This is a genomic window from Pseudoalteromonas sp. SR44-8 (assembly GCF_014163635.1).
GTDB lineage: Bacteria > Pseudomonadota > Gammaproteobacteria > Enterobacterales > Alteromonadaceae > Pseudoalteromonas > Pseudoalteromonas rhizosphaerae.
In genome coordinates this window covers 115,344-170,268 of record NZ_JACJDS010000005.1, presented here as the reverse complement: position 1 = coordinate 170,268, position 54,925 = coordinate 115,344, and the positions used below count along the sequence as shown (strand labels likewise).

The following is a 54,925-nucleotide window of genomic DNA, read 5'->3' as shown; positions in this document are numbered from 1 at the left end:
GTAAACGCCATGAAAGCACATCCATGTGCAAGCATGGCTTTCATTTCATCCATGAAATGAATTACTCATCAATTGCTTATTTTCAGGGCGTGATGACGGGGGAGGGTGTTAAACGTGAGATTGGTACTTGGTCTTGGCATATTAAAGCTAGTGACAAAGCATATTTAAACTTACACAGATTTCATAGTTAATTTTTCTTGACTATGAGATGTAAATTATTGACTCTTATATAAAATAAAAATAAGGAAGTTTCGGTTTAATGGACAATAAAATCTTTTTAGATAGGCCTATATTTGTTTGGATTATAACGATATTAATATTGTACTCTGTTTTTTGTTTTTCTTTGGAAACACTACCTAATCTAAGCGCCGATACAAGACTGTTTTTAAAATATTCAGAAATAGTCGTTGTAGTAATTTTTACCTGCGAATACTTCATACGCATTTTATTATCCCCGAAGCGCCTAAGGTTTATTTTCAGTTTTTATGGTCTTGTCGATTTAATCGCTATCCTGCCTTTCTATTTAGCTTTTGCTATTGATTTACGCAGCTTTAGGCTAATCCGCTTATTGCGTTTGATTAGAGTATTAAAAGTTGCACGATATAACTCAGCATTACAACGCTTTAGCAAAGCTCTATTTTTAGCTAAAGAGGAGTTGGCTATTTTTACAGGTTTGAGTTTGATCTTGCTCTACCTTTCTGCGGTGGGCATCTATCATTTTGAGCATGTAGCTCAACCAGAAGTATTTAAATCTATTTTTGATAGTCTTTGGTGGTCAGTTGCTACATTAACTACAGTCGGATATGGTGATATCTACCCTATAACAATAGGTGGACGCTTTTTTACTTTCATTATTTTAATGATTGGATTAGGTCTAGTTGCGGTTCCAACAGGTATTGTTGCGTCTGCACTTTCGGCCGTTAGAAGGCAGTCTGAGTAAAAATAGTATAACCTTATTCAAGGTTTTGTCGCTCTGGCGAAGGCTGCCGCTGACCCCTATCCGAACTCTCTGTAGGAGATGGCTTCAGCCACGAATTATTCTACACCAGTGATAGAGTTAACCATCGTAGGCGCTGAGCTTGCTGGCGCGTGTGGTTTGTAAGTTGGGCTTTAGCCCAAAAAGTTGTATTACCTTGGCTGATGGTTTTTACTGCTAACTTGCTAACTTGCTAACTTGATGACTTGCTAACTTTCTATATATAATCTTACTTGTGCAAATACGCACATAACTTGTTTGTTATTAGCTATTTTCTTCTATCCAGGTACGCGCTATTCTGATGTCATTCGATAATGGAATTAATAACACATGCTTAAAAATACAAAATCTTCGTACGGTGTGGTTGCCATTTTATTACATTGGTTAATGGCGGTAATGGTGATTGGCTTATTTGGCCTTGGCTTGTACATGGTTGAACTTACTTATTACGATAGTTGGTATAAAGGTTCTTTGGATTTACATAAAAGCGTAGGGATCACCTTAGTTGCTTTATTAATTTTTAGATTTGCTTGGCGTGCATTGGGCACGCAGCCTGAGCCAGTAGCTGGCAGCAGTAAAGCGTTAAATAATGTAGCGCATACAGTACATATATTTTTATATCTACTGCTTAGCGTCATTGTGATTTCAGGGTATTTGATTTCTACTGCGGATGGTCGTGCAATTGAGGTGTTTACCTTATTTAGTATTCCCGCAATTGATTTTTCAGTAGCTAATCAAGCAGATATTGCAGGTAAAGTTCACTACTATGTGGCGTGTAGCCTCATAGGATTAGTGGTTTTACATGCTCTTGGGGCGTTAAAACATCACTTTATCGATAAAGATAAAACCTTAGTTAGAATGATAAAACCACAAAAGGATGATTAATAAATGAAAAAAATATTACTTTCAGCTGCAGTAGCAGCAACATTGTTTGGTGCTAATACTGCACACGCTGCAGATTATGTTATTGACACTCAAGGTGCCCATGCATTTGTAAACTTTAAAATTAAGCATTTAGGTTATAGCTGGTTACACGGTCGTTTTAATACTTTTGACGGCGGCTTTAGCTACGATGCAGCTAACCCAGATGCATCACAGATCATGGTTAATATTGATACTAAAAGTATCGATTCGAACCATGCTGAACGTGATAAGCATTTACGTGGTAAAGAGTTTTTAAATGTTGATAAGTTTCCAACAGCGACCTTCAAAAGTACGTCAATTAAGTTTGATGAAGAGGGTGATGAAGCTGATGTAACAGGTGAGTTTACCCTTCATGGTGTAACAAAAACGATTACCTTTGAAATCGATAAAATTGGTGAAGGTAAAGATCCATGGGGTGGTTACCGAGTTGGCTTTGAAGGTGAAACCAGTTTAAAGCTTGCTGATTTTGGTATTGATTACAACCTAGGTCCTGCATCTACACATGTTGATATTGGTTTGTATATTGAAGGTGTGCGTAAGTAAAACCTAACCTGAATTCAGGTTAAATAAATATGCTAATATTGATAAACGCCTCACTCAGTTGGGGCGTTTTTGTTTGCTTGTAAACGTTGCTCTAGTAACGGTTTTAAATTATCTGGTAACCAACGTAATAACACTTCATGGTAGGCTGGTTGTTGTTTTATTTCTTTCAGTGCTGCATTAAGCACTTCAACTTGTGCGATACCTTGCTCGGTATTAGTACAGCCAATATAGCCATAACTCAGATCGGGAGCTTCAGTCAGAGGCAATTGCATTAACTGATCTTCAAACCCCATCGATTTTGCTAAATAGTAATGCTCGCTTGGGTAGCCTAATAAAATATCAATGCGCTTTTTCTTTAACATATAAGTCAAACTGGCAAGGGTATCGCGACCAGGTCGAATAATTATGGATGCGTCGGCACTATTATTAATTACTGCATCAATAGCATTACCGTATGATCGGCTCATAGAAATCCCCAGTGCAAGTTGGTATTGATTGAGTAGGGTTTTCAATGATACAGGTGTACTTGTTTCAAGCTTGAGATGTTGCACAAGCTCTTGGTGAATAGCAATAGAAGGCGATAAGCCAACCGTCGAAGTCTGTTCACTAAAGCTGATGTGTTGTTTGCGGTGCGGGCTTTGGTATAGCGAGAGCATGCAGTAAGTATGATTTGGGTTAGACAGCTCCTGTATTGTGCGACTTGATGGAAAAATAGTACGGTTGAATGTATAGCTAGGAAGCTGTTGTTCTAATAAGGCGATAACACCTTCATCGCGGCCTGTTCCTGCGTATTGATCGTTAAAAATATAATAAGGGGCAAAGTCAGTGACTATCCAATCAATTGTTTTAGCATGCAAAGGAGTGCTAATTAACAATGATAAAAAAGCATAACGAAAGGCATAATGCATTAATTCAACCACAGATAAATTATTAATATACTAAGTGTAGCAGCTGTTGAATAGTTAGCTTAAAAAAAGCAAAACGCCAGCATTAGCTGGCGTCATTTAAATTGCGAGGAAGCAAATCAGTATCGATTAATTGGCTTTTAACCATTTAACAAATTGACGTGCGTCACTTGCTTTTGTAAATAAGGTGTTTTTTAAACCTTGTGTATCAGAAAAAATAACACGTTGTTTATTTACTGAAATTGATTGCACTGGATGTGCGATTTGGATCATAGATCCGTTGTAACTATAAGACATAATAAAACTCACTTTTTTCTTGTTATCTTTAATGTGCGCTAATTTCTTTATTAGCTTTCAAAGCACAATTAGATAGACCGTGTTGTGTTTAGCTTCATTACAGTGTTGACGATCTTTATGACATTTATGCGACTATTTAAAAATATGCCGTAGTCTGAATTGGGGTTCTCGCCGTACAATAACTTAGCTCTATAATATACGTTTTGCGGGGATTACTGGATCAGGGTAAAGAGGTTAACCGCGAGGCTTTTTTAGGACCAAGAGGACAATTTACCCCAGTAATTTTATTTACGCAAGCATTATTTTAACTTTATTCTAGCCATTGTATTTTAACTGCTGTATTTTAATTAGCTAATCTGAAAAAGGCGTTTAGCGGTATTTTAACTGTTGTGCGGTAATTTAACTGTAAATAATAAGATTTGGCTATGGAATACATTATCGTTAGTGATATTTTTGGTAAAACCGCTCATTTGAGTCACTTTGCACGGCAATTTAACGCTAAAAGCATAATTGTCGATCCGTACGATGGGCAATTGCAGCCAGTGATTGATGAGCAATTACAGTATGATTTATTTATCACGGAGTGTGGTCACGATAACTATTTCAACAAGCTTAATACTATTCTTAGTAGAGTAACTAAACCAACTACGGTAATCGGTTTTAGTGCTGGTGGAGCCGCTGCGTGGCGAAGCCAAGCAACTGTGAAAAATTCACAGATAAAAAGATTAGTGGCATTTTATCCAAATCAAGTTCGTCATTATTTAGATTTGTCTGCCAGCGTGGCCTGCGAGTTTATTTTTGCGAAGCAAGAAGAGCACTTTGATATTCATCCTGTGCTCGCTTGTTTAGAGCAGCAAATCAAAGTGCAATGCCAGCGTGCAGACTACGGTCATGGGTTTATGAATCCCTTGTCAAAAGGCTTCGATAGCTTTGGTTATCAACAATATAGCCAATACTTGCTCACTGAAAATAATTAACTGAAATTACTACCTTGTAAAAAATCTTGGCTATACTTATTTTTTTATCCAATAAAATAATTATAAATCATGACCGTACAACTACCTCCATATAGTCACTTTTTATCAAACCCTGTTGCAAAGCCACCATGTCGAATGACTAATGCAAATATGTATGGTTTTTTTGCAAAAATAGATCAGGACAAAGTTCAACAGTATATCGATACAACGCTTAATATTGTTGCAACGGATGAGTTATATTTTAAAGGCATAGGCGAATATGCATTATTAACCTTTACCGACATAGAAAAAATTGCCTCATTAACGCCGCCTTTTAGTGAGCACGGCTGGATGCAAGAGACTGATATTATTATTTGGTTACCAGTTGCAAAGGTAGAAAAGCAAGACAATGATGAAGATATCACTCATCTTTATTGGTATCCGGCGTTTATTTGCGTAAATAATGTTTATGCATTAATAAACGGCAGAGAAACATGGGGTTACAATAAATATTTATGTGATTACCAGATGCCCAGTTCGGTAAGTGATATAACCGACTTTTCAGTTTCACTGGATTGTTTTAAGCATTTTTCGCCAACGTCAAAATTACAATCACAGCATTTATTTTCAGTCGCCAAAAACGTCAAGACGCAAAGCGATGGCTTATTATCTGTATTAGAGGACTTTGGCGAGCATGTCGCCAATTTGTTTGATGGGGATCATATTGGTATTGATTTTTCGCTATTAAAGCAGCTGTTACAGGGTTTTGTGAATCCACAGATGGATCAAATACTATTTAAGCAATTTCCTGACGGGCAAGGCGATAAGGCTGTTTTTCAAGCGGTTATGCATTCTCCTTCAGAAATAAAGAAAATCCATCAATTTAAGCTACTCAGTGGTGCTTATCAGCTACATCTACAGCAACTAGATAGTTTTCCTTTAGCGCAAATGTTTGGTTTACAGCTAGGAGCGCAAGCTGTGTATTTGCCGTTTTATATCAAGATGGATTTTGACCAACTTCAAGCTACACAAATACTCCCTAAGTAAGGATCCATTATGGAGCAAGAAAAAATAGTTATTATAGGCGGTGGTGTTGCCGCAATGACGGCTGCTTTATACCTGACTGAACAACCTAATTGGCAGCAAAAAAGACATATTACAGTGTACCAACAAGGTTGGCGTTTAGGAGGAAAAGGAGCCAGTGGCCGTAATGCTGTTATGGGGCAGCGCATAGAAGAGCATGGTTTACATGTCTGGTTTGGTGCCTATGTTAATAGTTTTAAAACCATTGAAACTGTATACGACAAGCTACAGCGTCCGCCAACGAGTGCACTGAGTACCTGGCAACAAGCACTTAAACCGCATAGTTTTATTGCCCTTGAGGAGCACATTGATGAACAGTGGCAAACGTGGCCTATAGACTTTCCTGTTTTACCTGGCAATCCTGCGAATGGGAGTTTAGATATTACTGTATGGGACTTTGTGAAAATGACCCTTGCATGGCTGAAAGAATGGATACCACAATTTGAACTGGCCGCCAGAGTCCAAGCTAAGAGCACACAATTAACGACAAAAAAACCACGAGATAGATACCTACTACGCCATTTTCATCAACAAATTCAGACCTTGGTTTCTGATGGCAGTGAGGCATGGCAAACGTTTACCAACGATATACAAAATCTCAATCAAGAAATCACTTCAACACCTAGCTTACTTGTCGATAAATTAAATAGCTTTGTGCAAAGTAACAACACACTGCAGCCACAAATTTCTGAGAAGAAAGATAGTTTAGTGATTTGGTATATTGTCAGAAAACTAAAACGCTGGATTAACCAAGAGTTAACCGAGTTACTGGATGACAATGCAGAGTTGAGGCGTATTTATATTTGTGCCGATTTAGCGATAGCGATGCTGGTTGGATTGATTAAAGATAAAGTTTATCGCGATGGTTTTGGGGTCATTAACAAGTATGATTTTCGTCAATGGTTATTAAAAAATGGTGCGAATAAACAATACAGTGTCGATTCTGCGCCCGTGCGTGGTTTTTATGATTTAGTGTTTGCCTACCCACAAGGTGATTTTAAAAAACCAAATGTAGAAGCTGGAGTTGCTGCACTTGCCATGCTTAGAATCGCATTGTGTTATCGCGGTGGGGTAATGTGGAAAATGCAGGCGGGAATGGGCGATGTTATTTTTGCGCCATTGTATGAACTATTAAAACAAAGAGGCGTCAACTTTGAATTCTTCCATCAACTACAGCAACTTACACCTGGGATTGATGAAAGTGGCCAAAACTGTGTTGCTTCTGTGTTATTACAACAGCAAGTGAGTTTAAATAACTCATCAGAGTATCAGCCATTAATTGATGTGAAAAACTTAGCTTGCTGGCCAAGTGAGCCTCTTTATCAGCAGATAAACCACGAGCAGGCTCTGTTACTAAAGCAGAATAATATTAATTTAGAATCATTTTGGAGTGATTGGCCCAGCTGTTACCAAGCACATTTTGGCGCACAACTACCAACTAAAACACTGCAGTTTAAAGATGATTTTGACCGGTTGATCCTTGGGGTCTCAGTTGCTTCATTAGAGCATGTTTGCCCACAATTATTAGCAATAGACGACAACTTTGCTGCTCAGGCTAAAAATGTTCTTTCGGTAGCAACACAAGCTAGTCAGATTTGGTTAAATAAAACAGATCAACAGTTAGGTTGGCAATATATGCCGCCAAGTGAAGAAGGGCCTATTTTGAGTGGTTTTAGCGAACCGTTTGATACTTGGGCTGCAATGCAAAACTTAATTGATAAAGAGCAGTGGCCTGCAAGCAACAGTCCGCAGAATATTGCCTATTTTTGTAGTGCATTTCCTTGTCAAGAGTACCCACCACAGAGTGATCATGGTTTCCCCGCACGGGCAAAAGCACAAGTAAAAACTAACTTAACACAACTATTAACAACTAATATGCAGCCATTATGGCCGTTAGCTTATAACGATAATGACTTTGATTGGTCTATTTTATATACACAAGATGACGTGCCAGAATCAGCGCGCTTAGATCAACAGTACTGGCGAGTGAATGTTGATCCAAGTGAGCGTTATGTGCTGTCGGTTTCAGGTTCCAGTCAATATCGTTTAGCAACTGATGGCACGCAATTTAGTAATTTATTTATTACCGGCGATTGGATCAAAACAGGAGTTAATGCAGGTTGTGTTGAAGCGGCGGTTATGGCTGGAATGCAAACAGCACGGGCACTGTGTGGGTATCCGCAGCAGATCAGTGGTGAAAATGCCTTTGAAGCGCTGTAAAACTAGCTAATTAATGGATAACTTGGCGACTTTAATCAATAAATTAGTCTATAATCGTAAATAATTACAATATCTTTACATTGTCGGTATTAAGGTTCACCATCTAATGAAAAGCCAACGTTATCCTTTTTCAAATCATATATTGCTGCTGTGCTCGTCGAGCCTCGTTTTTGCTGTGGCTGCACAGGCAAAAAATGACGATTCGAGTGGCTCTAGCCAAAGCCTCGAAGTCATTGAGGTGTTCGCCCAAAAACGCGCGCAGGCAATTGAAGATGTTAGTATTGCCATTAGTCAGGTCAAAGGTGATAGCCTTAAAAATCAACATTATAAAGATTCAACAGAGTTATCGGTATTCGCGCCTAATTTAAAAATCAGCCAAAATGCGGCTGAAGGTACGCCACCGGCGGTAAATATCCGGGGGGTTGGTTTAGTTGACTACAATACGGCGAACACCTCGCCTGTGGCTATTTATGTAGACGACATTGCCGTAGGATCTGCAAGTAATCAGATCGTTAACTTCTTTGATATTGAGCAAGTGGATATTTTGCGTGGTCCGCAGGGGACTTTATTTGGCCGTAATTCAACTGGCGGAGCAATTTTAATTCGCACTAAACGCCCTGAATTTAACGAGTCGGGGTATTTAACAGCGGGTATAGCAAATAATAACGCGTTTAGTATTGATGCTATGTATAACAATCAATTAAGTGATAACAGCGCGTTTCGTGTTGCTTTAAATCATCAAGACTATGACTATTCAACCAGCAATACTTTTGCACAATCACCTACCGCTGGAATGCAACAAACCAATGCACGGTTATCACTATTAAGTGATTTTGATACTGTACAGGTATTGTTACAAGCGCACCTCGAAGATTGGCAGGGTATTGTGCAGCCTGTCGGTAATATCGGTGTAGTGGCGGATCCATTAACAGGTCAGTTATGTAGTCCTAGCGAAGCTGGTTCGACAAATTGCTATGATAACTTTGGCTTCAATGATGCCAGTGACGACTTTTACATGGTTAAAGTGAATAACGATTCTCCGCATAAAACGGATGGTAAAGGGTTTAGTGCACATATTAATTGGCAATTAAATGAGTTTAACGAAATTATTTCGATTAGTAGTTATAACCAATTAGAGCGCGATCATGCATTTAATTGTGATGGCTCACCAGCGCGATTATGCGAAGGAAATCTAGGTTTAGATACTCACTTATTTAGCCAAGAGTTACGCTTGCAAACGCAATGGAACAAACATACTTTAACCAGTGGTTTATATTACGCAGATGAATCAATCAAACAAGATAATATTAACGATATTTTAAGAGATTATCGCGGTATATTAGCCACCGACTTAACCGCAACCTTCTTCTATGATAACCAAATTGACACGCAAAATATTGCCGCTTTCAGCCAGTTAGACTATCAACTTAATTCAGATTGGTTGCTAAGTGTTGGACTACGTTATTCCTATGAGTCACTTGATTATGACTCAGTGGCACAATTAAATATGGTAGTTGATCCGAGTGATTTAGCCGGGGTTTTAGTGCCATTTTATCATGTGCAAGGCGAGCAATCCGATAATGGTTTTTCTGGCCAGTTTGCTGTGAACTACCTTATTAACGATACAACCCATGGCTATTACCGTTTTGCAAATGGGATTAAAAGTGGTGGTTATAATGGCGGGTTTTTATCTTCCCCAGAGCAAGCCGAATTAGCTGACTATGGCAAAGAGCGTCTCAATGCGCATGAAATTGGTACTAAATCATGGTGGCCTGAGCAAGGTGTGCGGTTTAATTGGGCTGCTTTTTATTATGATTATAATGATCAGCAAGTGTTTATGAACCAACCATCAGACTCACCACAAAAGCCACCCGTGCAATTATTAGAAAACGTTGGTGATTCAGTGATCTATGGCCTTGAAGCTGAACTCGATTATCAAGCGACTAAAGCACTTTCAATGCGTTTTGCTATGGGTTACATTCCCCATGCGGAATTTGAAGAATTTGTTGATCCTTTGGGTAACAGTTTGACTCATAATCGGCTGCCATTTACATCAAAGTGGAATGTGAGTGCAGGCGTAGAATATCGTTTAGAGCTTGCTGGTAATCCCTTAACAACACAATTACTAGTGGATTATCAATCAGACTATTATTTTGATCAAAACCAAAATCCGTATGCTATGCAAGATGGTTACAGTTTAGTCAATGGTAATATTCGTTATCAATTAGATAACCTAGGTTTTGTACTGTGGGGGAAAAATTTATTTGCCAGTGAGTACAGTAATTTGAAGTTTGATTTGAGCTCTTTCCTTGGCATGTTGGAAGATTTTAAAGGGGAAGGTCGCCGCTATGGTTTGGATATCAGTTATCAGTTCTAATCTTTTTGTCATTAAACTGAGGCGTATTGTATGCTGTTAAAAGCAATACAAGGTTTTTGCTATGTAGTCTTTTTAGGCTTGCTAACAATATATGTCTGCGAAGTGCGAGCAACACAGTCAGCGGATGTGTTTGTTTATACAGAGCAACAACAAGATATAAATTTGTTTCAAGTTGGTACCTTATTAGCGGCAAGTTATGAAGGGTTTCCTGATAACAGCACTCAGATTGCGACGTGGCTTGACAATAAAAAACCACAAACAAGTACCACATATTATGGCGGAAGTTATTGGTTAGTTGTCGAACTTGAAAATCAGACTCAGCTAGCTGAATTAGTGTTGTTCCCTTACAACACCTTAGTATCGCGTATTGAAACACGTGTATATGATATGGCCGATCCCACATCTGAGGCCGCGCGTTACGTAACCGGGGGGATTGAAAAAAACGAATTTGCTTTTCATTACGGCAATAAAATAGCCCTTACACCAGGCAAGCGTTACTTTTTGATCACCAAGTATGAAAGTGACTACTTTTACACTCCTCCTAAACTGGTATTAAAACCCTATGCAGACTTCTTTACCCAGATCACCATCGAAAATATGGTGATGATGTTGTGCTTTGGGGTAGGCATTGCGCTGGGTTTGTATAACTTATTAATATATTTTGGCGCACGGGATGTAACTCACCTTTATTACGCCTTATTTACAGCATGCTGGGTATTTGCGTGGAGCCAGTTTTTCCATATTCCAGATCAACTATTTGGTTTTTATAATGCCCATTTTCATTGGCTAGGGTTTGTTTTAATACCATTAACTAACATTTTATTTTTCAATAATTTGCTTAAGCTAAAAGACAGTTTTCCACAATTGGCCAAAGCATCAATTATATTAGCTGTGGTGGCAACCGCAGGTTTGCCTTTCGCTGCTATGTGGCCAGGTTTTGGGTTTATTTGGGCAACCATAGTAACGGGGTGCACCTTATGCTTAGGCATGTACATAGGGGTTCGCAGTTGGATGAGTGGTTTTAAACCCGCGCGATACTTTGTCTTTGCTTACCTAGCGATGGCAATTCCTAATATGGTGGGAAATTTAACTAATTTAGGTGTACTGACGCCGATTGCAATCGATCTGTACTTATTAGGTTTGATTGGCACCGCCTTAGATGCGATGTTACTCGCGTTTGCAGTGGCAAATAAATTTAGTATCTTACATGATGAGAATGTTGAGCTTACTAAAAACCTCGAGCAAAAAGTGCAATTGCGTACGCAGGAGTTACAACAATTGGCGTCAGAACTCACTGATGCCAGTGAAGCTAAGAGCCGTTTTTTAGCAAATATGAGTCATGAAATACGTACGCCAATGACCTCTATTATAGGCTACGCAGATGGTATTATTTTAGGCGATATTAAGCCTCACGAACGAAATCATGGTATTCGGGTTATTTTACAAAACAGCCGCCATGTTTTAGGACTCATAAACGACATACTTGATATGTCAAAAATAGAGGCCAATCGCCTTGAAATTGATTTAGTCGAGACTGACTTATTTGCAACCATTGCGCATATAGAATCGCTATTAGGCAAACAAATTCGTGATAAAGGTCTTAAATTTAAAGTTGATTACCAATTCCCACTGCCTGATTGGATTATTTCTGATCCAACCCGATTACGACAAATATTGTTAAACTTAACAGCTAATGCATTAAAATTTACCACGGTAGGGCATATTCAATTAGTGGTGAGTTGCACTAAAGAGCAGCTTGTCATTAAAGTTAAAGACACCGGCATCGGGATGACAGAGGCTGAGCAACAAGACTTGTTCACGCCGTTTTATCAGGCTGACTCATCGATCTCACGTAAATATGGCGGTACAGGACTCGGTTTAAATATTTCAAAAAGTTTAGCCGAAAAGTTAGATGGTAATATCACCGTTCATTCCCATGTTGGCAGTGGCAGTGAGTTTAGCCTCAATATCGCGCTATATATGCCTGAACGAGTACGTTGGATCAATAGTTTTGATGAGATCTCTATAAGCAAAGAAAAAGAGCTGCCAAGTCAAGATCAGCGAAATCTCGTGGGTGAAGTGCTGGTAGCGGAAGATCATCCTGAAAACCGTGAATTGATCAAACGTATTTTAGAGCGAATGGGGTTAACGGTTACTGCGGTAGAAAATGGCAAAGATGCAGTGCAAGCGACCCTAGATCATCAATTTGATTTGATTTTATTAGATATTCAAATGCCAGTAATGGATGGCGAACAAGCGATTCATATTATGCAGGCAACAGGATTAACGACCCCCATTGTTGCCCTTACAGCAAATACTATGAAGCATGAAGTTGATCGCTATCTAAAACAAGGGTTTATTGATCATATAGGCAAACCAATTGACCGCAGTGAATTTAGTCATAAAATTGCTAGTTATTTAGATATCGAAATGCTTGAAGATGTAAAATTGCCAGAGCATGAATTTGAGGTGCTTAAACAGGTGTACATAAAAGGGCTTAAAAAGCAGCGAGAAACAATAACCAAGCAATATACAGATGGCGATATGACAGGGTTTGCACAAAGTGTTCATATGCTAAAAGGAACTGCTGGAATGTTTGAGTGCGAAACATTGTACCAACATGCAATCAAGTTAGACAAAGCCCTTAAAGCCGATAGCGTGATGTTAGATAGCCATTTAGTTTATCAAGTGTTTGATGAAATTGATGATATTTTATGTCACTCACCTCAGTAAAATAAGCTGCTCACGGGTAATGTCCGGAAAATCAGTACGCTGTGTATAACGGGCATATAAGGTTGAAAAAATGGCGCTGCGTGAAAGCTGATCAAATGTTGTGACCAGTTTTTTTGCTGTTGTTTTTGAGCTATAACAACACTCGCGATAGCGTTTTATTAATTGTGTCAAGCTTTGTCCTTGTTGCTGTAAAGCCAGCTCTGCTTCAATAAAAAAAGCGCTACCACTCCAATAAACTCTTTGTTGTGCACCTTGTTGCCACATATCGTCGGCAAGTTCACTTAATGGCTGTTGCTTTGTTCGCGTTTGCTGACGTCCGCGTTCAAGCCCTGCAGATAGTCGTTGTATAAATTGCTCCCTAGTGATCACTTTACTATCACGCATTATTATATTTTGCATATAGGTTGCAAATCCTTCACTTAACCAGAAGCCCGAATAGGGTAGTAACGGTAAGTAAAGGTGTGCCATTTCATGGTAGAGGGTCCAGTCATCGCGTAATTGTGTAAAACTGGCAAAGCGATCAAAATGTAACTCTATGCCATCTGGATCACCACGGCGCACACTTCCCCAAGGCACGGGTTCAAATGCAATATACCGAGGGTGTAAATAAATGGGTAAATTAGAGTATGGCAGTGGGCCTAAAGTTGCCTGAGTTTGCTCAAGACTAAAATTCAGCCATTGCAGTATTATCTGCTGCTTGCTTTTTGACAGCTCGGTTAATCCTTGTGGATCAAGCTGGGCTGCGAAAACAGATGTACTCGCTAAACAAGTAACGAATAAAATTCGATTAAACAGTTTCATATCTGGTACTTAATGGTTTTTAATTGCTCACAGAAGACCGAGTAAAGGATAAAATCCGTTCACTATTTTATTGTTGAATGATAAGTATAGATGCTAAAACCACGACACTCACTGCCAACCATGGTTTAATGTTTATATGATATTTTATAATAAAAATATGGCAGGTTATGGGTTATCAACACATTGAAATCCCACCTCAGGGTGAACAAATTAGCATTGATAATAAAGGCGTGTGGCATATTCCGGCGCAGCCGATCATTGCTTACATTGATGGTGATGGAGTAGGGCAGGATATCTCCCCTTGTATGCGTGACATTGTGAACCATGCTGTGCAGTTATGTTATCAAGGAGTGCGAAAAATTCACTGGATGGAAGTCTTTAACGGTGAAAAAGCTGCGCAGCTATATGATGGGGATTGGTTTCCGCAAGAGACGATTCATGCGGTTCGGCAATTTAAAATAGCGATTAAAGGGCCTTTAACCACGCCGATTGGCGGAGGTTTTCGTTCACTCAATGTTGCTCTTCGTCATGAAATGGATTTGTTTGTAAATATGCGGCCGATTAAAGGCTATTGCGCATTACCGTCACCGTTAAAAAAACCTGAAAATACCAATATTGTTGTGATCCGCGATAGCTCTGAAGATGTGTACTCTGGAATTGAATGGCAAGCTGGCAGTGTCGAAGCCGAAAAAATGCTGGATTTTTTATGCCAAGAAATGGGCGTAACCCGTCTGCGCTTTGATCAACAATGTGGTATTGGCATTAAAAATATTTCTAAAGAAGGGTCAGAGCGGCTAGTGCGCTATGCAATAGCGTATGCGCTTGAACAAAATAGTGACTCGGTAACGGTAGTGCATAAAGGCAATGTACTTAAATTTACTGATGGTGCGTTTAAGCGTTGGGGGTTTGCCGTGGCGCAAACTGAGTTCTCAGCAGTACCACACAGTAATGGCCGTTGGCTAGAAATACCGCGTGAGGGCTTGGCACCGTTAGTTATTAAAGAAGTGATTGCAGATAACATGCTCCAGCAAGCGTTAATGAATCCTGAGCAATTTGATGTAGTGGTAACAACCAACCAAAATGGCGATTATCTAGCAGATATGTTGACTGCACAAGTGGGCGGTATCGGTATTATGCCCGCAGCAAATTTAAATAATGAAGTGGCTTTTTTTGAACCAACTCATGGCACGTTTGAGCGTATTGCTGGACAAAATAGTGCAAATCCTACCAGTAGTATTTTAAGTGCGGTGATGATGCTACGGTTTATGAATTGGCACGAAGCGGCCAACAGTATAGAGCTGGCTTTGCAACAGACATTCATAGCTGGTGAAGTGACCTTTGATTTACAAGCAGAGCAGCAAAACTCGACCATCCTCAGTTGCAGTGATTTTACACAAAGGATAATCGAGCGTTTAAAAGTTTCATGAGCTACGCTGCATTGGCGTTGTAGAGCTTTGCACGATACATGCAAGGGCGATTAGTCAGTGTTGCAGCACGTTGATAAATTGCTTTTGCATTGTGTTCATCGCTTGGTGTACCGCTTAATGTATCCATTAAAGCAACAACAATAATAGCTGGCACCTGACAGCAATATTCATCTAATACCGCAGTTGTTGTTTGTGCATCAACATGACAATGCGGGTGATTATGCTCAACTTGATACGCATGCAATAACGTTTGTACATCTAAACTGTCATTGTCAAAATGTTTGTTTTTACGACATTGACAGCCAAATTCATCAACCAGAGTCGCCAATGCTTGGTAAACATCATTACACTCAAGGGTGGTTTGCTTACAAAGTTGTTGTTCGATGAACGCATGTAAATGGCCGTCGATAAATAATCCGTCTTGTTGGGTGAAGCTTGCTGTAGTTTGCATCATAATGTTGTCTCTCAGTGTTAGTGGTTAACTCATTTGGTATGACTTCACTGTAGCCCTAAGCACACTATTTATGAAATTGTTGTTTTCAATAACTGATATTGATTTAATCAATAATAACGAGAGAGCTCCATTTTAATTAGAGCTTTCTAGCGATCAGCAATCGTATTAGCGAACGCTTGCAGTTCGCGGCGTAACCATTGGTGTGGGCTGGCATGATGCAGTAAAGGGCTCCAAAGCATTTTTACTTCAATTGGGACAATTTGAAACGGCACAGGACTAATCACTAACTCGGTATGTTTAGTTAGCAGCATTGCTTGTCGTCTTGGTAGTGTGGCGATCAGTTGTGGCGATTGGCATAGCAAACTTGCCACCATGTAATGACGAGTAAACACCCGAATATGACGGGTTTGTTCAAGCTGCCAAAGAGCTTCGTCTACCCATCCCAGCTTTTGGCTACCTGATTTATTCGTGACGGCAGCTTCAGCCCCCCAGCCTGCACGATTTACCCAAATATGCTCTGACGCTAAGTATTGCTCTAGATCAGGCTGTTTTAAGTATGGGTTAGCTGGATGCATTAAACAGCAATAGTTATCGCGCCAGACACTGGCCTGATGAAAAGACCGTGGTAGGCCGTTGAAGCGATTGATGGCTAAGTCAATGCTGCCCTTTTCCATATCTTGCAGGCTAACATCGCTGGGGCTAAGCACATCAAAATTAAGTCCTGGATGTTTATTGAGTTGCTGGGTAATAAAAGGCGCGACTAGCGTTGATTCTAAATAATCATTCGCCATAATTCTAAAGGTGAGTTCGCCAGTGGTTGGATCAAACATATCACTGGGTTGGGTTATTGCCTCAGCCATTTTTAACAGCGCTTCTATTTCAGGTTTTAAACTCAGCGCTTTTGCAGTAGGAGTCATAGAGCCTGCGGCACGAACTAGGAGCGGATCGTCAAATAAATCACGTAAACGTTTTAGTGCATTACTCATTGCTGGTTGGGTTAATGCTAATTTATTTGCCGCTTTCGAGACATTTCGCTCATCTATCAGTACATTTAAGTACACAAGCAAGTTGAGATCGACATTTCTTATATTCATTTGATCAATCTTATTCATTCGCTGTATTAATTATCTAAATTAAAGCGTGCTTGCTAAGGTGTGTAAACCACTAAATAGACATAGTCATCATAAGTGATAGAAATATGCTAGAGCTAAAAACAGCAAATACGTTATCGACTCAAACTAACAACGCAATTGAGCAAGTCATTGCGACCAAATTAGCGCGTGCCGTATTCGCAGGCTTTGAAGCGATGTTTGCTGAGTTTTTAAATATTACCTTAGGTGCACAAAGTCGTTTTGAGCAACGGCAATGGCAAAGTGTACAATCGGCAATGCGTGAGCGTTTACAAGTATATGAAAGGCAAGTTAAAAATGTTAGTGAAGCGGTGCGAGTCATTGCATTTAAAGAGCTCAACGATCCGCGACTGTGGCAGCAGGCAAAGCATATTTATGGCCAAATGGTGCAAGATCATGAAAACCAACCGATTGCGCATACATTTTTTAATTCAACTTTTGGCTCGATTTGGGATGATAAAAAAATTCGCACCGTGCATTTATTTGTTTTAAAAGCCAAATACCGCACTAAATCTCGACCATTTGATAATTTAGTAAGTCGTATTTCATTGCAAAATGGCTTTAGTCAGGCGGTGGAGCAACTTATTTATCGGCAAGCTTTTCGGGTTGGATTTACAGATTTAGCTCATGATGTTGATATTTTGCAGCGTACTTTGGCGTTAGGTGCGCAGCAGCAATGTCGTCAAGTGTATGAGCTGATGAATTTAAACGATGGCTATATTGAATACGCTAATTCACTGTTTTTTAGAAATAAAGCCTGCTACTTAATAGGTCGTTGTATCGCTAAAAATGGCGATAACATGCCCTTTGCTGTCGCTATTTTACATACCCAAAGCGGTTTAAAGCTTGATGCGGTGATGATGGGCGCAGATCAACTGAGTTTATTATTCGGCTTTGCTCGCACCTACTTTATGGTTGATACCGACCAACCCGCGCGCTATGTAGATTACTTATCAGTGCTAATGCCACATAAGCAACGATTTGAATTATTCAATGCCATTGGCTTTATTAAACATGCCAAAACAGAGTTTTATCGCTATAAGGTCGACACCACCAACAATAGTCCCATAGATGATAAGTACATTATTGCCCCCGGCACGCCAGGCATGGTAATGCTAGTATTTACCACTGCTGGCTCAGATTATGTTTATAAGGTAATAAAAGATAAATTTAGCGCGCCTAAAACATCAACCAAAGCACAGGTGATGGCAAAATACGACTTTGTAAAACAAGCGGATAGAGTCGGCCGTTTAGTCGACACCCATGAATTTCGCTATTTAGCATTTGATTTAAATCGTTTTAGCGATGAATTGCTTACCCATATGCGAGCGAGTATCGGCTCAAGCATGGCTATTGCAAATAAAGCCTTAGTGCTTAAGCATGTATACGTTGAGCGCAAAATGACACCACTTAATTTATACATCAATCAATGTGACGATAAACAACTGAATAATGTAATGCTTGATTACGGCAAGGCGATTAAAGAGTTAGCCGGGGCTAATATTTTCCCCGGTGATATGTTGATGAAAAACTTTGGTGTGACCCGTTGGGGGCGCGTGGTATTTTATGATTATGATGAAATTTGCCCATTAACGGATTGTAACTTTAGAGACTTACCGAGCAGTGAAAATAGTTTTGATGAACTAAGCAGCGAAAGCTATTTTGATGTTGCCGAAAATGATGTATTCCCGAGTCAGTTTAAAGTGTTTTTTAGTGCTGATCAGCAAGCATTTAGTCATTTTGTCCAGCAACATCAAGACTTATTTAGTCCTGATTTTTGGCTGCAGTGCCAAGCTGATATCAATGCTGGGCAATTGGCTGATGTGTATCCATACAAACAAAGTTGGCGATTTTAGCCGGGGGTTATTACCCATAAGTCTGATTAATTTTGGGTGTGTAAAAAGGTAAGCTTACATAAAATAAAAACCAAGGAAAACCATGAAATCTTTATTATTAGCAAGTTTACTTATCACCTCACCGCTGGTTATAGCTAACCCGCTATTAGGTAGTTGGGAGTTTGTGGAAGGGAAATATGCAGTTGAACAAGGGTTTGTGACTGCCAAAGCGCCAGAGTTGACCTCAGTTAAACTAATAACCGCCACTCATTTTAATTACATCACCCAAAAAAATGGCAAGTTTCATTATGCAGGTGGCGGGCAGTACACCTTAAAAAACCAACAATTTGTAGAGACTTTTGTTTATGGTAACATTGAATCGTTGCTTGGCAAAACCATGGCTTTTGATTACAAAATTGAAGGCGATTTGTGGCATCATTCTTTAACAGAAAATGGTAAGTTAGTTGAAGCCGAAGTGTGGCGCAAAATCGATTAACTCATCAATTCAGGAGCTGCAATGCAATTTATTTCTCATCAAGATCAGCATTTAACATTAAGCGACACCGCTAAACCGCAATTAAAAACTAATTAAGTGTTAATTAAAGTCGCTGCTATCGGCGTGAACCGCGCTGATTGTATGCAACGTCAAGGTAAGTATCCAGCGCCACAGGGCGACAGCCCCATTTTAGGGCTTGAATGCGCAGGCACAGTGATTGAGCTTGGCACCGAGGTTGATCAAAGCTGGCTTAATAAAGCGGTATTTACTTTGTGTGCAGGCGGTGCATATAGCGAATATGTGGCGGTCGATGCAGCACAATTAATGGCTTTACCAAGTGATTTAACTATGGCGCAAGGTGCAGCGATCAGCGAAGTATACTTAACCGCGTTTGGTGCGTTATTTCAACTTGGTAAGTTACAAGCAGGCCAAACAGCACTGATCCATGCTGGCGCAAGTGGCGTGGGTGGGGCAGCTATTCAAATGGCTAAACGTATTGGGGCAACGGTTGTTATTACCGCAGGTAGCGATGAAAAGTGCGAACACGCCAAAGCGCTTGGTGCCGATCATGTAATCAACTACAAAACCGACGATTTTGTTGCTTACATGCAAACCATGGTTTAACGGCGAACGTGATTGTTGATCCGGTATCTGGGCGCTATTTAAGTAAAAATGCAGCAATCGCCGCCATGGATTGCCAAATAATTATGCTGGCATTTTTAGATGGTCGCTTCGCAGAAGTAGATTTTGCACTCTTGTTACAAAAGCGTATTTCGTTTCATGGCTCAACACTGCGCAATCGCAGTCAAGCGTTTAAACGCCAACTACGCGATGAGTTTGTAGCAAAATTTTATGACGATATAGCAAATCAACAGTTTGATTTTAATATTTATAAAACGTTGCCTTGGCAAGACGCTGGTGAGGCACACGCCATTCTTGAACGAAACGAAAATGCCGGAAAAGTTGTATTATTAGTTCAGTAGTTTAAAAACCAATATTTGCCCATATAACTATGGGCAACTATAAAGCGATTTAAGGCAAAAACATGAACCCAATTATAGCAACATTAAAAGAGCACAATGTTAGCGATGAAAAAGTACACGAACTTTTTCAAGCATTTACTCAAAACCCAATGATGGCAATGGCACTTGTGCAGCAACTCGGTATTCCACCAGAGAAGTTACAAGCACTAATGGGCTTAGTAATGACCCAGCCTCATTTAATAAAAGAAGCCGCTGATTCACTTGGTATTGGTGAAGGTGAGCTTGAAAAAGCTAAGCAGCAGTTTAAAAACCAATAACGAGTTATCAATGAGAGTACATTTAGTTACTCTCATTTGTTAAACATGCAATTATTAAGCAATGTCTATCGTGTAAGCGGCCAATAAGTTTTGCATTTTTTGTTGTTCATGTGCGGCAAACTCGATGCCCACACTTAAACGATCTCCCTGCATTTGATTGTTGCGCACATGCGCACTGATCACCACGGCACTGTTGTCGATAGGCGATAGAACATGCACAAACACGGGGCGTTTCTTAAGCGCTAAAAACCCTGAATTAACATGCACAGTAAAGCGACAACCAGTCGGTGAAATATCGATGATCAAACCTTGCAATAGATTTTCACTGCCATAACTATGCGATTTATTAATGCTAATCTTTGCTGGTATATGGGTTTGTAAACGGCTGACTTCACGCAGTTGCCGACTCTCAATATTCTTAGGGTAAGCAAGGTAAAGTAACTTTTCTGGTCGAAAAGAAATAGCTAATATAGTGGTCGAAAAAGCGACGCACTCCCCACGTTCACCTTCGACTATATAGCGTACAATTGCGCCATTGCCTTCTTTTAACACATCAGCATATTGGCTCTTTTTTGCTTGGACAGGGTACTTTAAAATTAAATACTTACCAGCTTCATAGCCAACTAAAGAGAGTTTAAATCTGACACTTAATGGGTTGGTGAACTGAATGTCGATTAATTTACCTGGCAGTAAGTCTAAGCAAAACTTAGCTTTGCTAGCTTGCGCTGGTCTGTCTTGTGTAATTTCCATATATACGTAGTTATTATTATTTGTTTCCAAATAGTATCCATCAAAAGAACTAAAAAATCACTACGAAAAACGACTGGTATTAGTTTATTAGCCTTAATTAATAGAAGTAATACACGCCTTGTTACAAAGTTGATTGAACTGATAAATATCTGCTTTGTCTATTAAATAACATACTAACTTATGGAACAAAACTGTGAAATACCTTTATAAAATATGGAAAAATAACCGCTCATTAATCGTATTTATCTCGCTGATGTGTGTTTTTAGAAGTGCAGTGGCTGACTGGTACGAAGTACCCACAGGTTCAATGCAGCCAACCATTGTTGAGGGCGACCGTATATTGACAGATAAAATGGCGTATGACCTACGAGTGCCTTTTACTAAAATTTCGCTGGTTAAACTAGCCGAGCCAGAGGCCGGCGATATTATTGTATTTGATTCTGTTGCGGCACAAAATCGCCTAATAAAAAGAGTGATAGGTGTACCGGGCGACACTGTTGCTTTAGTTAATAATCAACTTGTTATTAATGGTGAAAAGCTTGATTACGAAACTGTAGCTGAAACCGCCATAAACCGAGTGGAAATAGAGAATTTGCATGGCATAAAACATACCGTAAAACTCGCTAAGCAGCGCTCTTATATGCAAAATTTTGATCCACTTATCATCCCTACAGATATGTATTTAGCAATGGGGGATAACCGTGATAACAGTGCTGATTCACGAGTAATAGGCTTAGTACCAAGAGCTGAATTGCTCGGAAGGGCAAAGCGGGTGATAGTTTCACTGGATTACGATGACTATTATTTACCACGTAAAAACAGGCTTCTAAAAGAATTACAGTAATAGTAAGCGCTGTTATAGTCTGGTAAAGGATAGCACTGATAAAGAATAGTAGTGCAAAAAATAACAGCGCTAAAACTTAAAATAGCTTAGCGATTAAATTTAGCGTTGTTGACTCTCACCTAACAATAAACTGTATATAAAAATAGTGTTTATGATTTTGTCAGATATTACTGATCTCTAGCATTTTTGTATATTGCTGCATTTATAAAAAGATAAATATCGCAGACAGAATTGTTATATGTTTTGGAGGATTTATGCATTACATTCTGGTTTTTGCGTTTCTTTTGGCAATAAGTGACAAAGTTCTTGCCGATGAGTCAGTCACAATTTTTGTAAAGGAAACTAGCTATTCAATAAACAGCATGGATGAAGAACTTAACTCAGCAAAATTAGAAAGCAAGCTGAAACAACTAAAGTTTTCACTGGTAACATTAGTCGTTGACTATTGTGCGGGCCCAGTTATGGTTGCTGAGGTTTATGTCGCACTCGCAAATGCTAACTCCTCGGTTAAAAACCTTCACCTAAAAGCAAGTGGCAGCCATGAAAAAAGTAAATGCAAAAACGTATAAAAAATTGCTTAATTTCGTTCCGGCCACAAACTAAAATGGCTTCCACTGCACTGCGGCAGCCAATTAGCAATGCGTTAAGTTGCATAATGAGCTATAAATTCACCTCAAATATCAATTGAACATTCCCCTACAATATGAAATGGCAGATGTAATGCGCTTCAACGACCATTTACAAAAATTGAGCTAACAAATCTGTTAAGGTAATGATGCAACCTGTAGAGATGTTATGTGCTAATTTTTCACTTATTCAACAGCTTTAAGGCGTTTTGTTATAGCTTGAAGTTTATCTTCTAGAGTGAAAGATAGTACCAATGTTTCTTCTACAACTTCTTTTGTCTCATCTACTAACCCCATCAGCTCCGATTCTTGTTCTTCATCCAACCCTAAGATAATCATTTTTGATTGCACCGCTTGAGATAAATCATTAACGAGTATTCTTATTTGTTTATCTTGCTCTAAACATAACTTTTTTATCGTGCCAAAATCTTCAGCAAGTTGACTTTTAAGGTTATTTAATGCGCTTTGCCGTATATTGCTTTTTTCTAATTGTTCTTCAATAAAGTCTATTCTACTTTCTACAATGGTAAGTAAGATAGCAAAGTTATCGCGAAGACGGCCAAGTAAGTCTTCATCTCTTGCATTGATCCCTTTTACTATCATTGAGCAGGTAGGCGAGTTAAATAATAAATTGGAACTAAATGGCACTATTCGCTTGGCTCCTCGGCCTAACTCAAGAATTTCTTTTTCTAAGCCAGTAATAGTGTGTTGTGGAAATTGGTGATATTGCTTTGCTACTCGAAACTCGACACAACAGCTCGCGCCTACATTGGTAAAATAGCGTTGGATGTTGCTAAATAAGGTATTCAGATCTGTTACTTCAAGATTGTCGGTAAAAAATTTTACTAAATCTCCAAGTTCACTTGCCTGTTGCATAGATGTGAAAGCGGTAGATGAAGCTACTTCGAACATTTCTTTTAAGTTGTTACGCTCTGTAATACGCAGCTCAACACGTTTTAATTTTTCACAAAGTACTTTGAAATCGACTGGCTTAGCAATATAGTCATCGCCTCCATATCCATAAGCGGCGAGTTTGTCTTCACTCGATGTTAAGGCTGAGATAAATATAATTTCACACTCGTCGTACGCACCGCATTCCTTTATCTCTTTAACTAAATCGTAACCCGTGAAGTCATTACTAAGTAAGATATCCATCAGTACTACCTGTGGCTGATGCTCTTCCATCAAAGCTAAGATAGGTTCACTCCCATCAGATGAAGTAATGTCATATTGCTTAGATAGCACCATTTCCATGATATTTCTATTTTGAGGGTTATCGTCGATGGACAATATTTTCACATGCACTCCTAAATTTAATTATCCTTATGCTGCATTATTTGATAATAGCCATGGAAATGGTTACCCGCAAATAATAAACTCATTTATGTTTTGAGCGCAGGCTTGGAGGTCAGCTTATTTTTAAAATAATAAAAGGCAAGTAATTTTAATTACATAGGCACTCATGCTAAATTTTGTAATGTCTAGCTTAAGAACTACAATTAGGTAAAGTATGCAGCAGGAAATAGAACCAAATAGATTGTTATTGCGTCCTTTCGTTTTTTCTGACGCTGAATGTGTTGCAAAATTGGCTGAAAAAACAATTTGTTCTGGCAATTAAAAAAGCCGTTGTTTAAAACAACGGCTTTTTAGTGTTAACTAGTTAAAGTCGAATTACATTACACGCATACCTGGCTCTGAGCCGTCGTCTGGGTTTAAAATATAAATTTCTTTACCGCCAGGGCCTGCTGCCAGTACCATGCCTTCTGACATGCCAAAGCGCATCTTGCGTGGCTTCAGGTTGGCAACCATAACCGTAAGTTTGCCTTCAATGTCTTCAGGGGCGTAGGCTGATTTAATACCTGCAAATACTTGGCGTGTTTCGCCGCCTAAGTCGAGCGTTAGTTTAAGTAGCTTATCAGCGCCTTCAACGTGCTCTGCTTTGGCTATTTTCGCTACACGTAAATCTACTTTGGCAAAATCGTCAAATTCGATTTCAGCTGCAATAGGCTCTTTTGCCAAAGGGCTGTTTGGATCGATTTTGTCTTTTGCAGCGAGTAAGCTTTCTTTTGATTCTTCGACCATTTTATTTACTTTATCCATTTCTACACGTTGCATTAACGGTTTAAATTTATTGATAGGGTGGCTAACAAGCGCAGTTTGCGCGCCTTGCCAAGATAGATCATCATTTAAGAAGTCTTCTACGTTTGCCGCCATACCCGGTAATACTGGTTTTAAGTAAGTCATTAACACGCGGAATAAGTTAAGCCCAAGCGAACACACTTGGTGCGCTTCTTCTTGCTTTGCTTCGTCTTTAATTAATACCCATGGTGCTGCGGTATCAATAAATTGGTTTGCTTTATCAGCAAGCGCCATTATTTCACGAATAGCACGGCTATAATCACGGTTTTCATAGTGCTGAGCAACGGTATCGGTCGCTGCTTGGAATTCAGCTAATAATTGCGGCTCCATGACAGTGTCACTTAATTTACCGTCAAACTTTTTAGTAATAAAACCGGCGCAACGGCTGGCAATGTTAACCACTTTACCAACTAAGTCTGAATTTACACGTAGTGCAAAGTCTTCTAAGTTTAAGTCAAGATCGGTGATGCCGCTGTTAAGTTTAGCTGCGTAGTAATAACGTAAAAACTCAGGGTCGAGGTTGTCTAAATATGTACGCGCTTTAATAAACGTGCCTTTCGATTTAGACATTTTAGCGCCATTAACCGTTACAAAACCATGCGCGAATACATTGGTTGGCTTTCTGAATTTTGCGCCTTCAAGCATTGCTGGCCAAAATAAGCTGTGGAAGTAGATAATATCTTTACCGATAAAGTGGTAAAGCTCAGCGTCAGAGCCTTCTTGCCAAAATGCATCAAAGTCGATGCCTTGTTTGTCGCATAAGTTTTTAAAGCTGGCCATGTAACCAATTGGCGCATCAAGCCAGACATAAAAATATTTACCAGGCGCACCAGGGATTTCAAAGCCAAAGTAGGGCGCATCGCGGCTGATATCCCATTGTTGCAGGCCATCGGCAAACCATTCGTCTAGTTTGTTGGCCATTTCTTGCTGAATAGTGCCGGAGTGAAGCCACTCTTTTAACATGCCTTCAAATGCTGGCAGGTTAAAAAAGTAATGCTCAGAGTCTTTAAGTACTGGCTCAGCACCTGACATCACAGAGCGCGGATTGATAAGCTCTGTTGGGCTATATGTTGCGCCACATGCGTCACAGCTGTCGCCATTTTGGTCTTCAGACTTACAGGTTGGGCACGTACCAGTTACAAAGCGATCGGGTAAGAAAATGCCTTTTTCAGGATCAAATAACTGTGAAATAGTATGCTTTTTGATATGACCGGCATCGTTTAAGCGATTATAAATAAGCTCGCTGAACTCTTTGTTTTCTTGGCTGTGGGTGCTGTGGTAGTTATCAAATTTAATATTGAAGTCTGCAAAGTCACGTTGACGTTCAATGCTGACATTTTTTACCATTTCTTCCGGCGTGATCCCTTGCTTTTGTGCATTGAGCATAATTGGCGTGCCATGGGCATCGTCGGCGCAAACATAATAAGCTTCGTGGCCTTGTAGTTTTTGAAAACGTGACCAGATATCAGTCTGAATATATTCCAATAAATGGCCTAAATGTGTTGGGCCGTTGGCATAAGGTAATGCACTGGTAATGAGGATCTTTCGCTGTGCCATAATCATTCCGAATTGACGGTTCCTGTTAAGGAACGGATGAAAATCATAATATTATCAGCAAACCTAAAGGAAACACCTTCGTGGTTGGCCGATTTTCATTAATTGACTGGTGTTAATGCCCTGAATGTTACATAATTCCGAGGCAATTTTCATCAAAGAAACACTATTTTATTGTTATGTTTGGATTGTCGAAACTATTCTCCTCTAAATCGGTGCAAAAACAACCGATTCTTACTGCCTTAGCAGGGTATCGCAGTGCCGCTTTTGCTGTCGGCATTGATGAAAAATTCATTAAAAGCATTGAATCAAAAAATGATAAATCAATATTGCTTCATTTAACGCTGCCATTTGCTGCGTTATCTGAAATGCCAAAGGTAGCAGCGTTTGTAAGCCAACAACTTAATCAAGCAGTGACAATTAACGCAAGCATTGAGCTGACTGAAGCATGTAAGTTCAAAGCGATAAAACATATTGTGTTGATTGCATCAGGCAAAGGTGGTGTGGGTAAATCAACCACAGCGGTAAATTTAGCGGGCGCACTCAAAGCTGAAGGCGCGAAAGTGGGGATTTTAGATGCGGATATTTATGGCCCGTCTATTCCAATGTTGCTAGGCCTTGAAGGAGCAACACCCACGGCTAAAAATGACAAGCAATTGCTACCATTTGACGCTAATGGCATCAAAGCACAATCAATTGGCTTTTTAGTGCCTAGTGATGATGCCACAGTTTGGCGTGGACCGATGGCGTCGGGCGCATTAACGCAACTGTTAAATGAAACTGCATGGGGTGAACTTGATTACCTGATTGTAGATATGCCACCAGGAACTGGGGATATTCAACTTACTATGAGTCAGAAAGTACCTGCCAGTGGCACGGTGATTGTGACGACTCCGCAAGATTTAGCACTTGCTGATGCGCAAAAAGGCATTGCCATGTTTAATAAAGTGAATGTGCCAGTATTGGGCTTGATTGAAAATATGAGTCATTTTTTATGCTCACATTGCGGCAAACCAAATCATGTGTTTGGCAAGGATGGCGCAATAAAATTAGCTCAGCGTCATGGTGTGCCTGTGTTGTCGCAAATTCCTTTGGCGATTGATATTCGCGAATACTCAGAGCAAGGCAAATTAATTGCGATGGATAACCAGGCTGCGGTGAGTGAAACATATGCTGATGCTGCGCGGCTGATTGCCAGTATGCTTTACTATCAACAACCCCATCATAATTCAGTCGAAATTGTGATTACGGATGATTAATTAATGAGATTATCAGATACCCATATTAAAGAATATATTGCCCAACAGCGTATTATTATTGAGCCAAGTCCGACCGATGAAATGATTTCTGGGGTAACGGCAGATTTACGTTTAGGTAATAAGTTTCGTGTATTTCAAGATCATACAGCAGCTTATGTTGATTTAAGTGGTCCAAAAGATCAGCTTAATAAAGCAATGGAATCAATAATGAGCGATGAAATCGTGTTAAAAGAGGGCGATGCATTCTTTTTACACCCAGGTGAATTAGCCCTTGCGATGACCTATGAAAAAGTCACGTTGCCGGCAGATATCGTTGGCTGGCTTGACGGCCGTTCATCTTTGGCACGTCTAGGTTTAATGGTGCATGTAACGGCCCATCGGATTGATCCCGGTTGGTCTGGTAATATCGTGTTAGAGTTTTATAACTCCGGTAAATTGCCGTTGGCATTACGACCAATGATGAAAATCGGCGCTATGAGCTTTGAGACCATGTCAGGCCCTGCTGAAAATCCGTACAACACGCGTAAAGATGCTAAATATAAAGATCAAACCAGCGCAGTTGCAAGTCGTATTAGTGATGATAGTAACTAATTAAAATATAGCTTTAAAATAAAGGCTTATCATTTGATAGGCCTTTTATTACTTAAGAATATAATCACTCGATTTAATTACCATACACTCTGCTTAAGCATTTTACTGACATATTATTCCCAAGTTTAGGTTATTTACTGGCAATTTCACTTAATACCTCCATACTTTAATTATAGTTTTATAATGTACTATTTATATAATGCACATGGAGTGACAGTGGATCAGGCAAGCATATTAGCGCGAACATATTGTATAAAGATTTTGTTAATATTGTTTAGCATCACTGCTACAACGCCTTTGCTGGCTGATGAAGTGATTTCCAGTGGCTGGATAGTGCCAGCAAATACGCCTTTTCAAACTACCAAACCTTTACTAGAACAAGTTGTCGCTACAGACTCAAAAACAGATTTATCACATGTTCGTATCAAGGCAGAGCAAGGCTATTGGTTTATTATTGATTTGGATAAACAGTCGCAATCAAAGATTGAGGTAATTTATGCAGATAACTCCCATTTAGCACAGCTTGATTTTTATACTCTTGATGAGAATTTCAACCCGTTAGCTGAAGTAAATAATGATGCATACCGTTACGTTAATAAGGTACTGCCACATGCAATTTTGCCTACAGAAGAAGATACTCGCTGGGCTGTAGTCTATGTTCGTCACAGTGAAGATGAATGGCTCAGTGTTGGGCTTTCTACAGGTACGCATTTTGCTAAGTTGACCAACACTAAACTGCGAAATTTCTTTTTGATAACAGGATTATTGCTGTTGTGTATTGCCGTTGTTGGCACTGTATACGGTTTATCCTATCAAGCAAAATCACTTTACCTACTTGCATACCTTGTATGTGTGTTAAGCGAGTTCTTAATAGCAAAAGGGGTATTGAATTACTTTAATATTGAATTTGCGTCTTTATGGTATACAAAGCTACAGTTTTCATTTCAAGTGCTGGCATTGGGGGTGATTAATTTTTACTTTATCCATTATTTACAGTCGCAGAACCTTTTAAATGCTCGACAAGATAAGTTAACAGTTTATATAAGTTTATTTTGTTTTGCAGCCATCTTAAGCTGTTTTATGAAGCAATCAGTACATCTAACCGTGGTAATTCTATGTTTAGGTTTTATGTTAGTGATGCTGAGTTATTTATTTTTTTATTGGCTAAGTAATACCAAAAAAGTGGTGCAATTTAAGTTTGTACTTGCCTGGTTTGCAGTGATTTTACAAACGTTATGTTGGCAAGCAACGCTGGTGGCAGGTGCACAGATACAGCAATTTAACGATGTGTTACTGGTGGTAAATGTGATTGCTGCTGTGATGGCGTTACTTATTCATGAGCGTAAGTGTGTTAAGCAATATAGTTACAGTCTTACTCATGACGACGATACAAAACTACCCAATAAACAGTTACTAATTAAGCGCCTTGATAGCGAGGTGAAATTAGCAATCGAACATTCTTTATTGTTATTTAGGCCTGCTGTACTGATTAATGCTCGAGCAAATTTTGGCTATGAACATGTAAATGAGCAGATAAAATTAACCATGGGCAAATTAGCGCAGCAATTAGCCTCAATGAATGTATTGTGTGTTGAAGCTAACCATCAGCATAGTCGTTGTATTGCCAGGTTAGATGACAGTACTTATGGGGTCGTGATAATCGGCAAGCTAGAGTTAAGCCAAATAGAACAGTTTGTATGTGTGATTAATAGTGTCTTTGCTGAGGGTCTCACTCATAAACGTATTCACTTAATTGATAAAGTTGAAATCGGTGTAGCAAATTATCCTCTACATGCCAGTACATCATTACAACTAGTCCAGCGAGGGCTGCAAGCACTGGCGGTTAAACCCCTTCATGGTGAACGCTGGCATATGTTTAATATAGAGAATGTGACGTTATCGCAACGGCGCATTGCGATTGCATCAGCTCTAAAAGAAGCCATTGAATGCGATCAGCTTAGTTTATTTTTTCAACCGCAGATATATCTAAACACCGGTAAAGTGCACGGCGCGGAAGCTTTATTACGTTGGGAGCATCCACAATTGGGTAATGTTCCCCCTGATTTATTTATCCCTATTGCTGAATCATCAGGGATAATTTCAGATTTAACCGAATGGGTTATTACGCAAGCACTGCAATATCAAAAGAAAATGATTGTATTATTGCCTGAGCATATTGTATCTATCAATATTTCGGCTAAAGATTTGCTGCGTAAAGATTTACCAGTGTTATTTATAACGTTGTTGAATGAGCATCAACTCAACCCGGCTAATGTAATGTTAGAACTAACGGAATCGGCAACACTCTTTGAAGGGGTTGATATAAAAAATGCCCTGAATGATTACTGTTTAATTGGCGTTAAAATAGCAATTGATGACTTTGGCACGGGGTATTCATCACTCGCGTATTTGAGCAAAATGGGCTTTGATGAAATAAAAATAGATAAGCAATTTGTAATGAATATTGAATACTCTAAAAATGATCAAACAATTTGTCGTGCTACCTGTGATATTGCCAAATCACTGGGTTCATACGTAGTGGCCGAAGGGATAGAAGATAGCCAAAGTATGGCTAAATTACAAAGCTATGGCTGTGAAGTTGGTCAGGGATACTTTTTTTCACGACCATTACCGTTTGACGATTACATGCAGTGGCTTGAAGAAAATCTTGAAACCACCACAGTATTTGTTAATGATCTTGAAAAAGTCGTTGACCTAATTGGGAAAAATAATTATTAAGTGCGTGATTACAAATTTTCAAGCTATCGTGTTTAGGATAAATAAGTGCTGAGCTATTGAGCCCAGAGACTAAAAAGTGATTAACGATCTGCTCATTACAAGCAATACATGCTTCAAAACTACGCGCAGCTAGCTCTTCAGGCATACTCATATAAAACTGCTGCTGTTGTTTATCAAATTCTATACAGTCTAAAACATATTGATTAGCGTGTTGACCGGTTGGTTCTAGAAATACTCCTTGGTAAAACTTATTTAATGCTAAGTTTAGTGGGTGACTTTGCTCAATCGTGTGCTCCAGCCAAAGTTTAGAGGCAAAATGCTGTGGCGAATGCTGGGGAAATATGTGCTTAGTTATGTGATGATCAAACGCATGAAACCATTCATGCGCCAGCGCGCCACCACCTGCATTTTTTGCCAGCGCAAGAGTTCGAGTACGGCTATTATAATGTGCTTGGACGTGTTGTTGACCGCCATGGCCAAAAGCAAAATTGAGTTTCCCCCTCAGACCAATGGTCTTTGGCGGCACTTGCAGTATTTGCGCTAAATCGGCTAGTGCGTCGTAAATTAAATTAGCACTAATAAAGCGTTCTTCTTTGGTGACCCATTTACCCACCACCATAGTACGAAAACCAAATGTATCGCGGATATCACTAAAGTCAACTTGGTCATCAAATCGATAATCCGGTCCCTGGCGGTAAAACCCGCGCTTTAAGCGATTATTGGCACTCATTTGGCTTGATAACGCGCTTTAACATGCTCAGGCATAAACTGGGTTTGTTTGCTGTTGAGTGCTTCCAGTGCGTGGTACAGAGGTTCAGGGTTAATATGCTCAATCAAGGCTAAACTATGTGCAACCGCTTCTAATGTGGAGAGGCTATCTGCACGGGGAGCTTTGCGAATACGATATCGGTTTTGTGGGATCGTCGTAAAGCTGACCTTTTTAAAAGCCGCAAGGGCTGGGGTAAGTTGCATGATCTTAAATGCTTTTTTCCAGGTGCCATCGATTACAATTAGATGACTTAACCGGCTTTTAAATTGTTGTGCTGCGGTACTTTCATCATCCAGTAGGATGGCATTATCATCAGGGTAGAGTAAGGCTGTTGTGGCAACGGGTAGTGTGCTTAGTTGTGCAAAATCAGCCTGCGTTTCTCCTACCATGATGTCGTATTGCGTTAGGCACAGTGTGAGTAAACGGGCGGTGTTTTTAGTGATTTTTACTTCGCTAGGATGCTGCAAAATTATAACTTTGAGTTTATTTTCCAGTACCGACAAATCTTCACAAAGGCACGTTTGTAGACTAAATTTACAATTAACACACAATGAACGGGACATAAAATAATCTTGTTTAATAGCAATAAGTTGAAAAACCCGCTAATTATACGCTTAATGAGACAATTAGTTGGTTTTTTTTCTATAGAACGATAAAGTATAAAATAGTATAAGTTACTGGTTTAGTGTTGCTAAATACAAAAGGATGAATAATGAATACAATAGTCATTGATGAAAGCGCATTGGAAAGTATGGAATCGTTATTAGGCGAGCAATTTAGCGATACGCTGACTTTTTGTTGTGCTGAATTTGAACGATTAGGCTCTGAAGTATTGGCTACAATACATAGTGATATCCAAGTCGCAAGTCGCCATGCTCATAGTTTAAAATCAAATGCCGCGCAGTTTGGTGCCAGCAGTCTATCTCAGGTGGCCAGAGAAATTGAACAAAGCTTAAATAATAATGATGTTTCTCAGGCGCTTGCGGCAGCTCAGCAGCTTGACAACCAAGTTGCCGGTTCAGCAGCTAAGTTAACTGATTGGTTACAAAGCCGTTAGTTAGCTATACCCAGACGTGAATTTATTTCAGTTTTGAAGTATTAAATCCACTGGTATTTAGCCCCTTTACTAGGTTAATCTAGCTGTTCCACTAGTAGAGGTAAAAATGTCAGAAATTAAAAAGAGTCATAAATTACAAGGCGTTTGTTATGACATTCGTGGGCCGGTGTTAGTTCAGGCTCGCAAAATGGAAGATGAAGGCCAAAAAGTTTTAAAATTGAATATTGGTAATCCTGCGGCATTTGGGTTTGATATGCCTGAAGATATGCACCGCGATATTATTCGTAACTTGTATTCAGCCCAAGGCTACTGTGACTCCAAAGGCCTCTACTCAGCCCGTGTGGCTATTTATCAGCACTACCAACAACGTGGTTTATATAATCTAAACGTCGATAATATTTATATTGGTAATGGGGTCAGTGAATTAATTCAAATGACGACCCAAGCTTTGCTGAATAATGATGATGAGGTGTTGATCCCAGCACCTGATTATCCATTGTGGACCGCTTCAGTCAAACTTGCGGGTGGTAATCCAGTCCATTACCTATGTGATGAAGAGCAAGATTGGTTCCCTGATATTGCTGATATTCGAAGTAAAATCACGTCAAAAACTAAAGCATTAGTGCTGATCAACCCTAATAATCCGACGGGTGCAGTATACGACGACGCACTTTTACAGCAGTTAATTGATATTGCACGTGAACATAAATTACTGTTATTGAGTGATGAAATCTACGAGAAGATTTTATACGATGGGATCACGCACAGCTCCATTGGTGCACTGTGTGATGATGTGCCGATCATTACTTTTAATGGCTTAGCAAAAACCTATCGCGCAGCGGGTTTGCGTATGGGGTGGATGGTATTAAGTGGCCGTACTGCATTGATGGATGATTTACGTAAAGGTTTAGATATCTTAGCCTCTATGCGTTTATGTGCCAATGTGCCGGCACAATATGCGATCCAGCAAGCATTAGGTGGCGTACAGTCGATTGATGATTTAATAAATCCCGGTGGGCGTTTATACGAACAACGTGATATTGCATGGCGTGGTTTAAATGCGATAGAAGGTATTTCGTGTGCAAAACCAAAAGGAGCATTGTACGCATTTGCCAAAGTAGATACTGAGCGTTTTAATATCAAAAATGATGAAAAAATGATTTTAGATTTACTCAAAGCAGAAAAGATCTTACTGGTTCACGGAAGAGCATTTAACTGGCCAAATCCAGATCATTTCAGATTGGTATTTTTACCTAACAAAGATGATTTAACGACTGCTATGAGTAAGATGCAACGCTTTTTCAGCGATTACAGACAAAGCTAACGTAGTAATAAAGTTATAAATACTAAAAAGCGAGCATTAATACTGCTCGCTTTTTAGTTTAATGTAATAGCTTAATAGGCTTTATCAACGCGGACTGTATTATCTGATAAATATACTAAGCGCACGCTGTCGCCAGTTCTAAATATCATTTGATTGTCTTTGTCTTGTACCACCATAAATTGTTCACCATTTTCAACTTTGATCATTAACTCGACTAAGTGGTATTGATTATAATGGCTGCTTTGTTGCCTGTTGTTCGCCACACTGCCACCGATGACCGAGCCTAAAATAGTTGCTGCGGTGCGACCACTGCCGCCGCCAAATTGGTTACCAATAACGCCACCAAGTAATGCACCGCCAAAGGTTTTCCAGCCACTATTTTTGTCTTGAACAAGTTCTTGCTCGGTAATATTACGTACAGATTGAACACTGCCAAATAGTACTTGCTGGACAGGAACGGCTTTATTGCGTTCGTATGCGGCAAAGCTTGGATTACTGATGAGCAGGGCTGTACACAGCCCAAGTATGAGTTTATTCATCATTTACCTCCTCAGCTGAATTACCAGCCAAAGGTTGATTTTTCGCGGGTTTTACGAATTTCTGTTTCGTCCGCCCATTCTACTAAGCCACTTTTTAAATCCATTAAGCGCATTGTGAATTTATAGTATACGTCGGCTTTATCGGCATTCGATTTTACGATGCTCGACAGGTTGCCATAAAGCATATACTGCGCGCCAACTTGTTGGCCAAATGCAATCGCTTTAGTTGGGTCTACTAGGGCATCATCATTTTGAAAGTTCAATTGTTCTCGAGCGGCTTCTACGCGGCCCATATCAACAAAACGAAATTTACCACTGCGCAATAATTGTGTTGAAATTGAATCGGTAATTGATTCAGTATCAATGTGTTCACTGGTTTTGTTTTTTATACGTTCAACAAATACGATTGGTCGAGTATTAGCTGTTAATGTGCCGACCACAGGTGATGCCAACAGTGAATCCGTCATTTGGCTAGCGACTTTTTGTAAGTCAGTTGAACCGAAGTTAATATCAGTTGTTTCTACAGCTTGTGCGTCTCCGTAGCTGACTACGGCTTTATTGGCACAGCCACTGAGGGCAAGCGCACTCAAACCTAACAACGCAAAACCCGAGAGTGTTTTAAGCGTTGGTTTTTTAGTTGTGTTTACTGTATTCATAATGGTGTCCTTTAATCTTTAAATTCTTGTGCTTGTGTCGATACTTCGCGTACCGCTAATGAAAATGTAACCGCATCAGATGTAGGTGCAAGGCCAGGCAGTTGCACGTTAGCAAAACCAAATAAAGTCAATGATTGCCAAGGAGAATGATTGCCTTTGATCACAAAACCATCGCCGTCATACCAGGTAAATTGATACTGTAAATATTGTGATTTTTTATACTGACTCGAAAGTGTGACAACAACATCAGTTAATTGATTCGTTTGGCGAGTCTTTACATCACTAATGGCCAGCTTTTTACCTAGTGCAGGATTATCGACTTTTAGCTGTTGTTGGTATTGCGCTGAAGCTTGTTCAACACTTATACCTGATGTAGTCGGTCTACTGGTACAGGCAGCAAGTAGACAGACCGTTAATAATGGCACTAAATATTTCATGATAGCTCCTAAAGTTGCACTACATGGGAATTAAAATAGTTGTTAATAGAGGTTAGATAAATCAAGGTTAACCCTTGCTTACTAACCGTAAAGTTTATGTCTTTCTGATTGGCAAGTTTTAAAACATGGTCTCCTGCTGTTAACTGGGTGCGCGCAACACTTATTTGATTAGGTAAAGTTAACCAACTGCGGGTATCTGCTTGCTCAGAGGCTAGGTTGTATAGATTAGCGAGTATATTACCCACATCGCCGCCACTTCTAGCCAGCTCTGCCCGTACTTTTTCTTTAGCGACTAACCTTAGTATTTGCCTCGATACTCTTGCAGGTGTTTGTTCTTCAAGTGTTTTAGCCGCTAACGCTTCTATTCTTACCAATGGACTCAAAGGTAAAGTCTGTGTTCCGATACTAATGTCATTAACCGTTGGTATATAGGCTCTATCTTTATAAACGGGCATCGCTAAGCTATAAAAACGAGCATCACCACCGGATGTATTAATCGGCAGGCGCAACACAAATTCATCTTTTTCTGGCACTAAACCTTGTTCGATCAAGACCACAACGTCACCGCTGTTGGCGACTTGTTTTGGCAATTCAGCTAAGCGTTTTTTATACTCGGCAAAATCTTGATCAAATCCTTGCTGTTTTGCTAATTGCAGTACAACCTGCTGCAAATAGGTGTTTTCAGGGTTGATCTCTAATGCCTTTTTATAATCAATATAGGCATCATCGTATTGCTTATTACTTTGATAGAGCAAACCTGACAGATAAAATGTAAACGCATTTTGATAGCCATTTTTTACGTTTTTGATCACCTCATCCATACTTGGGTAATGTTTTTGTGCTGCTTTTACGCTAGCATCTATGTCGTCTTGATTAGCCGTTAACGCATCTGTTTGTACTTTATTTGCACGGCGAACTTCGACTAATGCGCCCTCAATATTATGTTGATATATATAATTAAGTGCTTGGTAACTGTGCAGCATACTCATTTCATAAGCCGCTGGCGTATAGCTAATGACTGAATCATTGGTAAAAAGGGCGTTACTTTGTTCAAGCCCTGCGCTTACTTGTATTTTTGCTGCTTGGCGTTTTATTTCCATTTGCTGATATACCGCTTCGTACTGTGGTCTTGCAGCCTCATTTTGATTATTTAAATTGCTTAAACGGGCCTGCTCTAATTGATTGAGCAAGTAGTTACTATGTGACTGCCCATTAGTCGGCAATAGCTGCTGGGCTTGGTCGATATTGTTGGTCTTAATAGCTTGGCGTACAGGCGACATTTGGGAGGCGTAATCCGAAAAAAGATCACTAAACCCAATGGTGCTGCATCCACTTAGCATGACACAAAAGCCAAAAATAACACTGCGTTGCACATGGCACTCCTTTTATAAGCGTTAATACAGATTAGCATAATCTAATCCAGAGAAGATGTTAAACAATGTAAAAAAGCGTAGCAATCACCGTGTTTATAAGAAATAGTTACGCGATCATTGGTCACTGAGTTGTTGCACGATACATTCGAATGATCAAAACAATAGGTAAGCTTTGCGCTATTATGGCAATCCTGTATAAATAGATACTTCAGGCAAACAGGTAGCTGATTTTCTTATTATGTTGATTAATTAATGGATCGAGTGGTTGCCGACTACTAAACGATAGAATAACTCACCTCATAGGGTTTAATGCTTAGCAAGATTAAAACTAAGGATCACTTTGAAAGCAACACTGTTTACGGTACTCGCCCTAGTGGCATTTGCAGCTAATTCTCTTTTATGTCGTATGGCATTAGCACAAAATTACATTGATCCATGGAATTTTACAGCTTTGCGGCTATTCAGTGGCGCATTGTGTTTAGGATTTATTTTCCTTATACAAGCAACACCAACAGAGTCTGTAGCTAGGGAAGATAACAATCTTAATAATGCAGAGCATGAACGTGGTAGTTGGCGCAGCAGTGTTAGCTTACTGGTTTATGCGTTATGTTTTTCAATTGCCTATGTAGAATTGGACACTGGAACTGGCGCGTTGATTTTATTTTCTGCTGTTCAATTGACTATGATTGGCTGGGGGATTTTCAACAAGGAGCGACTCACGACTGTACAGTGGTGTGCATTTATTATCGCTGTCATTGGTTTTGTGTATTTAATGCTGCCATCGGCAACGATGCCGTCAATGAGCCCAGCATTATTAATGACGATTAGCGGTATTGCGTGGGGGATATACAGTATTCGCGGAAAAGTGTGCCTATCCCCACTGAAAACCACAACGTTTAATTTTGTGCGTAGTTTATTTGCATTACCGATATTGTTGATCGTGGGTTTTGGTTATTTATCGGGGATCAGTTGGCAGGGGATCGCGCTTGCATGTGCATCTGGTGCTCTTGCGTCGGGTATTGGCTATAGTGCTTGGTATGTTGCCGTACCCTTATTAAAAAGCAGTCAAGCCGCAGTGGTTCAGCTGTGTGTGCCAGTGATAGCTGCATTGGCAGGGATGTTATTTTTAGCGGAAGAACTAAGCATTCAGTTTGTTATTGCTAGCGCCGTTATTCTTGGCGCTGTGCTAGTTTTTTTACTGGCTAAACAGCCGCAGGGCTGACATTCAGCACGTAACGCTGATACAGTTGCGGCAAATTCGCCAAAATAGCAGCTTTGCCGGCAAGCTGACTGTTATTTATAGTATCAGCTAATACGGTTAAACTCTGATGTTGTAGTAAAATGTCAGATTGCACTATGTGGCTAATATGCCAAGGTTCAGGCGCAACGCCGCCTAAATCATGTTGATAAGGGCGATAAAAGCCATACTTTTCTAAATGACTATCAAGCCACTTGGTCAGCGCTGCAAAAGGGCCATTGTCTTGGTATTCGTGCGGCTCTAACTGCAGCTGATAGTCATCAGAAACACTGGCTTGGTCAAAAATATCAAGATCAGTACCAAAGTGATGGCGACTGCTTCCCGGTAGGGCTGAATAAAGCATAATGGCATGGCATTTTTCAATGTCTGTCATGGAGGCTAAATCAACGGGCTGTTGCTGCTTATTGAGCACAGGTCGATGACCATTAAATTTAGCATTCCAAATCAATGCTTGACGTTCAAAGTTACGAAAGCTTGATGCAATAGTCAGTGCAAAGCCTGCATCGCGAGCTGCATTTTGCAACTGCATAAAGTCATCAATAATGTCTTTATGCAGTTTATGATCTTGATAATCAACAAGCAGTAGCTCGTCTTTACCACAGGCACACTCAGCCAACTGCTGCGATGTGAGCTTAGCAGGGATCATGTTAAAAGTTGCTCTAGAATTTGCTCGTAAATATCAGCAAGTGCAATGAGATCATCACAATTAACGCACTCATTCACTTTATGAATGGTGTCGTTACGTGGGCCAAGTTCAATAACCTTAGCGCCGGTTTGTGCTATAAAACGTCCATCTGAAGTACCGCCAGTGGTTTCAAGTGCGGTATTTAAGCCAGTTATTGATTTGATAGCTGCAACCGTGGCATCAATAAGCGGGCCGCCTTCGGTGATAAATGGCTGACCATTAACAATCCAACTCAGCTCGTATGCAAAATCATATTCAGCCAGAATGTCGTTAACTCGTTGCTGGAGTTGCTGGTGAGTTACTTCGGTACTAAAGCGAAAATTAAATTGCACTTCAAGCTCACCTGGGATCACATTGCCAGCTCCCGTGCCGCCATTAATATTTGAAATCTGAAAACTAGTAGCAGGGAAAAATTCATTGCCGTTGTCCCATACCGTTTGACTCAACTGGGCAAGCATTGGCGCTGCAATATGAATCGGGTTTAGAGCAAGTTGCGGATAAGCCACATGACCTTGTATGCCTTTAACAGTTAAAAAGCCAGTCAGTGAGCCTCGGCGGCCATTTTTAACGACATCACCCAGTACATCACGCGATGAAGGCTCGCCAACCAAACACATATCTATTTTTTCACCTCGGGCCTCCAGCGTATCGATTACTCGCGTGGTGCCGTTGATAAAAGGGCCTTCTTCATCAGAGGTAATTAAAAAAGAAATTGAGCCTTTATGATCGGGGTGTTTAGTTACAAATCGCTCGGTTGCTACCACCATGGCAGCTAAAGAGCCTTTCATATCAGCCGCACCACGGCCATGCAACATGCCATCGGCTAGAAAGCCAGAGAAAGGCGGGTGCTGCCAGTTCTTTTCTGGTCCTGTTGGTACTACATCAGTGTGACCTGCAAAGCAAAAGTGCGGTGAGCTGTCGCCTTTACGCGCCCATGTATTTTGGGTGTCAGTAAAAAACAGTGATTCAATATTAAAACCAAGCTGTGCCAATCGCTCATTCATTATAGTTTGGCAATCTGCATCTTCAGGGGTGACTGAGCGACGCTGTATTAAGGCTTGTGCAAGTTCGATGACGGGATGATTCATGATGCAAAAATCTCATCGTATTGCGCTGGTTTAAAACCTAAATGGTAGCTGTTGTTGCGAATAAGCACTGGGCGCTTGATCATTGCCGGTTGTGCTACCAAAATTGCCAAGGCAGTGTGTTTATCAAGGTTCTGTTTTTGCTCATCTGATAATTGGCGATAGGTTGTGCCACGTTTATTGACCAGATCTTGCCAGTCGATGTGCATTGCAAACTCAGTGATCATATCAAGGCTTATGCCGTCTTTACGGTAATCATGAAAATTAAAGTCAATGTTGTTATCGGTTAAATATTTTTTGGCTTTTTTTATAGTGTCGCAGTTACTAATGCCGTAAAGAGTCGTCATATTAATTACTTCTTAGTTAGTGTTAAAAGAGTATCTACCCCAGCTGTAACCTGAGATAAAGAATAATGTATTGGTTTAAGTTGATGCCCGTTAAGTAAAATAAGGCTGGCAAGTAAGGGGCTATTGAGATCTCTAAGATCAAAATAAGCGAGCCGTTGCCCTTTGGTTATTTTACTGCCGTTGAGTTGGGCTATATGAGTGTGTTTAATGTGTTGCTGTTGGTCTAAATATAAATTTAGAAGCACTTTTAAGCCATTGTTGGCTTGTAAAATAAATTCAGTACCGGCATTTTTTACTTGCATTAATGTACCATCAAAGGGCGCTAATATTTTATGATTGCTCAGGGCAACCATTATCCCTGGGCCAAGTGTGCCGTAGCTAAAGAAGGGTTCTGGGTGCTCGCTTAATGGGGCAACTTTACCACTAAAAGGGCTACAAATTGCAATACTGTTAGCCGCTAACTGACGTTGTGGTAAATAACTAATATCCGTGTATTTCATTATGTTAATTTGGGCTCATTGAGAAACTGATAGCCATCTTTTTTTAACGCGCTGATGGCATCTTTAATACGCTGTTGTTTTACTAAAACGTAATCGGTGTCGTAGGTTGAAATAGCAAAAATAGAGATATTTGCTGTGGCTAAAACTCCAGAAATATTTGCCATTATTCCGGTTAAGGAAAAACCAAGTGGACCGATCACTTCTAACGCGCGCCAATCGTGCTCAGCATCAAGGCTTTCAATAGCGAACTGGCTAGGGCAAACAATAGATAACTCATCGTTGGTTTTGGCGATAATAAACATTGATTGTTTGAATAAAGCAGCGGGGATCTCGCTATCAACATCAAGGCTATGAATGGTAAAGGCCGTACTATGCAGTTGTAACGTTTGCTTAGACATTGCTACCCCTTTTTTAATTGTGAGACTTCCCATCTGTGTATACTGATCAATAGTATAGATTATCTTACTTAAATAAAAGAGCAATGTTGTCCACAATTTCTGTGGATAAGGTTGGGAATAGGGAGGTATAACAACGCTAAGCTATTTATTTTATTCATAATTTTTATTAGCTAAAGAAATGCACAGGGTAAAGTGATCATCATGCAATCACTTTACCCATGGTGTTAAATATTTTCGGCTTGTGCCGCTTGGATAGCAGTAAGCGCAATTGTATAGACAATATCATCAACCAAAGCACCGCGGCTTAAGTCATTGACGGGTTTGCGCATACCTTGCAACATTGGGCCGATACTTATCAAATCAGCACTTCGTTGCACCGCTTTATAAGTGGTATTACCGGTATTTAAGTCTGGAAATATAAACACCGTCGCTTTACCAGCCACTGGGCTATTTGGTGCTTTTTTAAGTGCGACATTTTCCATAATCGCCGCATCATATTGTAAAGGACCATCGATGATCAGATCAGGGCGTTTTTGTTGCGCTAACTTTGTTGCCAGACGGACTTTTTCTACATCAGCCCCAGTGCCTGACGTGCCGGTGCTGTAGCTTATCATCGCTACTCGTGGCTCAATACCAAATGCGGCGGCTGAGTCTGCAGATTGAATGGCAATATCGGCTAATTGCTCAGCGGTTGGATCAGGATTAATGGCACAATCCCCGTATACCAGTACTTGATCAGGTAGCAACATAAAAAACACCGACGAGACTAATGATGACCCTGGTGCTGTTTTTATTAATTGCAGCGGCGGACGAATGGTGTTGGCGGTTGTATTTACTGCACCCGAGACCAGACCATCGACTTGACCACGCTCTAACATCATAGTGCCAAGCACAACGTTGTCTTGGAGCTGTTCAAGGGCAACCACTTCAGTCAGGCCTTTGTTTCTACGAATATCAACCATAGGCGCAACATAGTCGTTGATCACATCATGAGGTTCGATAATGGTTACATTTTCGTTTAGCTCAACACCTTGTTGTATAGCGATACGTTCAATTTCTTCTCGATCGCCCAATAGAATGGTCTTCGCAATACCACGTTGACCGCAAATAGCGGCGGCTTTTATTGTTCGAGGCTCATTGCCTTCAGGTAACACTATAGTTTTTGCCGCTTGGCGGGCTTTATCCGTGAGTAAATAACGAAATGCTGGAGGTGACATTTTACGAGTTTTTCCGACACTTTTAGCAAGCGTATCTAACCAGTCAGAATCAATATGGCTGGCATTATGATGCTTTACTTTATCAATTCGTTGTACGTCATCGCACGGTACTTCCATATTAAAGTTATGCAGTAGCAATGAAGTACGCCAGGTGTCAGCATCTGTACTGAGGATTGGCAGGCCAGTGGCCATCGCTTGTTCGCACAAGGTCATGATCCGTGGCTCAGGTTTAAAACCACCAGTTAATAAGATAGCTCCTAATTTAGTGCCATTCATGGCTGATAAACAGGCCGCAACTAACACATCTGAACGATCGCCTGGGGTCACCAGCAGTGCGCCTGGGGTAAAATGATTTAAGATATTTGACACTGTTCTGGCACAAAATGTTACGCGGCGTAGACGACGATGAGCCATATCACCTTCGTTGATCACGTCAGCTTTTAAATACGCACATAAATCTTTAACGCGCGGAGCAACCAGCTCAAAATCCCATGGGATCGAGCCAAGTAACATAAACGGATGTTTTCTAAAAATAGGTAAAGATGCTAAGCGATTGAGCTCATTGTCAAGCTCGTCGGGTTTATGTGCTTCCACGAGATCTGCGCGTGCTCTGCCTTCATCATCCAGTGGTGCATTTACTTTATTAAAAATACAGCCTAATACGCGGGCATGGTCAACACTGCCATAATACCCGGCTGCAATTTCTAGGCGGTCTTCAATTTGATCGTTACTGTCATTACCAGGAGTGAGCACAAACACAATGTCAGCGCCGAGAGTTTGTGCTATTTCGCGGTTTACTCTACCTGCATAAGGTTGGCGGCGAGTAGGGACCATACCTTCGATAATTGCGACTACATCGTTGCCTATGGCATTTTCAAAGCGCTCAACAATTTCTTCAAGTAAATCATCACCTTTTCCATCCCCGATCATTTGCTCTGCATAATCAAGCGCAAAAGGAGTAGGTGGTGTAATAGGTGAGCCTTGGGTGACAATTTGTGTTGATTTTTCAGGGCCCGTTTCACCTGAGCGAGGCTGGGCTATGGGCTTGAAAAAATTAACTTTGACCGCTTTTTGTTCTAACGCACGCACTAATCCGACTGAGACCGATGTTAAACCAACCCCAGTAGAGATAGGTACTAGCATAATTCGACGTGCCATAATTATAACTCCTGTGCAATTGAGGCGGCATCAAGAGCAATGACCCACTCTTCATTTGTTGGCATTACTACTGCTTTTGTTTTTGCATTATTACTGCTGATAACCCCTGGTGTGCCAAATCGGGCTGCAAGGTTGGCTGTACTGTCGCAATCAAGGCCAAGATAGCTCAGTTGTGTTATTACTTTATCACGAATAATATCGGAGTTTTCACCAATACCACCGGTAAAAATTAACGCATCAAGGCGTTGCAATGGCACCATAAATGCGGCTATTTGTTTTGCTAAACGATAACAAAACATCTCCAATGCTAAAATGGCTTTTTCATTTCCTGCAACAGCAGCTTCTTCTATTGTACGACAGTCATTAGAAAGTTCACTGATACCCAGTAAGCCACTTTGTTGGTTTAATAAGTCATCAATTTGTTGTGCATCGTAGTTAAGTTGGGTGGTTAAAAAGTTAAATAAACCCGGATCAATATCTCCGCTGCGGGTGCCCATCATTAAGCCTTCTAGTGGAGTTAAGCCCATGCTGGTATCAACACTTTTGCCATTTTTAATTGCACACACAGAGCAGCCATTACCTAAGTGAGCGCTGATAAAATTACTTTGCTCAATAGGCTGGTTTAAAAGGACTGCTGTTTGACCTGCAACATAATAATGGCTGGTACCATGAAAGCCGTAACGTCTAACACCATAATCAGTATAAAGTTTATAAGGGAGGGCATATAAATAGGCAACATTGCCCATGGTTTGATGAAACGCGGTATCAAACACTGCTACTTGCGGTAGTCCCTTGAATGATGCTTGCGCAGCAGCAATGCCTAATAAATTAGCGTGCCCATGTAATGGCGCAAGCGTAGCGGCTTGAGTGATTCCTTTAATTACATCGTCGTCAATCAGTACCGATTTAGTAAAGTGCTCGCCGCCGTGAACCACGCGATGACCTACTGCAATAAGGTTTTCAGCTAAATGGTGTTCGTTAATAAGGCTAACTAAGGTATCGATTGCCGCACTGTGAGCTTGATTAGGCGCAAGTTCAATCAGTTGTTTTTTGCCAAGGTATTTGTATTTCACAGATGGCGACGATGAGCCTAGGCGTTCAGCAAGACCTGAAATGATTTCTTCAGATGTGGCGGCATCTAAAATAGCGAATTTTAAACTCGAACTTCCACAGTTCAGTACAAGAACATGATGAGGTGATGATTGCGAAGACATAACAGGATCCCATTTTTTGACAATTGCGCATTAAGCTTAGTTGTTATATAACCAAGTACTCGAGCATAGTGATTAAAGTAAAAGAGTCATTGGTCGATAAATTGCTATGGATATCTGTAATGACTATACTAAAGTCTAGTTGACTTAACGTGCGCTTATTTTAACTCATTAATTGTTTTAAGGTAAGTTTAAACCATGATCAAAAACACGTTTTGGATGAAAAAGGTGGAAGGGATTTTACACAGGAATGTTACCGTGAATATGATACACTCATTGCGGTAACATTAATAAATATACCAGCGACACCTAGGAGTCATGATGCAAAAAAGTGTGATGTCACAAGTCCAAACTGGTCGTGAATATGCAAAAAAATGGCCTATGCGTAAAGAATTAGCGCCTCTGTTCACGGAGTTTAGAGTGATCAAAGCCACCGAGCTGGCAATTACAGTAATGCCGATTTTGGCAATGCTCACTTTATTTATGCAAATTAATTATTTAGGCAGCAGTTTTTTACCTCAAGCAGTCGCTATCGCGTTGTTTTTTTTATCTCTACCGCTACAGGGATTGCTGTGGTTAGGCAAGCGTGCAGATACTGTACTTGAGCCTGCGATGGAGCATTGGTATAAAGAGCTTCATACGAAAATGGTAGCCAATGGCTACCAAGGGCATGTCCCTAAAGATAAACCACGTTATGCAGAGTTGGCCCATTTACTCAATGATATGTTTGATAAAATGGACCGCGCGTTTACCCGAGAGAATCTGTAATACGTTTAAATTGACTAACATAAAATGACAGGGTGACGACTTGCTCACCTTGTTGTTCTAGTTGTTGCCAATGTTCAGGACGAAACTTCCAAGCAAAGGGAGTCATAGTGATCAAGTTCTTCACATCTTTAAATGGCAAGCTTATCTGTTGTTCTAATAATGTTTGCTCTATAAGCTCAAACCCTACAGGCGCAGCAATCGGTGTATGCGCATTGACGTCTCGGTAAATATAGTGCTTGAGTTCTTTTAAATGCCAAGGGCCAGGGCTTGCAACTACCAATGTAGCGTCTGGTTTTGCTAATCGAGCCAATTCAGCATCAAATAATGGGGCAAAAATACTCACTAATACATCTGCTGAGCCATCATTAAATGGAGCTTGGCTGATTGATGCAACGCTAAAATTACAATTACTGTATCGCTTTGCAGCATATTTAACTGCTGATTTTGATATATCGACGCCATAAACGTGTGCAGTACATGCATTGGCAATCGCATGAGTATAAAAACCTTCCCCGCACCCTAAATCAATTACCTGTTGTGGTGCTTGCAGAGCAACTCGCTGTGCAACGGCATGTTGTAAAAACTGGTAGTGCCCAGTGGTTAAAAAAGCACGCCTTGCTTGTACCATGTCAAGATTATCGCCAGGTTGCTTAGAGTTCTTTTGTTGCACAGGTAATAAATTCACATAGCCTTCTTTTGCAGTATCAAAGCTATGGTTGTTAATACATTTTAGCACTTTGGCATGTAACTCAAGCGATTGTTGGCAGAGCGGGCATTGGTAATCGAGACTCATGGATCTAGGTAATCCTTATCATAAAATGTTTTTACCCAATGTGGGCGATAGGTGATCAATAGGGTAATGGCCATGCCGTTTAACATCGCTTCAGGAAAGCAAATAATGACACATAAATAGAGATAGTTTTCACTTAATTCAAACCAATTGTAATTGCCGGTTAAATAATAAAATAAGCTAATGGTGATAATCTTAAAGCAGGCGATGAAAGCGGCGCAAATAAAAGTACATACAAAAATGTAAATGAAAAAATGCCGTGGTAATAGGTTATAACACAGTATAAATACCCCATAACTGACTAAAATGGGTAAGTAAGCGGTTAACAATAAGTGGATAGGTAATTGCGCAATGCTTATTTGATTGAAAGCCGTTAATAGCAGACTTGCTAGGGTGGCGCTCAATAATGCAAAGCGCCAGCCTAAAATAAGCGTTATGGCAGTTACACCTAAAATATGCAGTTCAAGACCGGGTAATATGCCGGCTTTAATTCGCCACAATAAGGCAAATGCTAACGCACAGACAAATAGGCCTGTTTGACGGGCTGGCGTGGTTATTAAATGTTGGTAGTGTGACTTATTGACACTCGACCAAAAAATACAGCCGATAACAAGCCAAGCAATTGCCTGAAGTTCAATGCTTATTATCGGGATTGTCGTTAGCTTATCCATTAGCGTTAACTAAAGGTTGACCATATTGGCGCATGATCTGATGGCTTTTCAATACCACGTAATTCATAGTCAATTCCCGCTTCAATACAACGAGTAGCCAAAGTTGGAGTCGCTAGGATAACGTCAATGCGTAGACCACGATTATCATCAAAGCCTCGAGAGCGATAATCAAACCAAGAGTACTGTTCGCTTGTGTCTGGGTGAAGTTCACGGAAGGTGTCTGTAAAGCCCCAATCTAGCAAGGTTGCAAGCCATTGACGTTCTTCAGGCTGGAATGAACATTTGCCAGTTTTTAACCAACGCTTGCGATTAACCTCACCAATGCCAATATCAAGATCAGTAGGAGAAATATTGATGTCGCCCATGACAATGACATCCTCGTCGTTACTGTGGTGGCTTTGTAAGTGAGTCATTAGATCACGGTAGAACTGTCGCTTATACGGAAATTTTGTTTCATGAGTAATGTTATCGCCTTGTGGAAAATAGCCATTCATTACGGTTAGATCACGGCCATTTTCTTGGCTAACAGTGACGCTGATCATGCGCTTTTGTGATTCATCAGTATCTGTTGCGAATCCTTTAACCACAGACTTAGGTTCAGTTTTGCATAGCATAGCTACGCCATAATGTGCTTTTTGACCATGAAAATAAACGTGGTAACCCATATTTTGAACATCTTCGAGTGGGAAAGCTTCATCATGTACTTTTATTTCTTGTAAGCCGATTATATCAGGCTGATGTTTATCTATGATTGCTTGTAATTGGTGCAGACGAGCTCTCAGCCCGTTAATGTTAAATGAAATTACTTTCATGGCTTGACCTTTAATTAGAGTTATCTTTTGCAGATTATGGCAAATTCTACCATCAATTAGCGTATGGTACATGCGCTTATTTATAATAATAAGCCGCTCAATTGTTGAACAAAGTATGAATTTTGATTAAACATTGTTAACGCTTTTTTAAATAAAAAATTAAATAGATAATTCGGTTGATTTGTAAACTTCGGTCTATATAATGCGCAAAAATTGCTCACAATATAACTCCACTTAAAGGTAAATCATGAAACTACAATTATTAGCATTATTCGTCGCAGCGACTGCTTTCTCTGAGACTGCCAGTGCAGCACATTATTATAATGCTGATCATAAAATTGAATCTAAATTATGCTCAATCAGTGCTAACGAAGGATTTACTGCAGCACGCAAAGTTGCAGCCCAGCACGGGGTGTATTTATCACGTTATTCAAAAAGTATTTTGTGTAATGGTGATGATATTCGTGATATTGCAAAAAAAGTGGATGATAAAGTTCGCCAAGAAAAAGTAATTGAAGTGTTTGCTAAAAACTCACAGGCAGAAACACAGCTATGTATTACTGCCTTGAAGCAAGGTTTGGCTCCAGTGAAAGAAAAAATAGCAAACTTAAACTCATTGATTTGTAATGGTGAAGTGGTTACTGAGTTTGTGAAACGATATCAAGGTGCGACAATTTGATTAAAAATGTAACGCACTAGCTCGTTTATCTACAATAGCAGCGCTTTAATCGCTGCTATTTTACATTTTTATAGAATAACTTTTCCAACCTATGTATTGATCTGGCATAATAGCGCGCTGAATATACCGCAACGTCTTGGTGCCTATGGTGACAAAATCTGCTACGAAAATGGCTACGAAACGAATCAGTGATGAGCAGCTTGTTGAGATCATTGAAGCGGCGATTTTTGTTGCGGGAAAACCAGTCAGTAAACGGCATTTAAAAGACACCGTATTAACTGAGTTAAGTGTGTCTATGACACGTATTAACCTCGCGATTGAACAGATCCAAATTCATTATCAAACCCGTGGTATTCGCTTAGTTGAAGTCGGTAGTGGATTTAGATTTCAGGCGTGTGCCAGCTTAGCCCCTTGGTTAAATAACCTTTGGCAAGAACGGGCGCCTAAATATTCCCGTGCACTATTAGAAACTCTTTCGCTTATTGCTTATCGTCAGCCGATAACTCGGGGCGAGATAGAGCAAGTACGTGGAGTGACCGTAGGCTCAACTATTATTAAAAGTCTGCTCGAGCGTGAGTGGATACATGTTGTTGGTCATAAAGAGGTGCCAGGTAGGCCCGCTTTATATGCCACAACCAAACAATTTTTAGATTATTTTTCGTTAACAGGTTTAGATAACTTACCGCCACTGCCAAAACAGCAGCAAAGTAAAATTGACCAGTTATTGAGTGATCCTTCTGTGAGAGAACTATCCGAATGAGTATACAAGGTGAAAAGTTACAAAAAGTCTTAGCAAGAGCGGGCGTAGGTTCGCGACGTGAGATGGAAAAATACATTGATGCAAATCGTGTCAGTGTTAATGGTAAAGTAGCAAAGCTGGGTGATCGTGTTGAAGAAACCGACCAGATCCGTGTTGATGGCCATACGGTAAAAATTGAAGAAAAAGCTGAACGTATCTGTCGCGTTGTTATGTATAACAAACCTGAAGGTGAGTTATGTACACGTAAAGATCCTGAAGGACGTAGAACGGTATTTGACCGCCTGCCGCGCGTTGATGGTGAACGTTGGATTGCTGTTGGTCGTTTAGATATAAATACAGCAGGTTTAATGTTGTTCACCAATGATGGTGAGCTTGCTAACCGCTTAATGCACCCAAGTTACGAAGTAGAGCGTGAATATTCAGCACGTGTATTTGGTGAAGTAACAGCAGAAACTATCAAAAATTTAACCAAAGGGGTTGAGCTTGAAGATGGTATGGCAAAATTTCTTACTATTAAACCACTGGGCGGCGAAGGTATTAACCGCTGGTATAATGTAACGCTGACTGAAGGGCGTAACCGTGAAGTTCGTCGTTTATGGCAGTCTCAAGACGTTGAGGTTTCTCGCCTTATTCGTATTCGTTATGGTAAATTAGAGCTCGATAAACGTCTACCACAAGGTGGTTGGGCTGAGCTAGATTTAGAGACTGTAAATTACTTACGTAAAACAGTTAAGCTTGGCCGTGAAACGCAAACAAAATTATCTGTTATGCCTGAAAAACGCAAAGATAAGCGCGCTAAAATTAATCAAATTCGTAAAGCAGTCAAAAAACATAATAATCGCGTTAAACAAACTAAACGCCGTTAATATCTGCCTTGCATTAAAAAAGCCGCTAATTAGCGGCTTTTTTATGTTTAGTACTTGGTTTATACCAATCGACTTAAATATTTAACCATTCTAGCGGGCTAAATAAAGTGCTAACTGCGTTAGGGATTTTTTATGTAGAACAACTACATGTCAAAATTCCTGCCTTGTTATCACTGTATTTATCTGTCGCTATAAATGGTCAGTAACTTAACACGACTGGTATTATTTCTTTGTTTGCGCGTCTAATGATTGACCATTGACGTCTTTTGAATCATCACTCATTAAGTATAAATAAGTTGGCATTAAGTCTTCAGGGCAGGCTAGTTTATCGCGATCTTCGCCTGGATAGACACTGGCACGCATAGCTGTGAGGGTGGCGCCGGGATTAATACAATTTATCCGGATATTCGTTTTACCAACTTCACATGCCCATGTTTGCATCATTCCTTCAACTGCAAATTTTGAAATGGCATACGCGCCCCAAAACTCACGACCTTGGCGACCAACCCCAGAAGAGGTGAAAATAATTGAAGCACTTGGAGATTTACGTAAAACTGGAAACATATATTTTGTAATCATCGCTTGAGCGGTAACATTCACTTTCATGATGTTATCAAACGTTGATGAACAAAAATGCTCAAGTGGACCCAGTGAGCCAATTATTCCTGCATTATTGAGCAAGCCATCTAGTTTACCAAATTGCTGTTCAATGGTAGCGCCTAAATCACGAAAGTTTTGTTTACTTGCACCTTTTAAATCCATCGGTACAATCGCAGGCTTTGGCCCGCCAACGGCAATGATTTCATCGTACACGGCTTCCAGTTTGCTGGTGGTTTTACCCAATAATATAACCGTTGCGCCATGTTTGGCATAAGTTATTGCAGCCACTCGGCCAATGCCGTCACCTGCACCAGTTACTAAGATCACTTTGTCTTGTAGGGCATTATCAGCCGCTTTATAGGTTTGCATAATAAAGGTCCAAAAAATCAATTTGATTGATTTTAACATAGCAAAACACCAAGTTATCGAATTTATTGCAAAATAAGGTGGCGAAATTTGAAACTTTACGTTAACTTTAACTGGTCTAATGTCTTATTAATAACCTAATTACATTATTTTAACTAAATATTACGCGAAAACTTAAAAGAATTAGTAACAAAATTAGCTACACTTATTTATCAACACACATAAAAAAAAGATTACGTGCGGAGCAAACAATATGAAAAAAATGCTACTCTCACTTGCAATTACAGCTGCTCTAGCTGGTTGTGGCGGCGGTGAAACGTTAGAAGATGTTAAAAATGATACACCACCAGTTATTCCATCAGCTACAGTTAAGTTTGATCCCGCAAATGGGGTTATTTCAGTACCAAATGATTTATTAATGAGTGGTACAAAAGATGGCACTATTAATATCCCCGGTGAGTTGAGTGCTAATGGTGTATCAGTGCCAAGAAGCGCCTATGCTAACCCGTCCCTGGCACTAGGTGCACTTGATGGCTGGTCTAGCCAAGTTCCTTATAAAATAGATCTTACCTTTCCTGCGAATGTTAGCCTTGATGAAAGTTCGGCTGGTGCGCCGGGATCTGTGCGTATTTTTGAAGTTGTTATGGGCGCTAGTTTAACAGATGCAGATTGCGCAGCGGTACCCGCTGGAGCCGGATGTAAACTATTAGGTGAATTAACCTTTGGCGTTGATTTCATCACTAAAGCAAGTGGCAATGCGGTTGCTATTATTCCATTAAAACCGTTTAAAGCTGGCAGCTCGTATATTAATGTGCTGACGACTGAGCTTAAAGACTCATTAGGGCGTTCTATCGAGCCTTCATCAACTTATGGTTTGGTTAGTGAAGAGACCCCACTGATCACCGAGAGCCAATTAGCGCTTCAAGGCGTGGTAAACAGTTATGAAAATGTGGTCACGTCAGGTGGCACTATTAGTAAAGATGATATTATTTTTAGTGGGGCGATGACGATTCAGTCTGTTGGTCCGGTACTTGGTACTATTAAAAAGTTACTAGCAGCAAGCCTGCAAAACCCAGCCTTGCCAACACCAATGGTTCAAATCCCAGAGCAACCACTGCTAACGGTTGAGCAAGTCTTTGCTTCACAAGGTGTTACTGGACTTTCGCCAGCATTTGCAGGTGTTCAATATCAAAAAGGTAGTGTGACACTACCTATGTATTTATCTCAGCCTGAAGGAAAAGAAATTTCAAATTTGGCTGACACATATTGGCAAGGCATGTGTTCAAGCCCAGTTGCCGTTCTTAATCAGCAAGCAGCTGATCAAGCGCTGCGCGAAGCAGGAAAAGAAGATGAAATTGATCCTACAATGTTTGATGTTGGTCCATATGAGCCGCTTTGCCAAGGTTTAAGTGAGGGGAGATTACATGATTACCCGAAAATTGATATTACTCGCCACTTAACAAAATACAATCCGATCCCTAAAGTGCAAAGCCAGCAAGAAGTAACTGTTCAGATAACAAAACCTATTTTGCCTGTAATAAATTTTATCAGAACACAAAGTCTTGGTATGTCGGCACTTGAAATGCCAGCTGGTGGTTGGCCGGTGGTGATAATGCAACATGGTATAACTTCTAAAAAAGAAGATATGTTGGCATTAACGGCTAGTTTAGCGATTCAAGGCTTTGCAACGGCCTCAATAGACCATCCAGTGCATGGTGAACGTGGTATTGACGTGGATGACGATGGTAATGATGATTTTAATGCATCAACAGGCTCTGTCCTGGCGTATATGAATTTGCAATCATTACTAGTAGCACGTGACAATTTAAGACAGTCTGCAGCTGATTTACTTGCTTTACGTCTTGGTCTAAACTTTACAAACGATACATCACTTAACACTTCTGATGTAGTGTTTATTGGACATTCATTAGGCTCAGTAGTTGCTCCCGCTTTTGTTACTCAAGCAAATACACCTTTAGATAGCCAAGTTGATGGTCTGTTCAAAGTCAATAGCGTCGCACTTGCTAGCGGTGGTGGTGGGATAGCCAGCTTCTTACTAGAATCGGCGAGTTTTGGCCCATTTGTTCAAGGCTCAGTATTGCTATCAGCTGGGACATCTGAATCTGCTGAGTTCCAAGCTTATAGAGAGAGCTCTGCTGTATCAAATTGTGGTGAAGCAGTTTCTACGAGCGAGAGTATTTCATGTGGGTATGGAGAATATTACACTTCGTTAAATGCAGCTGGTGAAATGACTAAGCTAGCTAACATTCAAGGTGTAATGAGTCAGTTCTCATTTGCAGCACAGACGGCACTTGATAGCGGGGATCCTACAAACTATGCATCTGCTATAAAAGCGCTTGGCACACCTGTTTATATGAATGTGGTAGTTGGAGATGGAGAAGTTAATGGAAATAAACCAGACCAAGTGATTCCACCAATGACTGTAAACAATCCAATTGCAGGCTCACTGCCACTTGCTAACTTAATGGGTTTAACGACAGTAACCCAGTCGCAAGCGCCTACTGACGATGGTATGAGTTATTTAGTTAAATTTACCAAAGGGCATCACAGCTCAGTACTTACACCTGCACCGAATGCAGCCGCAGGCGCGACGGCTGAAGGAAGCGCTGCCGCGACAAGTGAAATGCAATTACAGATTGCAACTTACTTAGTAACTCGAGGTCGTGCGTTATCTATTCAAAATACCGAGATTGTCACTGATTAACTTTTTAGAGTATTAAAATAAATGAAAAGCCACTGAAAAGTGGCTTTTTTTTGTTTGAATGGTAAATTAGGTCAAATTTTTGTTTGGAGAATACGATTGGAATTTCTATATGAGTACGGGCTGTTTCTAGCTAAAACGGCGACATTTGTGATTGCCGCCGCTGCGGTAATATTAATTAGTGTCGCTGCAGCGATAAAGCCTAAAAGTAAAAAAGGTGAGATTGAGATTGATGATATTTCTGAGCAGTTAGATGATTTGAAAAATGATTTTATTGAAAGCACCTTATCTAAAAAAGCATTAAAAGCGCACCATAAAGCCCAAAAGAATGATGCTAAAAAAAGCACTGATGAACAGTCGAAACCACGATTATATGTACTTGATTTTAATGGTAGTATGGATGCCCATGAAGTCGATAGTTTACGTGAAGAAATTACCGCAATTGTTGCAATTGCCGATCCTAAGCAAGACAAAGTGTTGGTTAGGCTAGAAAGTGGTGGCGGTGTAGTTCATGGCTATGGACTTGCTGCTTCCCAGCTACAACGCATTAAAAATAGAGGTATTCACCTTACGGTTGCGATTGATAAAGTTGCTGCCAGTGGTGGTTACATGATGGCTTGTGTCGCTGATGAAATTGTTGCCGCACCGTTTGCTATCGTTGGCTCTATTGGTGTGATAGCACAAATTCCAAATTTTAATAAAATTCTGAAGAAAAACGATGTTGATTTTGAACAAATCACTGCGGGTGAGTTTAAACGTACCCTAACTTTATTTGGTGAAAATACAGATAAAGCACGGGAGAAGTTTAAAGAAGAAATAGAGCAAACTCATGACTTATTCAAACTGTTTGTTAGCAGTCAACGGCCAAGTTTAGATATTAACTTAGTGGCAACAGGTGAGCACTGGTTTGCGACTCAA

At 40.2% G+C, this 54,925-nt stretch carries 52 protein-coding genes and 1 pseudogene (1 of these 53 running past the window's edge); 28 read left to right on the top strand and 25 right to left on the bottom strand.

Annotated elements, in window-relative coordinates; translation table 11 throughout:
- From H5183_RS21620 to H5183_RS03855, 4 genes are all read left to right on the top strand, one after another.
- A partial coding sequence (locus H5183_RS21620; RefSeq protein ID WP_220496251.1) for a hypothetical protein occupies nt 1-191 on the top strand: 191 nt, incomplete at its 5' end.
- A 68-nt stretch (nt 192-259) separates the two neighbouring features.
- The gene (locus H5183_RS03865; protein WP_182730989.1) at nt 260-940 is read left to right on the top strand and encodes an ion transporter; all 681 of its coding nucleotides are present in this window, start codon (nt 260-262) and stop codon (nt 938-940) included.
- A gap of 366 nt (nt 941-1,306) precedes the next feature.
- Nucleotides 1,307-1,861 (top strand): cytochrome b, encoded by a 555-nt coding sequence (locus H5183_RS03860; protein ID WP_149981004.1) that lies wholly within the window; start codon nt 1,307-1,309, stop codon nt 1,859-1,861.
- A gap of 3 nt (nt 1,862-1,864) precedes the next feature.
- Entirely contained in the window at nt 1,865-2,443 is a 579-nt protein-coding gene (locus tag H5183_RS03855; protein ID WP_145233661.1) for a YceI family protein, read from the top strand.
- Nucleotides 2,444-2,493: 50 nt separating this feature from the next.
- On the opposite strand, the gene H5183_RS03850 is transcribed toward H5183_RS03855, so the two are convergent.
- Complete coding sequence (locus H5183_RS03850; protein WP_145233663.1) at nt 2,494-3,351, bottom strand: TIGR02285 family protein; 858 nt, start codon at nt 3,349-3,351, stop codon at nt 2,494-2,496.
- 126 nt (nt 3,352-3,477) lie between these two features.
- A complete protein-coding gene (locus tag H5183_RS03845) occupies nt 3,478-3,621 on the bottom strand; it encodes a hypothetical protein (RefSeq protein ID WP_182717921.1) in 144 nt (47 codons plus the stop codon).
- Nucleotides 3,622-4,070: 449 nt separating this feature from the next.
- Between H5183_RS03845 and H5183_RS03840 the strand changes: the two genes are divergently transcribed.
- The 5 genes from H5183_RS03840 (at nt 4,071) to H5183_RS03820 (ending at nt 13,014) form a co-directional block, all read left to right on the top strand.
- The gene (locus tag H5183_RS03840; RefSeq protein WP_145233665.1) at nt 4,071-4,622 is read left to right on the top strand and encodes a dienelactone hydrolase family protein; all 552 of its coding nucleotides are present in this window, start codon (nt 4,071-4,073) and stop codon (nt 4,620-4,622) included.
- A gap of 69 nt (nt 4,623-4,691) precedes the next feature.
- The gene (locus H5183_RS03835; RefSeq protein WP_182730988.1) at nt 4,692-5,648 is read left to right on the top strand and encodes an acetoacetate decarboxylase family protein; all 957 of its coding nucleotides are present in this window, start codon (nt 4,692-4,694) and stop codon (nt 5,646-5,648) included.
- Between the two features lie 9 nt (nt 5,649-5,657).
- Nucleotides 5,658-7,904 carry an NAD(P)-binding protein gene (locus H5183_RS03830; protein WP_182730987.1) on the top strand — a complete coding sequence of 749 codons (2,247 nt, stop codon included), beginning with the start codon at nt 5,658-5,660 and terminating at the stop codon, nt 7,902-7,904.
- A gap of 106 nt (nt 7,905-8,010) precedes the next feature.
- Nucleotides 8,011-10,281: a TonB-dependent receptor gene (locus tag H5183_RS03825; RefSeq protein WP_182730986.1), complete on the top strand. Its 2,271-nt coding sequence runs from the start codon at nt 8,011-8,013 to the stop codon at nt 10,279-10,281.
- A gap of 30 nt (nt 10,282-10,311) precedes the next feature.
- Nucleotides 10,312-13,014 (top strand): 7TM diverse intracellular signaling domain-containing protein, encoded by a 2,703-nt coding sequence (locus H5183_RS03820; protein ID WP_182730985.1) that lies wholly within the window; start codon nt 10,312-10,314, stop codon nt 13,012-13,014.
- Here H5183_RS03820 and H5183_RS03815 read toward each other — a convergent pair.
- A complete protein-coding gene (locus H5183_RS03815) occupies nt 13,003-13,815 on the bottom strand; it encodes a hypothetical protein (RefSeq protein ID WP_182730984.1) in 813 nt (270 codons plus the stop codon). The two genes, H5183_RS03820 and H5183_RS03815, sit on opposite strands and share 12 nt — an antisense overlap.
- A gap of 167 nt (nt 13,816-13,982) precedes the next feature.
- Between H5183_RS03815 and icd the strand changes: the two genes are divergently transcribed.
- Nucleotides 13,983-15,242 carry an NADP-dependent isocitrate dehydrogenase gene (gene icd / locus H5183_RS03810; protein WP_182730983.1) on the top strand — a complete coding sequence of 420 codons (1,260 nt, stop codon included), beginning with the start codon at nt 13,983-13,985 and terminating at the stop codon, nt 15,240-15,242.
- A gap of 1 nt (nt 15,243) precedes the next feature.
- On the opposite strand, the gene H5183_RS03805 is transcribed toward icd, so the two are convergent.
- Nucleotides 15,244-15,693, bottom strand: coding sequence for a hypothetical protein (locus tag H5183_RS03805; RefSeq protein WP_149981184.1), 450 nt, complete (start codon nt 15,691-15,693; stop codon nt 15,244-15,246).
- 149 nt (nt 15,694-15,842) lie between these two features.
- A complete protein-coding gene (locus H5183_RS03800) occupies nt 15,843-16,790 on the bottom strand; it encodes a LysR family transcriptional regulator (RefSeq protein WP_145233680.1) in 948 nt (315 codons plus the stop codon).
- 104 nt (nt 16,791-16,894) lie between these two features.
- Between H5183_RS03800 and aceK the strand changes: the two genes are divergently transcribed.
- The 4 genes and pseudogenes from aceK (at nt 16,895) to H5183_RS03780 (ending at nt 20,457) form a co-directional block, all read left to right on the top strand.
- The gene (gene aceK, locus H5183_RS03795; RefSeq protein ID WP_182730982.1) at nt 16,895-18,682 is read left to right on the top strand and encodes a bifunctional isocitrate dehydrogenase kinase/phosphatase; all 1,788 of its coding nucleotides are present in this window, start codon (nt 16,895-16,897) and stop codon (nt 18,680-18,682) included.
- An 82-nt stretch (nt 18,683-18,764) separates the two neighbouring features.
- Entirely contained in the window at nt 18,765-19,157 is a 393-nt protein-coding gene (locus H5183_RS03790) for a hypothetical protein (protein ID WP_182730981.1), read from the top strand.
- 21 nt (nt 19,158-19,178) lie between these two features.
- Nucleotides 19,179-20,140: pseudogene (locus H5183_RS21930) on the top strand (zinc-binding dehydrogenase).
- A 62-nt stretch (nt 20,141-20,202) separates the two neighbouring features.
- Complete coding sequence (locus tag H5183_RS03780) at nt 20,203-20,457, top strand: DUF2999 family protein (protein WP_145233688.1); 255 nt, start codon at nt 20,203-20,205, stop codon at nt 20,455-20,457.
- 54 nt (nt 20,458-20,511) lie between these two features.
- Here the strand turns inward: H5183_RS03780 and H5183_RS03775 are convergent, their stop codons facing one another.
- Nucleotides 20,512-21,237, bottom strand: coding sequence for a flagellar brake protein (locus tag H5183_RS03775; protein WP_259397101.1), 726 nt, complete (start codon nt 21,235-21,237; stop codon nt 20,512-20,514).
- Nucleotides 21,238-21,400: 163 nt separating this feature from the next.
- Here H5183_RS03775 and lepB point away from each other — a divergent pair, with 163 nt between their 5' ends.
- Nucleotides 21,401-22,051 (top strand): signal peptidase I, encoded by a 651-nt coding sequence (lepB, locus tag H5183_RS03770; protein ID WP_145233690.1) that lies wholly within the window; start codon nt 21,401-21,403, stop codon nt 22,049-22,051.
- A 254-nt stretch (nt 22,052-22,305) separates the two neighbouring features.
- Nucleotides 22,306-22,620 (top strand): hypothetical protein, encoded by a 315-nt coding sequence (locus H5183_RS03765; RefSeq protein WP_182730980.1) that lies wholly within the window; start codon nt 22,306-22,308, stop codon nt 22,618-22,620.
- Nucleotides 22,621-22,863: 243 nt separating this feature from the next.
- Here the strand turns inward: H5183_RS03765 and H5183_RS03760 are convergent, their stop codons facing one another.
- Together H5183_RS03760 and metG are read right to left on the bottom strand one after the other, a co-directional pair.
- Complete coding sequence (locus H5183_RS03760; RefSeq protein WP_310736577.1) at nt 22,864-23,976, bottom strand: response regulator; 1,113 nt, start codon at nt 23,974-23,976, stop codon at nt 22,864-22,866.
- A gap of 372 nt (nt 23,977-24,348) precedes the next feature.
- A complete protein-coding gene (gene metG, locus H5183_RS03755; RefSeq protein ID WP_182730979.1) occupies nt 24,349-26,373 on the bottom strand; it encodes a methionine--tRNA ligase in 2,025 nt (674 codons plus the stop codon).
- 176 nt (nt 26,374-26,549) lie between these two features.
- On the opposite strand from metG, the gene apbC reads away from it, so the two are divergent.
- The 3 genes from apbC to H5183_RS03740 all read left to right on the top strand — a co-directional run bounded on the left by apbC (nt 26,550) and on the right by H5183_RS03740 (nt 30,959).
- Nucleotides 26,550-27,629: an iron-sulfur cluster carrier protein ApbC gene (gene apbC / locus H5183_RS03750; protein WP_182730978.1), complete on the top strand. Its 1,080-nt coding sequence runs from the start codon at nt 26,550-26,552 to the stop codon at nt 27,627-27,629.
- A 3-nt stretch (nt 27,630-27,632) separates the two neighbouring features.
- Nucleotides 27,633-28,220, top strand: coding sequence for a dCTP deaminase (gene dcd / locus H5183_RS03745; RefSeq protein WP_145233702.1), 588 nt, complete (start codon nt 27,633-27,635; stop codon nt 28,218-28,220).
- A gap of 270 nt (nt 28,221-28,490) precedes the next feature.
- Nucleotides 28,491-30,959, top strand: coding sequence for a bifunctional diguanylate cyclase/phosphodiesterase (locus H5183_RS03740; protein WP_182730977.1), 2,469 nt, complete (start codon nt 28,491-28,493; stop codon nt 30,957-30,959).
- On the opposite strand, the gene H5183_RS03735 is transcribed toward H5183_RS03740, so the two are convergent.
- Together H5183_RS03735 and H5183_RS03730 are read right to left on the bottom strand one after the other, a co-directional pair.
- Complete coding sequence (locus H5183_RS03735; RefSeq protein WP_182730976.1) at nt 30,910-31,689, bottom strand: CLCA_X family protein; 780 nt, start codon at nt 31,687-31,689, stop codon at nt 30,910-30,912. The genes H5183_RS03740 and H5183_RS03735 overlap by 50 nt on opposite strands.
- Nucleotides 31,686-32,291 (bottom strand): tRNA-uridine aminocarboxypropyltransferase, encoded by a 606-nt coding sequence (locus H5183_RS03730; protein WP_145233708.1) that lies wholly within the window; start codon nt 32,289-32,291, stop codon nt 31,686-31,688. The genes H5183_RS03735 and H5183_RS03730 overlap by 4 nt, the downstream gene beginning before the upstream one ends.
- 149 nt (nt 32,292-32,440) lie before the next feature.
- On the opposite strand from H5183_RS03730, the gene H5183_RS03725 reads away from it, so the two are divergent.
- Both H5183_RS03725 and H5183_RS03720 read left to right on the top strand, forming a co-directional pair.
- Nucleotides 32,441-32,785, top strand: coding sequence for an Hpt domain-containing protein (locus H5183_RS03725; protein WP_145233710.1), 345 nt, complete (start codon nt 32,441-32,443; stop codon nt 32,783-32,785).
- Between the two features lie 106 nt (nt 32,786-32,891).
- Nucleotides 32,892-34,109, top strand: coding sequence for a pyridoxal phosphate-dependent aminotransferase (locus H5183_RS03720; protein ID WP_182730975.1), 1,218 nt, complete (start codon nt 32,892-32,894; stop codon nt 34,107-34,109).
- 71 nt (nt 34,110-34,180) lie between these two features.
- Here the strand turns inward: H5183_RS03720 and H5183_RS03715 are convergent, their stop codons facing one another.
- Genes H5183_RS03715 through H5183_RS03700 form a run of 4 tightly spaced genes read right to left on the bottom strand, consistent with a single transcriptional unit; the run spans nt 34,181 to nt 37,114 of the window.
- Nucleotides 34,181-34,648, bottom strand: coding sequence for a glycine zipper 2TM domain-containing protein (locus H5183_RS03715; protein ID WP_149981188.1), 468 nt, complete (start codon nt 34,646-34,648; stop codon nt 34,181-34,183).
- Between the two features lie 20 nt (nt 34,649-34,668).
- On the bottom strand, nt 34,669-35,304 hold the full coding sequence (lpoB, locus tag H5183_RS03710) for a penicillin-binding protein activator LpoB (protein WP_145233716.1): 636 nt from the start codon (nt 35,302-35,304) through the stop codon (nt 34,669-34,671).
- An 11-nt stretch (nt 35,305-35,315) separates the two neighbouring features.
- Nucleotides 35,316-35,741, bottom strand: coding sequence for a YcfL family protein (locus H5183_RS03705; protein WP_145233718.1), 426 nt, complete (start codon nt 35,739-35,741; stop codon nt 35,316-35,318).
- An 8-nt stretch (nt 35,742-35,749) separates the two neighbouring features.
- Nucleotides 35,750-37,114: a tetratricopeptide repeat protein gene (locus tag H5183_RS03700; RefSeq protein ID WP_182730974.1), complete on the bottom strand. Its 1,365-nt coding sequence runs from the start codon at nt 37,112-37,114 to the stop codon at nt 35,750-35,752.
- A 340-nt stretch (nt 37,115-37,454) separates the two neighbouring features.
- Between H5183_RS03700 and H5183_RS03695 the strand changes: the two genes are divergently transcribed.
- A complete protein-coding gene (locus H5183_RS03695) occupies nt 37,455-38,336 on the top strand; it encodes a DMT family transporter (protein ID WP_182730973.1) in 882 nt (293 codons plus the stop codon).
- Here the strand turns inward: H5183_RS03695 and H5183_RS03690 are convergent.
- From H5183_RS03690 to H5183_RS03660, 7 genes are all read right to left on the bottom strand, one after another.
- Nucleotides 38,317-39,018, bottom strand: coding sequence for a M15 family metallopeptidase (locus H5183_RS03690; RefSeq protein WP_182730972.1), 702 nt, complete (start codon nt 39,016-39,018; stop codon nt 38,317-38,319). The genes H5183_RS03695 and H5183_RS03690 overlap by 20 nt on opposite strands.
- Complete coding sequence (gene dapE, locus H5183_RS03685) at nt 39,015-40,145, bottom strand: succinyl-diaminopimelate desuccinylase (RefSeq protein WP_145233727.1); 1,131 nt, start codon at nt 40,143-40,145, stop codon at nt 39,015-39,017. The genes H5183_RS03690 and dapE overlap by 4 nt, the downstream gene beginning before the upstream one ends.
- Nucleotides 40,142-40,489, bottom strand: coding sequence for an ArsC family reductase (locus H5183_RS03680; RefSeq protein WP_182730971.1), 348 nt, complete (start codon nt 40,487-40,489; stop codon nt 40,142-40,144). The genes dapE and H5183_RS03680 overlap by 4 nt, the downstream gene beginning before the upstream one ends.
- A gap of 5 nt (nt 40,490-40,494) precedes the next feature.
- A complete protein-coding gene (locus tag H5183_RS03675; protein WP_145233732.1) occupies nt 40,495-40,989 on the bottom strand; it encodes a PTS glucose transporter subunit IIA in 495 nt (164 codons plus the stop codon).
- Nucleotides 40,989-41,387: an ACT domain-containing protein gene (locus H5183_RS03670; RefSeq protein ID WP_182730970.1), complete on the bottom strand. Its 399-nt coding sequence runs from the start codon at nt 41,385-41,387 to the stop codon at nt 40,989-40,991. The genes H5183_RS03675 and H5183_RS03670 overlap by 1 nt, the downstream gene beginning before the upstream one ends.
- 224 nt (nt 41,388-41,611) lie before the next feature.
- Nucleotides 41,612-43,762, bottom strand: coding sequence for a phosphate acetyltransferase (pta, locus tag H5183_RS03665; protein ID WP_182730969.1), 2,151 nt, complete (start codon nt 43,760-43,762; stop codon nt 41,612-41,614).
- A 2-nt stretch (nt 43,763-43,764) separates the two neighbouring features.
- Entirely contained in the window at nt 43,765-44,976 is a 1,212-nt protein-coding gene (locus tag H5183_RS03660) for an acetate kinase (protein WP_182730968.1), read from the bottom strand.
- Nucleotides 44,977-45,294: 318 nt separating this feature from the next.
- Here H5183_RS03660 and yfbV point away from each other — a divergent pair, with 318 nt between their 5' ends.
- Nucleotides 45,295-45,741 carry a terminus macrodomain insulation protein YfbV gene (gene yfbV / locus H5183_RS03655; protein ID WP_145234096.1) on the top strand — a complete coding sequence of 149 codons (447 nt, stop codon included), beginning with the start codon at nt 45,295-45,297 and terminating at the stop codon, nt 45,739-45,741.
- On the opposite strand, the gene rlmA is transcribed toward yfbV, so the two are convergent.
- From rlmA to xthA, 3 genes are read right to left on the bottom strand one after another with little or no spacing between them, the layout of a single operon-like run.
- Nucleotides 45,722-46,534 carry a 23S rRNA (guanine(745)-N(1))-methyltransferase gene (gene rlmA, locus H5183_RS03650; RefSeq protein WP_182730967.1) on the bottom strand — a complete coding sequence of 271 codons (813 nt, stop codon included), beginning with the start codon at nt 46,532-46,534 and terminating at the stop codon, nt 45,722-45,724. The two genes, yfbV and rlmA, sit on opposite strands and share 20 nt — an antisense overlap.
- Nucleotides 46,531-47,178, bottom strand: coding sequence for an energy-coupling factor ABC transporter permease (locus tag H5183_RS03645; protein ID WP_182730992.1), 648 nt, complete (start codon nt 47,176-47,178; stop codon nt 46,531-46,533). The genes rlmA and H5183_RS03645 overlap by 4 nt, the downstream gene beginning before the upstream one ends.
- Before the next feature lie 29 nt (nt 47,179-47,207).
- Entirely contained in the window at nt 47,208-48,014 is an 807-nt protein-coding gene (gene xthA, locus H5183_RS03640; RefSeq protein ID WP_145233743.1) for an exodeoxyribonuclease III, read from the bottom strand.
- Between the two features lie 247 nt (nt 48,015-48,261).
- Between xthA and H5183_RS03635 the strand changes: the two genes are divergently transcribed.
- The 3 genes from H5183_RS03635 (at nt 48,262) to rluB (ending at nt 50,319) form a co-directional block, all read left to right on the top strand.
- The gene (locus tag H5183_RS03635; RefSeq protein WP_145233745.1) at nt 48,262-48,693 is read left to right on the top strand and encodes an exonuclease III; all 432 of its coding nucleotides are present in this window, start codon (nt 48,262-48,264) and stop codon (nt 48,691-48,693) included.
- A 169-nt stretch (nt 48,694-48,862) separates the two neighbouring features.
- Nucleotides 48,863-49,453 (top strand): SMC-Scp complex subunit ScpB, encoded by a 591-nt coding sequence (scpB, locus tag H5183_RS03630; RefSeq protein WP_149981032.1) that lies wholly within the window; start codon nt 48,863-48,865, stop codon nt 49,451-49,453.
- Complete coding sequence (rluB, locus tag H5183_RS03625) at nt 49,450-50,319, top strand: 23S rRNA pseudouridine(2605) synthase RluB (protein ID WP_145233749.1); 870 nt, start codon at nt 49,450-49,452, stop codon at nt 50,317-50,319. The genes scpB and rluB overlap by 4 nt, the downstream gene beginning before the upstream one ends.
- Before the next feature lie 222 nt (nt 50,320-50,541).
- Here rluB and H5183_RS03620 read toward each other — a convergent pair whose 3' ends face one another.
- Nucleotides 50,542-51,288, bottom strand: a complete 747-nt coding sequence (locus H5183_RS03620; protein ID WP_182730991.1) for a YciK family oxidoreductase — start codon at nt 51,286-51,288, stop codon at nt 50,542-50,544.
- Nucleotides 51,289-51,538: 250 nt separating this feature from the next.
- Between H5183_RS03620 and H5183_RS03615 the strand changes: the two genes are divergently transcribed.
- Together H5183_RS03615 and sohB are read left to right on the top strand one after the other, a co-directional pair.
- Nucleotides 51,539-54,010 carry a VolA/Pla-1 family phospholipase gene (locus H5183_RS03615; RefSeq protein WP_182730966.1) on the top strand — a complete coding sequence of 824 codons (2,472 nt, stop codon included), beginning with the start codon at nt 51,539-51,541 and terminating at the stop codon, nt 54,008-54,010.
- 96 nt (nt 54,011-54,106) lie between these two features.
- On the top strand, nt 54,107-54,925 hold the 5' portion of the coding sequence (gene sohB, locus H5183_RS03610) for a protease SohB (protein WP_182730965.1). Its footprint extends 198 nt past the window's final position; the window shows 819 of its 1,017 coding nt (coding positions 1-819); the start codon lies at nt 54,107-54,109; its stop codon lies off the right edge, out of view.

Bases quoted from the DNA above. Each gene is read 5' to 3' on its own strand.
- H5183_RS03865 (WP_182730989.1), top strand. From the start codon at position 260: ATGGACAATAAAATCTTTTTAGATAGGCCTATATTTGTTTGGATTATA.
- H5183_RS03860 (WP_149981004.1), top strand. From the start codon at position 1,307: ATGCTTAAAAATACAAAATCTTCGTACGGTGTGGTTGCCATTTTATTA.
- H5183_RS03855 (WP_145233661.1), top strand. From the start codon at position 1,865: ATGAAAAAAATATTACTTTCAGCTGCAGTAGCAGCAACATTGTTTGGT.
- H5183_RS03850 (WP_145233663.1), bottom strand. From the start codon at position 3,351: ATGCATTATGCCTTTCGTTATGCTTTTTTATCATTGTTAATTAGCACT.
- H5183_RS03845 (WP_182717921.1), bottom strand. From the start codon at position 3,621: ATGATCCAAATCGCACATCCAGTGCAATCAATTTCAGTAAATAAACAA.
- H5183_RS03840 (WP_145233665.1), top strand. From the start codon at position 4,071: ATGGAATACATTATCGTTAGTGATATTTTTGGTAAAACCGCTCATTTG.
- H5183_RS03835 (WP_182730988.1), top strand. From the start codon at position 4,692: ATGACCGTACAACTACCTCCATATAGTCACTTTTTATCAAACCCTGTT.
- H5183_RS03830 (WP_182730987.1), top strand. From the start codon at position 5,658: ATGGAGCAAGAAAAAATAGTTATTATAGGCGGTGGTGTTGCCGCAATG.
- H5183_RS03825 (WP_182730986.1), top strand. From the start codon at position 8,011: ATGAAAAGCCAACGTTATCCTTTTTCAAATCATATATTGCTGCTGTGC.
- H5183_RS03820 (WP_182730985.1), top strand. From the start codon at position 10,312: ATGCTGTTAAAAGCAATACAAGGTTTTTGCTATGTAGTCTTTTTAGGC.
- H5183_RS03815 (WP_182730984.1), bottom strand. From the start codon at position 13,815: ATGAAACTGTTTAATCGAATTTTATTCGTTACTTGTTTAGCGAGTACA.
- icd (WP_182730983.1), top strand. From the start codon at position 13,983: ATGGGTTATCAACACATTGAAATCCCACCTCAGGGTGAACAAATTAGC.
- H5183_RS03805 (WP_149981184.1), bottom strand. From the start codon at position 15,693: ATGCAAACTACAGCAAGCTTCACCCAACAAGACGGATTATTTATCGAC.
- H5183_RS03800 (WP_145233680.1), bottom strand. From the start codon at position 16,790: ATGAATATAAGAAATGTCGATCTCAACTTGCTTGTGTACTTAAATGTA.
- aceK (WP_182730982.1), top strand. From the start codon at position 16,895: ATGCTAGAGCTAAAAACAGCAAATACGTTATCGACTCAAACTAACAAC.
- H5183_RS03790 (WP_182730981.1), top strand. From the start codon at position 18,765: ATGAAATCTTTATTATTAGCAAGTTTACTTATCACCTCACCGCTGGTT.
- H5183_RS03780 (WP_145233688.1), top strand. From the start codon at position 20,203: ATGAACCCAATTATAGCAACATTAAAAGAGCACAATGTTAGCGATGAA.
- H5183_RS03765 (WP_182730980.1), top strand. From the start codon at position 22,306: ATGCATTACATTCTGGTTTTTGCGTTTCTTTTGGCAATAAGTGACAAA.
- metG (WP_182730979.1), bottom strand. From the start codon at position 26,373: ATGGCACAGCGAAAGATCCTCATTACCAGTGCATTACCTTATGCCAAC.
- apbC (WP_182730978.1), top strand. From the start codon at position 26,550: ATGTTTGGATTGTCGAAACTATTCTCCTCTAAATCGGTGCAAAAACAA.
- dcd (WP_145233702.1), top strand. From the start codon at position 27,633: ATGAGATTATCAGATACCCATATTAAAGAATATATTGCCCAACAGCGT.
- H5183_RS03735 (WP_182730976.1), bottom strand. From the start codon at position 31,689: ATGAGTGCCAATAATCGCTTAAAGCGCGGGTTTTACCGCCAGGGACCG.
- H5183_RS03730 (WP_145233708.1), bottom strand. From the start codon at position 32,291: ATGTCCCGTTCATTGTGTGTTAATTGTAAATTTAGTCTACAAACGTGC.
- H5183_RS03725 (WP_145233710.1), top strand. From the start codon at position 32,441: ATGAATACAATAGTCATTGATGAAAGCGCATTGGAAAGTATGGAATCG.
- H5183_RS03720 (WP_182730975.1), top strand. From the start codon at position 32,892: ATGTCAGAAATTAAAAAGAGTCATAAATTACAAGGCGTTTGTTATGAC.
- H5183_RS03715 (WP_149981188.1), bottom strand. From the start codon at position 34,648: ATGAATAAACTCATACTTGGGCTGTGTACAGCCCTGCTCATCAGTAAT.
- lpoB (WP_145233716.1), bottom strand. From the start codon at position 35,304: ATGAATACAGTAAACACAACTAAAAAACCAACGCTTAAAACACTCTCG.
- H5183_RS03705 (WP_145233718.1), bottom strand. From the start codon at position 35,741: ATGAAATATTTAGTGCCATTATTAACGGTCTGTCTACTTGCTGCCTGT.
- H5183_RS03690 (WP_182730972.1), bottom strand. From the start codon at position 39,018: ATGATCCCTGCTAAGCTCACATCGCAGCAGTTGGCTGAGTGTGCCTGT.
- dapE (WP_145233727.1), bottom strand. From the start codon at position 40,145: ATGAATCATCCCGTCATCGAACTTGCACAAGCCTTAATACAGCGTCGC.
- H5183_RS03680 (WP_182730971.1), bottom strand. From the start codon at position 40,489: ATGACGACTCTTTACGGCATTAGTAACTGCGACACTATAAAAAAAGCC.
- H5183_RS03675 (WP_145233732.1), bottom strand. From the start codon at position 40,989: ATGAAATACACGGATATTAGTTATTTACCACAACGTCAGTTAGCGGCT.
- H5183_RS03670 (WP_182730970.1), bottom strand. From the start codon at position 41,387: ATGTCTAAGCAAACGTTACAACTGCATAGTACGGCCTTTACCATTCAT.
- pta (WP_182730969.1), bottom strand. From the start codon at position 43,762: ATGGCACGTCGAATTATGCTAGTACCTATCTCTACTGGGGTTGGTTTA.
- H5183_RS03660 (WP_182730968.1), bottom strand. From the start codon at position 44,976: ATGTCTTCGCAATCATCACCTCATCATGTTCTTGTACTGAACTGTGGA.
- yfbV (WP_145234096.1), top strand. From the start codon at position 45,295: ATGCAAAAAAGTGTGATGTCACAAGTCCAAACTGGTCGTGAATATGCA.
- rlmA (WP_182730967.1), bottom strand. From the start codon at position 46,534: ATGAGTCTCGATTACCAATGCCCGCTCTGCCAACAATCGCTTGAGTTA.
- xthA (WP_145233743.1), bottom strand. From the start codon at position 48,014: ATGAAAGTAATTTCATTTAACATTAACGGGCTGAGAGCTCGTCTGCAC.
- H5183_RS03635 (WP_145233745.1), top strand. From the start codon at position 48,262: ATGAAACTACAATTATTAGCATTATTCGTCGCAGCGACTGCTTTCTCT.
- scpB (WP_149981032.1), top strand. From the start codon at position 48,863: ATGGCTACGAAACGAATCAGTGATGAGCAGCTTGTTGAGATCATTGAA.
- rluB (WP_145233749.1), top strand. From the start codon at position 49,450: ATGAGTATACAAGGTGAAAAGTTACAAAAAGTCTTAGCAAGAGCGGGC.
- H5183_RS03620 (WP_182730991.1), bottom strand. From the start codon at position 51,288: ATGCAAACCTATAAAGCGGCTGATAATGCCCTACAAGACAAAGTGATC.
- H5183_RS03615 (WP_182730966.1), top strand. From the start codon at position 51,539: ATGAAAAAAATGCTACTCTCACTTGCAATTACAGCTGCTCTAGCTGGT.